At 72.0% G+C, this 57297-nt stretch carries 49 protein-coding genes and 2 tRNA genes; 22 read left to right on the top strand and 29 right to left on the bottom strand.

The genetic code is table 11. From position 1 onward, the window contains the following. Nucleotides 1-211 precede the first annotated feature (211 nt). From I5Q34_RS11510 to bldG, 10 genes are all read right to left on the bottom strand, one after another. Nucleotides 212-285, bottom strand: a tRNA-Thr gene (locus tag I5Q34_RS11510). A 115-nt stretch (nucleotides 286-400) separates the two neighbouring features. After that, the gene (locus tag I5Q34_RS11505) at nucleotides 401-1984 is read right to left on the bottom strand and encodes an alpha/beta hydrolase (protein WP_199892099.1); all 1584 of its coding nucleotides are present in this window, start codon (nucleotides 1982-1984) and stop codon (nucleotides 401-403) included. 261 nt (nucleotides 1985-2245) lie between these two features. Next, nucleotides 2246-3460 carry a DNA polymerase III subunit delta' gene (locus tag I5Q34_RS11500; protein ID WP_199892098.1) on the bottom strand — a complete coding sequence of 405 codons (1215 nt, stop codon included), beginning with the start codon at nucleotides 3458-3460 and terminating at the stop codon, nucleotides 2246-2248. 117 nt (nucleotides 3461-3577) lie between these two features. Continuing rightward, on the bottom strand, nucleotides 3578-7051 hold the full coding sequence (tmk, locus tag I5Q34_RS11495; protein WP_199892097.1) for a dTMP kinase: 3474 nt from the start codon (nucleotides 7049-7051) through the stop codon (nucleotides 3578-3580). Nucleotides 7052-7189: 138 nt separating this feature from the next. Continuing rightward, nucleotides 7190-10018: a type I DNA topoisomerase gene (gene topA, locus I5Q34_RS11490; RefSeq protein ID WP_199892096.1), complete on the bottom strand. Its 2829-nt coding sequence runs from the start codon at nucleotides 10016-10018 to the stop codon at nucleotides 7190-7192. 330 nt (nucleotides 10019-10348) lie between these two features. After that, nucleotides 10349-11875 (bottom strand): methyltransferase, encoded by a 1527-nt coding sequence (locus tag I5Q34_RS11485; protein WP_199892095.1) that lies wholly within the window; start codon nucleotides 11873-11875, stop codon nucleotides 10349-10351. Between the two features lie 73 nt (nucleotides 11876-11948). Continuing rightward, the gene (locus tag I5Q34_RS11480; protein WP_277965786.1) at nucleotides 11949-12509 is read right to left on the bottom strand and encodes a small secreted protein; all 561 of its coding nucleotides are present in this window, start codon (nucleotides 12507-12509) and stop codon (nucleotides 11949-11951) included. A gap of 187 nt (nucleotides 12510-12696) precedes the next feature. Further along, the gene (locus I5Q34_RS11475) at nucleotides 12697-15090 is read right to left on the bottom strand and encodes a sodium-translocating pyrophosphatase (RefSeq protein WP_199892094.1); all 2394 of its coding nucleotides are present in this window, start codon (nucleotides 15088-15090) and stop codon (nucleotides 12697-12699) included. Between the two features lie 330 nt (nucleotides 15091-15420). Beyond that, a complete protein-coding gene (locus I5Q34_RS11470) occupies nucleotides 15421-15867 on the bottom strand; it encodes an ATP-binding protein (protein ID WP_199892093.1) in 447 nt (148 codons plus the stop codon). Nucleotides 15868-15979: 112 nt separating this feature from the next. Continuing rightward, complete coding sequence (gene bldG, locus I5Q34_RS11465) at nucleotides 15980-16321, bottom strand: anti-sigma factor antagonist BldG (RefSeq protein ID WP_049716377.1); 342 nt, start codon at nucleotides 16319-16321, stop codon at nucleotides 15980-15982. A gap of 54 nt (nucleotides 16322-16375) precedes the next feature. On the opposite strand from bldG, the gene I5Q34_RS11460 reads away from it, so the two are divergent. Next, the gene (locus tag I5Q34_RS11460; RefSeq protein ID WP_199892092.1) at nucleotides 16376-18844 is read left to right on the top strand and encodes a DEAD/DEAH box helicase; all 2469 of its coding nucleotides are present in this window, start codon (nucleotides 16376-16378) and stop codon (nucleotides 18842-18844) included. Nucleotides 18845-18884: 40 nt separating this feature from the next. Here the strand turns inward: I5Q34_RS11460 and I5Q34_RS11455 are convergent, their stop codons facing one another. Both I5Q34_RS11455 and I5Q34_RS11450 read right to left on the bottom strand, forming a co-directional pair. Next, nucleotides 18885-19340 (bottom strand): Rv3654c family TadE-like protein, encoded by a 456-nt coding sequence (locus tag I5Q34_RS11455; RefSeq protein WP_199892091.1) that lies wholly within the window; start codon nucleotides 19338-19340, stop codon nucleotides 18885-18887. Continuing rightward, nucleotides 19318-19620, bottom strand: a complete 303-nt coding sequence (locus I5Q34_RS11450) for a TadE family type IV pilus minor pilin (protein ID WP_234428851.1) — start codon at nucleotides 19618-19620, stop codon at nucleotides 19318-19320. The genes I5Q34_RS11455 and I5Q34_RS11450 overlap by 23 nt, the downstream gene beginning before the upstream one ends. Nucleotides 19621-19818: 198 nt before the next feature. Here I5Q34_RS11450 and I5Q34_RS11445 point away from each other — a divergent pair, with 198 nt between their 5' ends. From I5Q34_RS11445 to I5Q34_RS11420, 6 genes are all read left to right on the top strand, one after another. Continuing rightward, nucleotides 19819-21570 (top strand): recombinase family protein, encoded by a 1752-nt coding sequence (locus I5Q34_RS11445; RefSeq protein ID WP_199892089.1) that lies wholly within the window; start codon nucleotides 19819-19821, stop codon nucleotides 21568-21570. Nucleotides 21571-22344: 774 nt separating this feature from the next. Then, nucleotides 22345-22635 carry an HNH endonuclease gene (locus I5Q34_RS11440; RefSeq protein ID WP_199892088.1) on the top strand — a complete coding sequence of 97 codons (291 nt, stop codon included), beginning with the start codon at nucleotides 22345-22347 and terminating at the stop codon, nucleotides 22633-22635. Nucleotides 22636-22967: 332 nt separating this feature from the next. Further along, complete coding sequence (locus I5Q34_RS11435; RefSeq protein ID WP_199892087.1) at nucleotides 22968-23546, top strand: recombinase family protein; 579 nt, start codon at nucleotides 22968-22970, stop codon at nucleotides 23544-23546. Between the two features lie 466 nt (nucleotides 23547-24012). Further along, nucleotides 24013-25236 (top strand): helix-turn-helix transcriptional regulator, encoded by a 1224-nt coding sequence (locus I5Q34_RS11430; protein ID WP_199892086.1) that lies wholly within the window; start codon nucleotides 24013-24015, stop codon nucleotides 25234-25236. A 76-nt stretch (nucleotides 25237-25312) separates the two neighbouring features. Continuing rightward, nucleotides 25313-25507 (top strand): hypothetical protein, encoded by a 195-nt coding sequence (locus tag I5Q34_RS11425; RefSeq protein ID WP_199892085.1) that lies wholly within the window; start codon nucleotides 25313-25315, stop codon nucleotides 25505-25507. Then, entirely contained in the window at nucleotides 25504-25779 is a 276-nt protein-coding gene (locus tag I5Q34_RS11420; protein WP_199892084.1) for a hypothetical protein, read from the top strand. Before I5Q34_RS11425 ends, I5Q34_RS11420 begins: the two co-directional genes overlap by 4 nt. A gap of 476 nt (nucleotides 25780-26255) precedes the next feature. Here the strand turns inward: I5Q34_RS11420 and I5Q34_RS11415 are convergent, their stop codons facing one another. The 5 genes from I5Q34_RS11415 to ssd are packed head-to-tail and all read right to left on the bottom strand — an operon-like array spanning nucleotide 26256 to nucleotide 30436. Continuing rightward, nucleotides 26256-26465 (bottom strand): DUF4244 domain-containing protein, encoded by a 210-nt coding sequence (locus I5Q34_RS11415; RefSeq protein WP_234428724.1) that lies wholly within the window; start codon nucleotides 26463-26465, stop codon nucleotides 26256-26258. A gap of 26 nt (nucleotides 26466-26491) precedes the next feature. Then, on the bottom strand, nucleotides 26492-27289 hold the full coding sequence (locus tag I5Q34_RS11410; RefSeq protein ID WP_199892083.1) for a type II secretion system F family protein: 798 nt from the start codon (nucleotides 27287-27289) through the stop codon (nucleotides 26492-26494). Next, on the bottom strand, nucleotides 27289-28179 hold the full coding sequence (locus tag I5Q34_RS11405) for a type II secretion system F family protein (RefSeq protein WP_199892082.1): 891 nt from the start codon (nucleotides 28177-28179) through the stop codon (nucleotides 27289-27291). The genes I5Q34_RS11410 and I5Q34_RS11405 overlap by 1 nt, the downstream gene beginning before the upstream one ends. Then, nucleotides 28176-29333, bottom strand: coding sequence for a TadA family conjugal transfer-associated ATPase (locus tag I5Q34_RS11400; protein ID WP_199892081.1), 1158 nt, complete (start codon nucleotides 29331-29333; stop codon nucleotides 28176-28178). Before I5Q34_RS11400 ends, I5Q34_RS11405 begins: the two co-directional genes overlap by 4 nt. Continuing rightward, on the bottom strand, nucleotides 29330-30436 hold the full coding sequence (gene ssd, locus I5Q34_RS11395) for a septum site-determining protein Ssd (RefSeq protein ID WP_277965785.1): 1107 nt from the start codon (nucleotides 30434-30436) through the stop codon (nucleotides 29330-29332). Before ssd ends, I5Q34_RS11400 begins: the two co-directional genes overlap by 4 nt. Nucleotides 30437-30898: 462 nt before the next feature. Here ssd and I5Q34_RS11390 point away from each other — a divergent pair, with 462 nt between their 5' ends. Next, nucleotides 30899-31735, top strand: coding sequence for an HAD family hydrolase (locus I5Q34_RS11390; protein ID WP_199892079.1), 837 nt, complete (start codon nucleotides 30899-30901; stop codon nucleotides 31733-31735). A 377-nt stretch (nucleotides 31736-32112) separates the two neighbouring features. Here I5Q34_RS11390 and I5Q34_RS11385 read toward each other — a convergent pair whose 3' ends face one another. After that, entirely contained in the window at nucleotides 32113-32934 is an 822-nt protein-coding gene (locus I5Q34_RS11385; RefSeq protein WP_199892078.1) for an oxidoreductase, read from the bottom strand. A 101-nt stretch (nucleotides 32935-33035) separates the two neighbouring features. On the opposite strand from I5Q34_RS11385, the gene I5Q34_RS11380 reads away from it, so the two are divergent. Further along, nucleotides 33036-34028 carry an ATP-binding protein gene (locus I5Q34_RS11380; protein ID WP_199892077.1) on the top strand — a complete coding sequence of 331 codons (993 nt, stop codon included), beginning with the start codon at nucleotides 33036-33038 and terminating at the stop codon, nucleotides 34026-34028. Here the strand turns inward: I5Q34_RS11380 and I5Q34_RS11375 are convergent. After that, nucleotides 34009-35415 carry a hypothetical protein gene (locus I5Q34_RS11375; RefSeq protein WP_199892076.1) on the bottom strand — a complete coding sequence of 469 codons (1407 nt, stop codon included), beginning with the start codon at nucleotides 35413-35415 and terminating at the stop codon, nucleotides 34009-34011. The genes I5Q34_RS11380 and I5Q34_RS11375 overlap by 20 nt on opposite strands. A 328-nt stretch (nucleotides 35416-35743) precedes the next feature. Between I5Q34_RS11375 and I5Q34_RS11370 the strand changes: the two genes are divergently transcribed. The 6 genes from I5Q34_RS11370 (at nucleotide 35744) to I5Q34_RS11350 (ending at nucleotide 41821) form a co-directional block, all read left to right on the top strand. Continuing rightward, nucleotides 35744-37996, top strand: a complete 2253-nt coding sequence (locus I5Q34_RS11370; protein ID WP_199892075.1) for a SulP family inorganic anion transporter — start codon at nucleotides 35744-35746, stop codon at nucleotides 37994-37996. A 210-nt stretch (nucleotides 37997-38206) separates the two neighbouring features. Then, nucleotides 38207-38329 carry a hypothetical protein gene (locus I5Q34_RS35505; protein ID WP_267911946.1) on the top strand — a complete coding sequence of 41 codons (123 nt, stop codon included), beginning with the start codon at nucleotides 38207-38209 and terminating at the stop codon, nucleotides 38327-38329. Nucleotides 38330-38516: 187 nt separating this feature from the next. Further along, on the top strand, nucleotides 38517-39914 hold the full coding sequence (gene nhaA, locus I5Q34_RS11365; RefSeq protein WP_199892074.1) for a Na+/H+ antiporter NhaA: 1398 nt from the start codon (nucleotides 38517-38519) through the stop codon (nucleotides 39912-39914). Nucleotides 39915-40023: 109 nt separating this feature from the next. Then, a complete protein-coding gene (locus I5Q34_RS11360; RefSeq protein ID WP_199892073.1) occupies nucleotides 40024-40482 on the top strand; it encodes a phage holin family protein in 459 nt (152 codons plus the stop codon). After that, nucleotides 40479-41477 (top strand): alpha/beta fold hydrolase, encoded by a 999-nt coding sequence (locus I5Q34_RS11355; RefSeq protein WP_199892072.1) that lies wholly within the window; start codon nucleotides 40479-40481, stop codon nucleotides 41475-41477. Before I5Q34_RS11360 ends, I5Q34_RS11355 begins: the two co-directional genes overlap by 4 nt. A 125-nt stretch (nucleotides 41478-41602) precedes the next feature. Then, a complete protein-coding gene (locus I5Q34_RS11350) occupies nucleotides 41603-41821 on the top strand; it encodes a hypothetical protein (RefSeq protein ID WP_199892071.1) in 219 nt (72 codons plus the stop codon). Between the two features lie 40 nt (nucleotides 41822-41861). Here I5Q34_RS11350 and I5Q34_RS11345 read toward each other — a convergent pair whose 3' ends face one another. From I5Q34_RS11345 to nth, 3 genes are all read right to left on the bottom strand, one after another. After that, a complete protein-coding gene (locus tag I5Q34_RS11345) occupies nucleotides 41862-43061 on the bottom strand; it encodes a MarP family serine protease (protein ID WP_199892070.1) in 1200 nt (399 codons plus the stop codon). Nucleotides 43062-43140: 79 nt separating this feature from the next. Next, nucleotides 43141-43833, bottom strand: a complete 693-nt coding sequence (locus I5Q34_RS11340) for a CoA pyrophosphatase (RefSeq protein ID WP_199892069.1) — start codon at nucleotides 43831-43833, stop codon at nucleotides 43141-43143. Between the two features lie 100 nt (nucleotides 43834-43933). Then, nucleotides 43934-44890: an endonuclease III gene (gene nth, locus I5Q34_RS11335; protein WP_199892068.1), complete on the bottom strand. Its 957-nt coding sequence runs from the start codon at nucleotides 44888-44890 to the stop codon at nucleotides 43934-43936. A 226-nt stretch (nucleotides 44891-45116) separates the two neighbouring features. Here nth and I5Q34_RS11330 point away from each other — a divergent pair, with 226 nt between their 5' ends. Then, entirely contained in the window at nucleotides 45117-45791 is a 675-nt protein-coding gene (locus I5Q34_RS11330; protein WP_004939715.1) for a Crp/Fnr family transcriptional regulator, read from the top strand. A 171-nt stretch (nucleotides 45792-45962) separates the two neighbouring features. Here the strand turns inward: I5Q34_RS11330 and I5Q34_RS11325 are convergent, their stop codons facing one another. From I5Q34_RS11325 to I5Q34_RS11310, 4 genes are all read right to left on the bottom strand, one after another. After that, nucleotides 45963-46805, bottom strand: coding sequence for an MBL fold metallo-hydrolase (locus tag I5Q34_RS11325; RefSeq protein ID WP_199892067.1), 843 nt, complete (start codon nucleotides 46803-46805; stop codon nucleotides 45963-45965). Continuing rightward, nucleotides 46802-47710 (bottom strand): NUDIX hydrolase, encoded by a 909-nt coding sequence (locus tag I5Q34_RS11320; RefSeq protein ID WP_199892066.1) that lies wholly within the window; start codon nucleotides 47708-47710, stop codon nucleotides 46802-46804. Before I5Q34_RS11320 ends, I5Q34_RS11325 begins: the two co-directional genes overlap by 4 nt. Before the next feature lie 98 nt (nucleotides 47711-47808). After that, nucleotides 47809-48273, bottom strand: a complete 465-nt coding sequence (locus tag I5Q34_RS11315) for a RidA family protein (protein ID WP_199892065.1) — start codon at nucleotides 48271-48273, stop codon at nucleotides 47809-47811. Continuing rightward, nucleotides 48270-48425, bottom strand: a complete 156-nt coding sequence (locus tag I5Q34_RS11310; protein WP_143650014.1) for a DUF4177 domain-containing protein — start codon at nucleotides 48423-48425, stop codon at nucleotides 48270-48272. The genes I5Q34_RS11315 and I5Q34_RS11310 overlap by 4 nt, the downstream gene beginning before the upstream one ends. 70 nt (nucleotides 48426-48495) lie before the next feature. Here I5Q34_RS11310 and I5Q34_RS11305 point away from each other — a divergent pair, with 70 nt between their 5' ends. Next, a complete protein-coding gene (locus I5Q34_RS11305; RefSeq protein WP_199892064.1) occupies nucleotides 48496-49509 on the top strand; it encodes an ArsA-related P-loop ATPase in 1014 nt (337 codons plus the stop codon). Further along, a complete protein-coding gene (locus I5Q34_RS11300; protein WP_277965783.1) occupies nucleotides 49506-50981 on the top strand; it encodes an ArsA-related P-loop ATPase in 1476 nt (491 codons plus the stop codon). The genes I5Q34_RS11305 and I5Q34_RS11300 overlap by 4 nt, the downstream gene beginning before the upstream one ends. Here the strand turns inward: I5Q34_RS11300 and I5Q34_RS11295 are convergent. Then, entirely contained in the window at nucleotides 50978-51313 is a 336-nt protein-coding gene (locus I5Q34_RS11295; RefSeq protein ID WP_199892063.1) for a WhiB family transcriptional regulator, read from the bottom strand. The two genes, I5Q34_RS11300 and I5Q34_RS11295, sit on opposite strands and share 4 nt — an antisense overlap. A gap of 385 nt (nucleotides 51314-51698) precedes the next feature. Between I5Q34_RS11295 and I5Q34_RS11290 the strand changes: the two genes are divergently transcribed. Next, the gene (locus tag I5Q34_RS11290; RefSeq protein ID WP_199892062.1) at nucleotides 51699-53864 is read left to right on the top strand and encodes a transglycosylase domain-containing protein; all 2166 of its coding nucleotides are present in this window, start codon (nucleotides 51699-51701) and stop codon (nucleotides 53862-53864) included. A 74-nt stretch (nucleotides 53865-53938) separates the two neighbouring features. On the opposite strand, the gene I5Q34_RS11285 is transcribed toward I5Q34_RS11290, so the two are convergent. After that, nucleotides 53939-54400: a GatB/YqeY domain-containing protein gene (locus I5Q34_RS11285; RefSeq protein WP_199892061.1), complete on the bottom strand. Its 462-nt coding sequence runs from the start codon at nucleotides 54398-54400 to the stop codon at nucleotides 53939-53941. Nucleotides 54401-54518: 118 nt separating this feature from the next. On the opposite strand from I5Q34_RS11285, the gene I5Q34_RS11280 reads away from it, so the two are divergent. From I5Q34_RS11280 to I5Q34_RS11270, 3 genes are all read left to right on the top strand, one after another. Further along, a complete protein-coding gene (locus I5Q34_RS11280) occupies nucleotides 54519-55445 on the top strand; it encodes a metallophosphoesterase (protein ID WP_199892060.1) in 927 nt (308 codons plus the stop codon). Between the two features lie 54 nt (nucleotides 55446-55499). Beyond that, nucleotides 55500-56261 (top strand): Pr6Pr family membrane protein, encoded by a 762-nt coding sequence (locus tag I5Q34_RS11275; RefSeq protein ID WP_199892059.1) that lies wholly within the window; start codon nucleotides 55500-55502, stop codon nucleotides 56259-56261. Nucleotides 56262-56307: 46 nt separating this feature from the next. Next, nucleotides 56308-56381, top strand: a tRNA-Pro gene (locus I5Q34_RS11270). Between the two features lie 186 nt (nucleotides 56382-56567). On the opposite strand, the gene I5Q34_RS34625 is transcribed toward I5Q34_RS11270, so the two are convergent. Further along, nucleotides 56568-57297, bottom strand: a 730-nt coding sequence (locus tag I5Q34_RS34625) for a serine hydrolase (RefSeq protein ID WP_234428723.1), incomplete at its 5' end; no start/stop codon positions are given.

The raw sequence follows: 57297 nt of genomic DNA, 5'->3' as shown, positions 1-57297 counted from the left end.
TGCTCCGTTCCCGGTACGTGCCTCCGGGGGCCTAGCCAGTTTGCCGAGATGGGGGTCACTCGGATCGATGGACGTCTCCACCGAGGGGTGCGGCTCTCACCGGTTGTCTGGTGTATTTGCCAGTGTGCTCCCGATTTGCCCAGAGTCAAGAGGCATCCGGAGAAAAAGAAAGAGCCTAGGTCACGGGTTACATGACCTGGGCTCCCACCGGAGCCACCTGCGGGATTCGAACCCGCGACCTACGCATTACGAGTGCGTTGCTCTGGCCAACTGAGCTAAGGTGGCGCGCTGCCGAGCCAAGGTTGTCATCGACAGCGCGCCCAGTCTACACAGTTTCGGAGGGTGCTCCGCACCACGGCGTCGCACGGGGGTGCGACAGTCCCGTGCGAAAGAGCCGAGGTCAGGAGCAGCGGCGGGTGGCGGGCGGCGGGGTGCCGGTGAGGAGGTAGGAGTCGACCGCCTCGTCCACACACTCGCTGCCGCGGGTGTAGGCGGTGTGGCCGTCCCCGTCGTAGGTCAGGAGGCGGCCGGAGGAGAGCTGGGAGGCGAGGGCGCGGGCCCAGGGGTAGGGCGTGGCGGGGTCGCGGGTGGTGCCGACGACGAGGATCGGGGCGGCGCCGCGGGCCGTGATGCGGTGCGGGTGCCCGGTGGAACGGACGGGCCAGTAGGCGCAGCCCAGGGAGGCCCAGGCGAGGGCCTCGCCCAGGACCGGGGACGCCTTGCGGAAGGCGGGCAGGGCCCGGCGGACGCCGTCGGGGCCGCGGAAGGCGGCGGGGGCGTCGAGGCAGTTCACCGCGGAGTTGGCGGCCATGAGGTTGGAGTACGCGCCGCGCTCGTCGCGCTCGTAGTACGCGTCGGAGAGCGCGAGCAGCACCTTGCCGTCGCCGCCGGCCGCGTCCGCCAGCGCCTTGCGGAGGGCCGGCCAGGCGCCCTCGTCGTACATCGCGGCGATCACCCCGGTGGTCGCCAGGCCCTCGGTGAGGCGCCGGGACTCACCGGTGGCGAGCGGATGGCGGTCGAGACCGGCGAGGAAGGCCCGCAGTCGCTTCCCGGCGTCGTCGGGACCCGAGGTGCCCAGGGGGCAGTCGACGCGGCGGGCGCAGTCGCGGGCGAAGGAGGTGAACGCGGTCTGGAAGCCCGCCGCCTGCTCGCGGTTGACCCGCTCGGCGCTGAGCGAGGGATCGAGCGCGCCGTCGAGGACGAGCCGGCCCACCCGGGAGGGGAAGAGCTCGGCGTAGGTGGCGCCGAGGAACGTGCCGTAGGAGGCGCCGACGTAGTGCAGCTTGCTGTCGCCGAGGAGGCCGCGGAGGACGTCCATGTCACGGGCGGCCTCGGCGGTCGAGACGTGCCGCAGGACCCGGCCGGCGCGGGTGGCGCAACCCTGGGAGAACTTCTTGAGATTCGCGACGTAGCCGCGCGTCTCGGCGGCGGTCTGCGGATTCGGATCCGCCTGGGTGTAGCGGTCCATATCGCTGTCGGAGAGGCAGTTGACCGGGGTGCTGCGGCCCACGCCGCGCGGGTCCACCGCCACCAGGTCGTAGCGGGCCCGGACCTCGGCCGGATACTTCGTGGCCGCGTGGCTCTGCAGGTAGTCGATCGCCGAACCGCCCGGGCCGCCCGGGTTGACCAGCAGCGAACCGAGGCGCGCGGAGGGGTCGGTGGCCCGCTTGCGGGAGACGGCGAGGCTGATGTCCCCGCCGCGGGGGACGGCGTAGTCGAGGGGGACCTTCATCGAGGCGCACTCGAAGCCCGCGCCCTTGCCGGCGCAGGAGCGCCAGTTGAGCTTCTGCGCGTAGTACGGCCGAAGGGGGGCGGCGAGATCGGGGCGGTCGGCGACGAGGGTGGTGCCCGGTTCGTCCCCGCCGTGCGGTCTGGCCGCCGCGGACGCGGTCGGCGCGGCGTTGCCGGCGGTGAGCGCGGAGAGGAGCAGGGCCGCCGTGGCGGCCAGGGTGCCGGAGGTGCGGAGCAGGCGACTGGTGTCCATCGGCTGGTCCCTCTGTGTGGCAGACAGGTGGGCGTGCGGCATGCGACGGCGAAAACGAGGGAGCGCGGCGGATGCGGCCACGCAAGGAATCCCGCGGCGGAAGGCCGCGCATCGGACTCGTGTGTACGGAGCGTATCTGTACGCACACCCGATTTTCCCGGGGCGGGCCTACAGGTCGCCTCGTACGGGTGAGGATTCACCCGGGCTGTGGTGTTTCCCGCCCTCCTGTGCCTGCCTCCCCCGCCCGCCCGGCGGGCTCCCTCAGCCCGCCCGCAGGGCCACCGTCATCGCCTCGACCGCCAGCAGGGGCGCCACGTTCCGGTCGAGCGCACGGCGGCACGCGCCGATCGCCTCGATCCGGCGCAGCGTCGCCTCGGGACGCGAGCCGGAGGCGATCCGCTCCAGGGCGTCGCGCATGTCCGCGTTGGCGAGCTCGACGCGGGAGCCGAGCTGTATCGCGAGGACGTCACGGTAGAAGCCGGTGAGCTCCGTCAGGGCGAGGTCCAGGCTGTCGCGCTGGGTGCGCGTCGAACGGCGCTTCTGCTTGTCCTGCAGCTCCTTCATCGCGCCGGCCGTGCCGCGCGGCAGCCGCCCGCCGGTGCCGGCCGCCGCACCGAGGGCGGCCCGCAGCTCCTCGGTCTCCTTGGCGTCGACATCCTCGGCGACCTGCTTGGCGTCCTCCGTCGCGGCGTCGATCAGCTCCTGGGCGCCCTTGAGGCAGCCCCCCATGTCGTCGACGCGCAGCGGCAGCTTGAGCACGGCCGCGCGGCGGGCACGGGCGCGCTCGTCCGTGGCGAGGCGGCGGGCCCGGCCTATGTGGCCCTGAGTGGCGCCCGCCACCCGGGCGGCGAGCTCGGGCTCCACGCCGTCCCGGCGGACGAGGACGTCGGCGACCGCGGCGGTGGACGGCGTGCTCAGGGTGAGGGACCGGCAGCGGGAGCGGATCGTCGGCAGCACGTCCTCGATGGACGGCGCGCAGAGCAGCCAGACCGTCCGCGGGGCGGGCTCCTCGACGGCCTTGAGGAGCACGTTGCCCGCGCCCTCGGTGAGGCGGTCCGCGTCCTCCAGGACGATCACCTGCCAGCGGCCGCCGGCGGGCGACAGCTGGGCGCGGCGGACGAGGTCGCGGGTCTCCTTGACGCCGATGGACAGCAGGTCGGTGCGGACGATCTCGACGTCCGCGTGCGTCCCGATCAGGGTCGTGTGGCAGCCGTCGCAGAAGCCGCAGCCGGGGCCCGCGCCGTACGCCCGGTCAGGGCTGACGCACTGCAGCGCGGCGGCGAAGGCGCGCGCGGCCGTGGCGCGACCGGCGCCGGGCGGGCCGGTGAACAGCCACGCGTGCGTCATCCGGGAGCCGGCCGGGTCCTCCGCCAGGCCGCCCGCCGCCGCCGTGACCAGCGCGTCCGCGTCACGGGCGGCAGCGCCGAGCTGCTCCGTGACCCGGTCCTGCCCGACCAGGTCGTCCCACACCGCCATGACTGCCCTCCGCGCCGATCGTCCTGCGGTCTGCCCCGGTCACCCATTGTGAGGCACCCCACTGACAACGGGGCCCGGAACCGGCGGCGGGGCCCCGTACGAGGCCCCGCCGTTCTGTCACTTGCCGCGCCGCCGCGGGCCGTTGCCGCCCTTGCCGTCCTTGCCGTCCTTGCCACCGGCGTCACCGCCGTCGTCGTCGCGCGAGCCCAGGAGCTCGTCGGCGAGCGTCGCGTCGTCGGCCCACTCGGGCCGGCGCCGCGGCTTGCGGGCGCCCTTCCCGGCCTTCCCTTCGGAAGCGCCGTCGTCGAGCCGCGGCATTTCGCGGGTGCGCACGTTGTCCGCCTCGTCCGCGGAGGGCTCCGGCGCGGACGGCGAACCTCCCTCGGCCGCCGGCTCCTCCGGCCGGAAGAGCCAGTCCGGGACCCGGTCCACCGGATCCTCGCGGCGGGCCGGGGCCGGCTTCGCCCCCGCGCCATCCGCCGCGGGGCCCATGCCCCAGGTGACCCGCTGCTGCTCCGGCGCGGCGGACGGCGCGGCGCGCCTCACCGGCGGCACCGGGGGCAGCACAGCGGTCTCGTCCTCGGACCGCGCGGCACCGGCGGCCGCGTCGGTGGCGGGCAGCACCGCCGTCTCGTCCTCGGACGCGGACCTCAGCGGCAGCACCGCCGTCTCGTCACCGGAACCGTCCGGAGCATCCGAACCGTCCGGAGCACCTGAACCGTCCGGAGCGTCCACCTCGCGCGGATCGGCGCGGTGCACGACCGGCGACTCGACGGTCAGCGTCTCGTCCGCGTCCCGCATCCGCATCGTCTCGCGGGGGTCGGGCCGGTGCACGGACGGCACCTGGAGCTGCTCGGTCCGCTCGGCGTCGTCCCGCACGGACGCCTGCTCGACCGTGGGCACCTCGTCCGGCGCCGCCTCGGAATCCTTGGAGCTCTTGGCGTCCTTGGAGTCCTTGGAGAGCTTCAAGCCCTCCGGCTTCCCGGACTTCCCAGACTTCCCGGACTCCTCCGAGGACCCGGCGCCCTCGGCCGCCACCCGCGCGGCCTCCGCGCGCAGCAGCGCCTCCTCCGCCGCGCGCTGCTTCTCGCGGCGCCGGTCCTCGGCCTCGGCACGCAGCCGCGCCTCCTCCGCGGCCTGCTTGCGCAGCCGCTCCTGCTCCTCGGCGCGGACCCGCTCCTCCGCCTCGCGGCGCTTGCGCTCCTCCTCCGCGAGCCGACGGGCCTCCTCCGCACGCTTGCGGGCCTCCTCGGCCTGGCGCTCGGTCTCCCGGCGCGCCTCCTCCTCGGCCTCGAGGCGCTTGCGCTCCTCCTCCTCGGCACGCAGCTTGGCGAGCTGCTCCTGGCGCTCGCGCTCCAGCCGCTCCTCCTCCGCCTTGCGCGCCGCCTCTTCCTCGGCCTTGCGGCGGGCCTCCTCCTCGGCGGCCCGACGGGCCTCCGCCAGGGCCTTCTCCTCGGCCGAGGACAGCGGGAGGTCCTGGTCGAGCCGGTGCCGGACGACGGTGGTGACCTCGTCCGGCTCCTGACCGGCGTCCACGACGAGGTAGCGCGCCGGATCGGCGGCGGCCAGCGCCAGGAAGCCGCTGCGCACGCGCTGGTGAAACTCGGCCGGCTCGGACTCCAGCCGGTCCGGCGCCTCGGTGAAGCGCTCGCGCGCGGTCTCCGGCGAGACGTCCAGCAGCACCGTCAGATGGGGAACGAGGCCCTCGGTCGCCCACCGGTTGATGCGGGCGATCTCGGTCGGCGACAGGTCCCGGCCGGCGCCCTGGTAGGCGACGGAGGAGTCGATGTAGCGGTCGGAGATGACGACGGCGCCGCGCTCCAGGGCCGGCCGCACCACGGCGTTGACGTGCTCGGCGCGGTCGGCCGCGTAGAGCAGGGCCTCCGCCCGGTCCGACAGCCCGGCCGACGCGACGTCCAGCAGGATCGCGCGCAGCCGCTTGCCGATCGGCGTCGCGCCGGGTTCGCGGGTGACGACGACCTCGTGGCCCTTGGCGCGGATCCACTCGGCGATGGCCTGCACCTGAGTGGACTTGCCGGCGCCGTCGCCGCCCTCGAAGGCGATGAAGAAGCCGCTGCGCGCCGGAGCCTGGGCGGGGTCGCCGTCGCGGACGGCGTCCAGCAGGTCGCGGTGGAAGGGCACGCCGTGCCGGTCGTCGGTCCGGCCCAGGACGAGCGCGCCCACGGGCAGCAGCAGCGCGCCGACGAGCATCAGCGTGAACGCCGCACCGCCGTGCGCGAAGACGAAGCTGCCGCTCTCGGCCCGGTGCGGGCCGATGAGCGCGGCCAGGACGGGCGCGACGACCGCGCCCAGCGCCACGGTGACGCGGACGACCGCGTGCAGGTGCTCGGTCGTGCGCTCCCGCGCCGCGTCCTCCGTCTCCTGGTCGAGGAGCGTGTGGCCGGTGTTGGCGACGACACCCGCGCAGAAGCCCGCCAGCAGGACGAGCAGCAGGACGGTCGTCGGGTCGGGCACGAGCCCGGCCGCGAGCAGCGCCAGGCCGGTGACACCGAGCGCCAGGGCGAGGAGCCGGCGGCGGGAGAAGCCGGGCAGGATCCGCCCCGCGGCGCGGATGCCGGCCACGGGGCCGCCGGTCAGCGCGAGGACCAGCAGCCCGAAGGCCACCGGGCCGCCGCCCAGGTCGTACGCCTGGAGCACCGCGACGCCCACCGCCGCGGCGACGGCCCCGGCGACCGCGGCACAGGCCAGGACGAAGACCGGGATGCCGCCCGTGCGGCCCTTGCCGGGCCCCTGGGCGCCCTTGGGCCGGCGCAGTCCCTGCAGCGGGGAGCGCGGGGCGGGGGCCTGCGCGCCGAAGAGCGGCAGGAAGTGGACGATCACGCCGGACGCGTTGAACAGCGCCGCCGCGAGGTACGAGCCGAGGGCCGCCTGGTGCAGGTGGAACCAGTCGATCCCGGACCCGAACAGATTGCTGACCAGCGTGATGGCGACCAGGGCGGCCGCCGCCACGGGCAGCGCGACGAAGGAGGTGCGCAGCGAGAGCCGGCGCAGCGCGTCCCGGTGGTCGGGCCCGGGCCGTACCGGGTCGTCCTCGGGGGGCGCGCCGGGCAGCAGCGAGGGCGCGACGCCGTCCTTGGCCACGGTCCACACCCGCTCGGCGGCGCCGAGGAGGAACGCGGTGGCCAGCAGTACGGCCAGTGACTTGTGCTCGGTGAAGTCGATCCACACCGGCGCGACGGCAAGCAGGACCGCGCGGACGGCGTCGGCGCCGACCATGGTCCAGCGGCGGTCCAGCGGGCCGGCGGGGGCGAGCAGCGAGGAGAGCGGGCCCAACAGGGCCGCGCCGAGGAGCACCGTGGCGAGCAGCCGCGCGCCGATGACGGCGGCGACGGCGAGGGCGGCACCGCGGTAGCCGCCGCCGAAGGAGCCCGCGGCTCCGGCCGACTGGAGCGCCAGGAGCATCAGGACCAGCACGCCGAGGGCGTCGCCGACCCCTCCCGCGGCCTGGGCGCTCCACAGGCGCCTCAGCGACGGGATGCGGAGCAGGGCACGGACGGCGCGCTCACGGGAGTCCGCGGCCAGTGCCCCTGAGGGGGAGGTGACCACTGTTGGCTGCTCGGCTCGCGTCATCCTGCCAGCCTATCCGGAGCGTCTGAATACGGACCGCCACGACGAACAGGCGCTCGAAGCGCAGGGGGAACGGCCCGGAAACGGACGGGCGGCGGAACCGGAATCCGGTCCGCCGCCCATTCCTGTCCTGCCGTGAGGTCACTCCGCCTTGGCGGCCGCGGCCTTCTTGGCGGTCGTCTTCTTGGCCGCCGCCTTCTTCGTGGTGGTCTTGGCCGCCGTGGTCTTCTTGGCGGCCGTCTTCTTCGCGGCGGTCTTCTTCGCCGGGGCCTTCTTGGCCGCCGCCTTCTTCGCGGTCTTCTTGGCCGGGCCCTTGGCGCGCTTCTCCGCCAGCAGCTCGTAGCCGCGCTCCGGCGTGATCGTCTCCACGTCGTCGTCGCGGCGCAGCGTCGCGTTCGTCTCGCCGTCCGTGACGTACGGGCCGAAGCGGCCGTCCTTGACCACGACCGGGCGCTCGCTGACCGGGTCGGTGCCCAGCTCCTTCAGCGGCGGCTTGGCCGCGGCCCGGCCGCGCTGCTTGGGCTGCGCGTAGATCGCGAGGGCCTCGTCCAGCGTGATGCCGAAGATCTGGTCCTCGGTCTCCAGGGAGCGCGAGTCGGTGCCCTTCTTGAGGTACGGCCCGTAGCGGCCGTTCTGCGCGGTGATCTCCACGCCCTCGGGGTCGGTGCCGACCACGCGCGGCAGCGACATCAGCTTCAGCGCGTCGTCGAGGGTGACCGTGTCGAGCGACATGGACTTGAAGAGCGAGGCCGTCCGCGGCTTGACCGCGTTCTTGCCGGTCTTCGGGGTGCCCTCGGGGAGCACCTCGGTGACGTACGGGCCGTAGCGGCCGTCCTTGGCGATGATCGCGTGGCCCGACTGCGGGTCGGTGCCCAGCTCGTACTCGCCGCTCGGGCGGGCGAAGAGCTCCTCCGCGTACTCCACGGTGAGCTCGTCCGGCGCCAGGTCGTCGGGGACGTCCGCGCGCTGGTGGCCCTCGGTGTCCTTCTCGCCGCGCTCGACGTACGGGCCGTAGCGGCCGACGCGCAGCACGATGCCCTCGCCGACGGGGAACGAGGAGATCTCCCGGGCGTCGATCGCGCCGAGGTCGGTGACCAGTTCCTTGAGGCCGCCGAGGTGGTCGCCGTCGCCGTTGCCCGCCTCGGCCGCCTTGCCGGAGCCCTCCGGGCCCTCGCCGAAGTAGAAGCGGCGCAGCCACGGCACGGCCTGGGCCTCGCCGCGGGCGATGCGGTCGAGGTCCTCCTCCATGGAGGCGGTGAAGTCGTAGTCGACCAGCCGGCCGAAGTGCTTCTCCAGCAGGTTGACCACGGCGAAGCTCAGGAACGACGGGACGAGCGCCGTGCCCTTCTTGAAGACGTAGCCGCGGTCGAGGATGGTGCCGATGATCGACGCGTAGGTCGACGGACGGCCGATCTCGCGCTCCTCCAGCTCCTTGACCAGCGACGCCTCGGTGTAGCGGGCCGGGGGCTTGGTGGCGTGACCGTCGGCGGTGATCTCCTCGGCCGTCAGCGCGTCGCCCTCGGTGACCTGCGGCAGACGGCGCTCGCGGTCGTCGAGCTCGGCGTTCGGGTCGTCGGCGCCCTCGACGTAGGCCTTCATGAAGCCGTGGAAGGTGATCGTCTTGCCGGACGCGCTGAACTCGGCCGCACGGCCGTCGCTCGCTCTGCCCGCGATCCGGACGGTGACCGAGTTGCCGACCGCGTCCTTCATCTGGGAGGCGACGGTCCGCTTCCAGATCAGCTCGTAGAGACGGAACTGGTCGCCGGTCAGCCCGGTCTCCGCGGGCGTGCGGAAACGATCACCCGAAGGACGGATGGCCTCGTGCGCCTCCTGGGCGTTCTTGACCTTGCCCGCGTAGGTGCGCGGCTTCTCCGGCAGGTAGTCCGCGCCGTAGAGCTGGGTGACCTGCGCGCGGGCCGCGCCGACCGCGGTGTCCGAGAGCGTCGTGGAGTCCGTACGCATATAGGTGATGAAGCCGTTCTCGTACAGCTTCTGGGCCACCTGCATGGTCGCCTTCGCGCCGAAGCCGAGCTTCCGCGACGCCTCCTGCTGGAGGGTCGTGGTGCGGAAGGGGGCGTACGGGGAACGGCGGTACGGCTTGGACTCGACCGAGCGGACGGCGAAGGAGGACTGCTCCAGGGCGGCGGCCAGGGCGCGGGCGTTCGCCTCGTCCAGGTGCAGCACCTGGGCGGCGTCCTTGAGCCTGCCGTTCGCCCCGAAGTCGCGGCCCTGGGCCACGCGCCGGCCGTCGACCGAGGTCAGGCGGGCGGTGAAGGACGCGGGGTCGGACTTGTCGCCACCGCGGCCGGTGCCGAAGGTGCCGGTGAGGTCCCAGTACTCGGCGGAGCTGAACGCGATGCGCTCGCGCTCGCGCTCGACGACCAGCCGCGTCGCCACGGACTGCACCCGTCCGGCGGACAGCCGGGGCATGACCTTCTTCCACAGGACCGGCGAGACCTCGTAGCCGTAGAGGCGGTCGAGGATGCGGCGGGTCTCCTGGGCGTCGACCAGCTTCTTGTTGAGCTCGCGCGGGTTGGCGACGGCGGCCTGGATCGCGTCCTTGGTGATCTCGTGGAAGACCATCCGGCGGACCGGGACCTTGGGCTTGAGGACCTCCTGGAGGTGCCAGGCGATGGCCTCGCCCTCGCGGTCCTCGTCGGTGGCCAGGAAGAGCTCGTCGGACTCGGCCAGCAGTCCCTTGAGCTTCTTGACCTGCTCCTTCTTGTCGGCGTTGACGACGTAGACGGGCTGGAAATCGGCGTCCACGTTCACACCGAGGCGGGCCCAGGGCTCGCCCTTGTACTTCGCCGGGACCTCTGCGGCCCCGTTCGGCAGGTCACGGATGTGCCCGACGCTCGCCTCGACGACGTATCCGGGGCCGAGGTAGCCCTTGATCGTCTTCGCCTTGGCAGGCGACTCGACGATGACGAGTCGGCGGCCGCCCTGTGCGGTCTCGCTGGTCGGGGACAACTTCGCTCTTCTTCCGGTCGCAATCGGCATGGGAGTTGCGGTGACGCTGCGGAGTGTGACGGTACATCCCGCCCCCGTGTCAAACGGGGAAAGCCCGCAACGCCACTCGAACGGTAACCCGACAAGCGTCCTGTCTGCCGCCCGGACCGTCACACCACCGGGAGGAACGCGCCGCCGACCCCACTGGGGCGACGGTATCCGGACGATACGGGACACGCCTCACGAGGCGATCAACATCACCATCCCGTGTTTCGGACAGCGGCCGGAGGCCGTCGGGACGGCCCCGACCCCGCATGTTCCGGTCAATCGGTCTGCTCGGCCGATCCGCGATCAACCGGCCTCCGGGATCAGGAAACCCTGCTCGACCAGGAGCCGGATCGATTCGGGTGTGCGGTCGCGCAGCAGCACCGGATCCTCCCCGATGAGCTGCGCGATGGCGTCGAGGATGCGGCCGGCGCTGAGAGTCCCGTCACAGACTCCCGCGAAGCCTGCGCCCACCGTGTCCACCTTGGTGGCCCGCCGCATGCCCCGGTTCTGGCGCAGGACCACGTGCTCCGGGTCCTCCGCGCCGGGCAGCCCGACCTGCTCCTGGACGACCTCCGGGGCAAGCCGGAAGCGGGCCCCGAGCAGCGCCGCGTCGTCGTGCGTCCGCAGGAACTCCTGCCGCTCGAAGTGCTCGCGGACGCCGGCGCCGAGCGGCTGCTCCACCGGGTGCGGCCACTCCTCGGCGATCACCGACGGACGGTCGGCGCCCGATTTGAACAGCGTGATCCAGCCAAATCCGATGCCCTTGGTCCGACGGGACTCGAACTCGTCCAGCCAGGCGTCGTAGCGCGCCGCGTACTCCTCGGGGCTCGTGCGGTGGTCACCCGCGTCGCGCAGCCACAGCTCGGCGTACTGCGCCACGTCCTGCACCTCGCGCTGGACGATCCAGGCGTCGCAGCCGGCCGGCACCCAGGACGCCAGCCGCTCGCGCCAGTCCTCGCCCTCGACGTGCTGCCAGTTGGCGAGCAGCTGGCAGTGGCCGCCGTCGTTGAGCCGGTCGGCCGCCCGGCCGACCAGGGTGCGGCACAGGTCGTCCCCGCCCATGCCGCCGTCGCGGTAGGTGAGCCGGGCGCCCGGGGAGATGACGAACGGCGGATTCGAGACGATCAGGTCGAACTTCTCGTCGGCGACCGGCTCGAACAGCGAGCCCTGGCGCAGGTCGGCCTCCGGTGCGCCGGAGAGTGCGAGCGTGAGCCGGGCGATATGCAGGGCGCGCGGGTTCACATCGGTCGCGGTGACGCGGGCGGCGTGCTGGGCGGCGTGCAGCGCCTGGATGCCGGAGCCGGTGCCGAGGTCGAGGGCGCTGCCCACGGGGGTGCGGACGGTGATGCCGGCGAGGGTCGTGGAGGCGCCGCCGACGCCGAGGACGAGCTCGGAGCGGTCCGTCCCGGCCGGGCCCGCGCCGCCCCCGGCGATGCCGCCGGCCCCGCCGACCGCGCAGCCGAGGTCGGAGACGATCCACCAGTCCTCCCCGTCCGGACCGCCGTAGGGGCGCACGTCCACCGTCGCGCGCGCCTCGTCGCCGTCGGCGGTCAGCCAGCCGTCGGCGAGGCAGTCGTCGAGGGGCAGCGCGGCGGCCGCCCGCGCCCGGGCGACGGGGCGCTGCAACAGGAAGAGACGGACCAGCGTCTCCAGCGGGCCGTCCCCGCGGGTGGCGCGCAGCGCCGGGACCGTCTCGCTGCGGGCGAGCGCGGCGTAGGCGGGGGCACCGAGCAGGTCGAGCAGACCGTCGGCCGTGAAGTCGGCGGCGAGCAGGGCGTCGCGCAACCGGGCGGTGCGCGACGGGGCGGCGGCGGAAGGGAGCGTACTCACGGGACCATTGTCGGGTGCGCCACTGACAATCGGCGCGGTGGCCACCGGCGAGGGGCGGCGGCCGGGCGGGCCGCTACTTGGGGGACTCCACCTTCTTGCAGTTCGGCTGTTTCATCATCGCCTGGCCGAGCTCACCGGCCTGGAGCTTGTTGATGGCGTCGTCGCCCTTCCCCTTGAGGCTGTCGAGCTTCTTCGCCAAATCCCTCAGGCCGTCGGAGAACTTGGCCTTGTCGGACGTGTTCAGGCCGTCCACCTGCTTCTTCAGCCCGGCGAAGACCCCGGAGAGCTCGTTGAGCGCCTTGACGGCGTTCTCCTGGGTCGCCTTGCCGTCCTTGACGGGCGGGACCCCGGCGTTGTCCACGGTCGACGCGAGCGACTTGTACGCGTCGGAGATGGTCTGGAAGGCGGCCGAGTCGGTCTGCTGGACCTTCTTGGAGTCCTCCTCGCCCCGGACCGAGACGATGCTGGCGAACGCGTCCTTGGCCTTCTTGACCGGCGGCTGCATCTGGTCGCAGATCTGTTTGGCCCACGCGTCGCGCTTCTTGCCACTGTCATCGCCGTCGCCGCCGCACCCCGACAGGGCCAGGACGAGCGCCGCACCGCCGGACAGTGCGGCCACAAGCTTCTTGTTCACCGGATCGGTCCCTTCAATGGCTCTCGGCCCCGGAACTTACACGTCCCGCCGGTACGGCCCGCGAGCCGAGCATCCCATATGCCCCCTTATGTCGCTATGTGTCCCCATCCTGATGTGGTGTTCGCCGCGCCGGGAGCGGCCCGTACCGCGCGGGCCGCACGCCACGGGCCGCTCCCGGCGCGGGCCGTCAGGACACCACCGCCGGATCCGCCGGCTCCGGGGACCGCTCCGCGCTGCCGCCCTCGCCGTCGACGGCCACCCCGCGCCGCTTGGAGAGGTACACCGCGCCGACGATGACCAGCCCGGCCAGCACCGCCACGCCGATCCGCAACGGCCTGCTGGCGTCGGCCCCGTAGGAGAACTTCACCACCGCCGGGGCGATCAGCAGGGCGACCAGGTTCATCACCTTCAGCAGCGGGTTGATCGCCGGTCCCGCCGTGTCCTTGAAGGGGTCGCCGACCGTGTCGCCGATGACCGTCGCCGCGTGCGCCTCGCTGCCCTTGCCTCCGTGATGGCCGTCCTCGACCAGCTTCTTGGCGTTGTCCCAGGCGCCGCCGGAATTGGCCAGGAAGACCGCCATCAGCGTGCCGGAGCCGATCGCGCCCGCCAGGTACGAGCCGAGCGCGCCGACGCCCAGCGCGAAGCCGACCGCGATGGGCGCCATGACCGCGAGCAGCCCGGGCGTGGCCAACTCGCGCAGCGCGTCCTTGGTGCAGATGTCCACCACGCGCCCGTACTCCGGCTTCTCGGTGTAATCCATGATCCCGGGGTGCTCGCGGAACTGCCGCCGCACCTCGTAGACCACCGAACCCGCCGACCGCGACACCGCGTTGATCGCCAGGCCCGAGAAGAGGAAGACGACGGCCGCGCCGAGGATCAGCCCCACCAGGTTGTTGGGCTGCGAGATGTCCAGACTCAGGTTCGTCTCCGAGGACTTCGCGTGCACGTCCGCGACCGCCGTGGCGATCGCGTCGCGGTACGAGCCGAAGAGCGCCGAGGCCGCCAGCACCGCCGTCGCGATCGCGATGCCCTTGGTGATCGCCTTGGTGGTGTTGCCCACCGCGTCGAGCTCCGTCAGCACCCGGGCGCCCGCGCCCTCGACGTCGCCGGACATCTCGGCGATGCCCTGCGCGTTGTCGGAGACCGGACCGAAGGTGTCCATCGCGACGATGACGCCGACCGTGGTCAGCAGACCGGTCCCGGCCAGGGCGACGGCGAACAGCGCGAGCATGATGGACGAACCGCCCAGCAGGAACGCCCCGTAGACGCCGAGCGCGATCAGCACGGCCGAGTACACCGCCGACTCCAGCCCGATGGAGATGCCGGCGAGGACGACGGTCGCGGGCCCGGTCAGCGAGGACTTGCCGATGTCCCGCACCGGCCGCCGGCCGGTCTCCGTGAAGTAGCCCGTGAGCTGCTGGATGAGCGCCGCCAGGACGATGCCGATGGCGACCGCCACCAGCGCGAGCACCCGCGGATCGCCGCCGTGGTTGCGGATGGCCTCGTCGCCGATGCCCTTCAAGTCCGCGTAGCTGGACGGCAGGTAGGCGAAGACGGCGACCGCCACCAGCACGAGCGAGATGACGGCCGAGACGAAGAAGCCCCGGTTGATCGCGGTCATCCCACTGCGGTCGGAGCGCCGCGGCGCCACCGCGAAGATGCCGATCATCGCCGTCACCACCCCGATCGCGGGGACGAGCAGCGGGAAGGCCAGGCCCGAGTCGCCGAAGGCGGCCTTGCCCAGGATCAGCGCGGCGACCAGCGTCACGGCGTACGACTCGAAGAGGTCGGCCGCCATGCCGGCGCAGTCGCCGACGTTGTCGCCCACATTGTCCGCGATGGTGGCGGCGTTGCGCGGATCGTCCTCGGGGATGCCCTGCTCGACCTTGCCGACCAGATCGGCCCCGACGTCGGCGGCCTTGGTGAAGATGCCGCCGCCGACCCTCATGAACATGGCCAGCAGCGCGGCACCGAAGCCGAAGCCCTCCAGCACCTTGGGCGCGTCGGCCGCGTAGACGAGCACCACGCAGGAGGCGCCCAGCAGACCGAGGCCGACCGTGAACATCCCGACGACGCCCCCGGTGCGGAACGCGATTTTCATCGCGCGGTGGGAAACGGCGGTCAGATCCTTTTCCGCCTCCCCCGCCGCCGAAGTGGCCTCCCTCGCCGCCGCGGCCACCCGCACATTGCTGCGCACCGCGAGCCACATGCCGATATAACCGGTCGCGGTGGAAAAGAGCGCGCCGACGAGGAAGAACGCCGAACGTCCCAGCCTTTGCGACCAGTTGTCGGCGGGAAGGAGCATGAGAAGGAAGAACACCGCCACGGCGAATACGCCGAGCGTCCGCAACTGCCGTGCCAGGTAGGCATTCGCGCCTTCCTGTACAGCGGCGGCGATTCTCTTCATGCCGTCGGTGCCTTCCCCGGCGGCGAGCACCTGCCGCACCAGCACCACGGCCACCACGAGGGCCGCGAGGGCCACGGCCGCGATGACGATCACGAGGACGCGGTTGCCCTGCGTGAGTTCAACCGCGAGATTCTGAGTGAAGTCCACCTGTTCAGGGGTGAAGGGCCCCGCCATTCGTCCTCCCTGACGTTTGGCACATGGGCGCGTGGCCGGCCCGCGAACGCGGAGCAGCCGCCACGCTCAGGCGTCCTGAGCTCAAGATGGACGGATTGTAGGGAGCATGACGTGATCTAAAACAGAGCGCGGCAACCGGAATGAGCCTGCGCGCATGGAGATCGCGTGAATGACCCGCAGTGCGGATGCCCCGCCCGGTGAAGATCGGGGAATGCGCCGGGGGAATTACGGACGCCGCGCCCCAGGGGCGGGCAGACGGCCGGATCGCCGCACCGCACGCGACTACGGCGGGCCGTGCAGGGCCCGCTCCACCGGCGGTCGCAGGGCCGACTACGGCAGAACGGGCGCCGGAATCGTCGGCCAGCTCATCCGGATGACGCCGCCGCTCTCGTCGGCGCTCACCTCGACGTCGTCGACCAGCCCGCTGATGACGGCGAGACCCATGTCGTCCTCACTGTCCGAGGCTTCCTCGTGGTCCGCGGCGGACGTGCCGGAGGAGCCCGCCACGGCCTCGGCGACGGCCGTGTGCGGCGCGTCGTCCCCCACCTCGATGGAGAACTTCTTCTCGTCCTCCGTCAGCCGGACCCGTACGGGGGTGGCGATGCCGCCGCTCCTGTGCAGACCGACCGCCCGCGAGCAGGCCTCGCCCACGGCGAGCCGCACCTCGTCGAGCACGGCCTCGTCGACCCCCGCCCGGCGCGCCACCGCGGCCGCCACGAGGCGTGCGGTGCGGACGTGCTCGGGAAGGGCGCTGAAGAGCAGTTCGACGGTGGCCATCCCATCCCCCTCGGTCGTACGTGCCCCCTCCCCCGTCACGGGGACGGAGCGAACCCGCGCAGGGACCGAGCCCACGGCCCGGCACCCGCGCGCCGATAACCTCCGGCGACCGTCAGTCGGTCGCCGACACCGCGTCGTCGACCGAGGTGTGGATCGGGAACACCTTGGTCAGACCGGTGATACGGAAAATCTTGAGAATGCGCTCCTGGTTGCAGACGAGGCGCAGCGAGCCCTCGTGCGCCCGCACTCGCTTGAGCCCGCCGACCAGCACGCCGAGCCCCGTGGAGTCCAGGAAGTCGACACGCTCCATGTCAACGACGAGGTGATAACTGCCGTCGTTGACAAGCTCGACCAGCTGCTCCCGCAGCTTGGGCGCGGTGTACACATCAATCTCGCCACCCACCTCGACAACCGTACGGTCGCCAACGGTCCGGGTCGACAGGGACAGGTCCACGGATCCTCCAGCACCTTGCATCGAGCGGTCGCCCCCCATGGATCGGCAGCCGCGATGGCATTCAATCACTTACCAGCAGGCGTGCACGACGCCTTGACGCCATTGTCCGTCACGCCAGTGACACACTCGATGTCGATGGCCCACGATCAACTCCCGCCGGAGGCGGGCGTACATCCCGCTCCCCGGGCGGTCCTCGACGGACTCGCCGCCGGGGCAGCCCGGGCTGCACGCATCACTCATACGGAGCACTTGCCCCCTCGCCCCGGACGTCATGCCCCCTGGCCCGAGAAGATCCGGCCGGAAGTGACCGCCGCCATCCGCGCCGCCGGCATCGCCCGGCCGTGGACGCATCAGGCGCTCACGGCGGAGCACGCGCTGCGGGGCGAATCGGTGGTCGTGGCCACCGGCACCGCCTCCGGCAAGTCCCTCGCCTACCTCGCGCCCGTCCTCAGCACCCTGCTCGACGGCTCCGAGGCCCCCAACGGCCGCGGCACGACAGCCCTCTACCTGGCCCCCACGAAGGCCCTGGCCGCCGACCAGCGTCGCTCCGTGCGCGCCCTGGCAGCGCCCCTCGGCAAGGCCGTCCGGCCCGCGGTCTACGACGGGGACACCCCCGTCGAGGAACGCGAATGGGTGCGACAGTACGCCAATTACGTGCTCACCAACCCGGACATGCTGCACCGCTCCGTCCTGCCCTCGCACCCGCGATGGGCCTCCTTCCTGCGCGCCCTGCGCTACGTCGTCATCGACGAATGCCACACCTACCGCGGCGTCTTCGGCTCCCACGTGGCGCAGGTGCTGCGCCGGCTGCGCCGCCTCTGCGCCCGCTACGGCTCCGAGCCCGTCTTCCTGCTCGCCTCGGCCACCGCGTCCGAGCCCGCCACCGCCGCGTCCCGGCTCACCGGGGTCCCTGTGGCGGAGATCACCGACGACGGCTCCCCGCGCGGCGAGACGGTCTTCGCCCTCTGGGAGCCGCCGCTGACCGAGCTCCACGGCGAGCGCGGCGCGCCCGTCCGCCGCACCGCCACCGCCGAGACCGCCGGCCTGCTCACCGACCTCGCCGTACAGGGCGTGCGCACCGTCGCCTTCGTCCGCTCCCGGCGCGGCGCCGAGCTCGTGGCGCTCATAGCCCAGGAGCGCCTGGCCGCGGTCGACCGCTCCCTCCCCTCCCGCATCGCCGCCTACCGCGGCGGCTACCTCCCCGAGGAGCGCCGAGCCATCGAGCGCGCGCTCCACACCGGCGAACTGCTGGGCCTCTCGGCCACCACCGCCCTGGAACTCGGCGTCGACGTGGCCGGCCTCGACGCCGTCCTCCTCGCCGGCTATCCCGGCACCCGGGCCTCCCTGTGGCAGCAGGCCGGCCGGGCGGGCCGGACCGGCCGCGGCGCGCTCGCCGTCCTCGTCGCCCGGGACGACCCGCTGGACACCTATCTCGTCCACCACCCGGAAGCCCTCTTCCGGCAGCCCGTCGAGTCCACCGTCCTCGACCCGGACAATCCCTACGTCCTCGCCCCGCACCTGTGCGCCGCCGCCGAGGAGCTCCCGCTCACCGAGGCCGACCTGGCGCTCTTCGGACCGGAGACGCCGGGCCTGCTCTCCCAGCTCGAACTGCGCAAACTGCTGCGCCGCCGCGGCGCCTCCTGGCACTGGACGCGCCGCGAGCGCGCCGCCGAGCTCACCGGCATCCGCGGCGAGGGCGGACGGCCCGTCCAGGTGGTCGAGGAAGGCACCGGACGGCTGCTGGGCACCGTGGACGCGTCCGCCGCCCACACCACCGTCCACCAGGGCGCCGTCCACCTCCACCAGGGCCGCAGCTACCTCGTCCGCCGCCTCGACCTGGAGGACAGCGTCGCCCTGGTCGAGGAGGCCGACCCGCCCTACTCGACGACGGCCCGGGACACCACGACGATCTCCGTCCTGGAGACCGTCGAGGAGGTCCCCTGGGGCGAGGCCCGGCTGTGCTTCGGCTCGGTCGAGGTCACCAACCAGGTCGTCTCCTTCCTCCGCCGCCGGATCATCACCGGCGAGGTCCTCGGCGAGTCCAGACTGGACCTGCCGCCCCGTACGCTGCGCACCCGGGCCGTGTGGTGGACGGTCACCGACGACCAGCTCGACGACGCCCACGTGGCCCCCGAGGCCCTCGGCGGGGCCCTGCACGCCGCGGAGCACGCCTCCATCGGCATGCTGCCGCTCTTCGCCAGCTGCGACCGCTGGGACATCGGCGGCGTCTCCGTGCCCCTCCACCCCGACACGCTGCTGCCCACCGTCTTCGTCTACGACGGTCACCCCGGCGGCGCGGGCTTCGCCGAGCGGGCCTTCCGCACGGCCGCCCGCTGGCTCACGGCCACCCGCGAGGCGATCGCCGCCTGCGAGTGCGAGACGGGCTGTCCCTCGTGCATCCAGTCGCCCAAGTGCGGCAACGGGAACGAGCCCCTCGACAAGCGGGCGGCCGTCCGCCTCCTCGGCCGGCTGCTGTCCGGCGCGCCGGAGGAGACGGAGGAGACGGGCCCAGCAGGGGATTAGGGCGCTCGGGCCTGTACGGCCACGCGGGCGAAGGCCCTGGTCACCCTGCTCCCTCCGGGCCGGACGCGCCCGACGCTCCGTCGCCGTCCGGCACGGAACCCTCCGGCACCGGACCCGCCGTGACCGCCGGAACATCCGCCGTGGCCGGCCCCGCCCGGGAGCGGACCCGTACGGCATACGGCCCCGCCCGGGCCTCGGCCGCCACCTCGGCGATCTCGCCCCGCACCGCGCAGGTCACCACCCGCGCCCGCTGGGCGCCGGCGACCCGGCGGGCGAAGCCGCAGGCCGTCTCCTCGCCGAGGAGGGCGTGGTCGGCGGCGGCCAGGACCGCCAGGTCGGCCGCGCCGCCCGCCCGGTGCCGGGCGAGCACCGCCTGGCCCATAGCCAGCAGCAGTGCGAAGACCGCGCAGAAGGCCATGACGGCGATCGCCGTCCACACGGTGGCGAAGCCCCCGTCGTCGCCTCCTCCCCCGTCACCCCACCGTGTCCTCCGCAAGGGCCACCGCCTCTCCGTTCAGCCGGACCGCGAGCGGGCCGGGCCCCGCGGCCCGTGCCTCGACCCGCACCCTCACCAGATCTCCCTCCCTCGTCACCGCCACGCGGGCCCCCGCGGGGGCCGCCGACCTCGCCGCTTCCACCGCCACCGGCACCGGGTCCGAACGGGCCGCGGCCCGCGCCCCGGCCCGCGCCGCGTCCACGCACTGGATCTGCGCGGACGCGGCCATCAGCCCCCAGATGAGGGCCATGCCGAACAGCACCAGCGTCGGCAGCGCCATGGCGGCCTCGGCGGTCACATGACCGCGGTCGCGACGACCACCTCCGAAGCGGCTGTTCCCGGAACAGCCTTCACTGGTACGGTCGTTGCCGGGGCGGCCGTCGTCAGAACGCCGCATGGAGGCCCTTCTCGATGAGCCCCTGCAGCGCGGCGCTCACCGCTCCGCTCGTGACCACAGAGCACAGTTCAGTAGGGCGGTATGACACCGCCTCTGCTCGGAAAGAGCATCCGTAATCTGGACCTGGTGAGAGCTTTCACCTACGGCCGACAGTCCAAAGCCCGTGAAGATGAGTCGCGCACTTCCCCCGAAGGGCAGCGTCAGGCGACGCGCGCCCTGGTTGACTCGCGAGGCTGGACGTTCGTTGAGCACTTCGAAGATGTCGGCCGTTCAGGCTTCGACCCAAAAATCGTCCGCCCCGGCTTTGAAGCCCTTATGGCAGCCGTCCGCCGCGAAGAGTGCGACGTGGTCATAATCCCTGCCCTGTCTCGCCTCACACGGCAGGGAGCCTATGAGGCAATGAAGATCAACGATGAGCTTCAGCGGCACGGCGTTTCACTGGTGAGCGTCGATGAGCCGTTCTTGGACACGTCTACGCCGGTCGGTGTGGCAATCTTCGCTCTGATTGCTGGTCTCGCGCAGCAGGAGAGCGAGAGCAAGCGTCAGCACATACTCAGGGCACAGGCTGCCGTCCGGCTGGTGGGCGGGCACGTGACGGGCAGTGCCCCGTACGGCTTCAAGTCGGAGCGCACCACTGTGCCCGTGCAGGATGGAGACGGCACGCTGACAATCACTCGCCTTGTACCCGACCTGATACAGGCGCAGCACGTGCGCGGCATGGTGGCCGACGCCATGGCAGGGAAGAGTGCGGTAGCGATAGCCAAGCGGCTCAACGAAGAGAAGGTGCCTACCTCGCTTGAGAGCATGGGGGAGACCGGACGGAACCGCTTGAAAGGGCGCCGCAAGCGCGCTGACATCGTGTCTGCGCCGCTTGAGGATGAACGGGCGCAGTGGCATTCGGGATCGGTGCTGCGTGTGCTGCGTGATCCCCGCCTAGCGGGTTTTGCCTCCAAGGTTGTTGGGGGTGGCGGCAAGCGGGAGCCGCAACGCGACGCATCGGGGGAGATCGTTCGATCTCATGAGGGGATCATCCCGCCGGGTGAGTGGTTCCAGCTACAGGAAGTCGTGAACAGGAAGCGACCGGAAGTGAAGCAAACGAAGCGTCCAAGTCTTCTTACTGGCTGGGGTGTTCTGTTCTGTGCCGTGTGCGGTTCGACCATGCAGCACTCGGAAACCAAGGGCATTCGCTATTACCGCTGTAAGCGCCCGGCCGGAACTATCGACGGTCACAAGAGTCTGTCGGTGAACATGCAGACCGTAGACAACGTGGTTGCAGGGCGAGTGTTCGCGCGACTGTCAGTCATGACGGATGACTTTGAGGCGCAGAGCGCGGAGGATCAAGAGCTGATAGTTGAGGCTTCCCGCCGGTTTGCGCATCAGCAGGACACGAGCGGCGTGGAAGCTGAGCGCGCAGAGCTGACAGCAGCGCTTGAGTACACCCGGGAGTCGCTGGCCACGCTCTACAAGGACCGCGCAGAGGGCGCGTACCGCACGACGACCGGTAGGCGGATGTTCATGGAGTCGGAGGAGCGATTGGCCAAGGAGGAGGAGAGGCTAGAGGGAGCATTGACGCTGTTGGCGGAGCGCGCCACGTCCACGGTCGTACTGCCTATCGGGCAATGGTGCGGCGATAACGACGGCGACCCGATTGGGGAGGGTTCGCCGTGGACTGCATGGGATTTGGCGCGGCGTCGTGAGTTCCTGGCCCTGTTCATCGATCGCGTAGAGCTGGGGAAGGCAACCGCCCACGGGCGCGCGTCTGACACGGAAAAGCGCGTATCCATCACGTGGGCGCAGCCCGCCAAGCAGGAAGACGCACAAGAGTCAGCGTAGACACGCCTGAGTGTCCGTCACGGCCCGTTGCTGGGGAATTCCCTGGTAGCGGGCCGTTCGTGCGTTCTAGGGTGCTTCTGCGACTTCTGGGTGCACTGTCAGTGGCTGCGCCTAGGGTCGGGGGGTGTCGAACTTCGGTTGAGGTTTTGTCGGGGAGGTGGCGAATCGACGTTGAGGGGGGTGGGTCTGTATGCGCCTGCTTTGCTTCTTTGCGCCCCGTCCGGAGACCAGCCCTTCCCCTTGCGGTTACTGGCCTGTGGTGCCCTTGCCGCAGCGTTTCAAGATCAACAAAAAGAGAGGTGGGGGTCTCGCTTGACGGCCCTTGAAGAGTCGCGCGTCACCTGTTCGGAGTGTGGTGCCCCGCACCAGCGTCCCAATCGCAGGACATGCGGGGCGCAGCTGTGTGTGGAGTCAGCCCGGTTGCAGATTGCCGCCAAGCGGGCGCGTGAGGCGGTGCGTGCTGCCGCTCCTGCTCCCCGCTGCCATCGCTGCGATGAGCCGCATGGCCGTGCTGCGTGGGCGGTGTACTGCGTGCGCTGCGCCGAAGAGGTGGAGGAGTCGCGCAAGGAGGAGCGCCGCAAGCAGTTGCAGCGGGAGCGTGAAGAGGCAGCCCAGAAACCTTGCCAGGGTCCGAAGTGCTTCAACCCTGTTGGACTTTCAAGGAACCGAAGTCGCTTGTACTGCTCGGAGGAATGCAGTCGCGCCGCTGAGTACATCCGTAAGCGTGCCCGGACCAAGCCTGAGCCGGTGCCGTGTCGGCGCTGCGGTACCCCCGTGGTGCTCAAGTTCCGTGATGGCGTGTGCAGTTCGTGTCAGGCGGTGCAGCGCACGGTGGCGCGCCGGGTGACGCTTCAGCGCCGGATACGTGAGGCACACGGGGATGCAGGGTGCTTCCACTGCTCCGCTCCGCTACCCGAAGGGGGCGTGATTGATCACCTGCGCCCCATATCGCGGGGCGGCCTCTCGACGCCTGCCAACATGCGCGTGGTGTGCGTGGTCTGCAATTCGTCGAAGAAGGATCAGTTGCTGGACGAGTGGTCTCCGCCGCATTTGGTGGCGCGCTGACCCTGGGGGGTGACCCGCTGACCCTGACGCCAAGACCGGAGCCGTATAGCACCTCGCTACCTGTACGGGTTGTTGCGTCAGTCAGGGGCAGGCGGGTGCCCCCTTCCCCTCGCTGCGCTGATCGGCAGTGAGCGGAATCTTTCGCGTGGCTCATCGGACCGTTTCGGAGGGCGCCTGTCGCTGTGAGTGATCACCGACGGGCGTCTCAGAAACCAAGGTATGTGAGACACCGTCACCATGCCCCGCAAGGTGCCGGATTCGCGTTCAAAACCCGTCTCACAACCTGCCAAAAACCCTTGATGTTCTGAGATGAGTTGTGAGACAGTCTCGTCATGACCACGAACACCGGACACCTCATCGGTTACGCCCGAGTCTCCACCGACGACCAGGAAGCCCAGTTGCAGCTTGACGCCCTGTCGGAAGTTGGCTGCGCCCGGATCTTCACGGACAAGGCGAGCGGGAAGAACACGGACCGCCCGGAACTGACTGCCGCGCTGGACTACCTACGCCCCGGTGACACGCTCTGCGTCTGGAAGCTGGACCGGTTCGCCCGGTCGCTGATTGACCTTGTGACGATGGTGGACGCTCTTGCCGAAAGGGGGGTGGGGTTCAAGGTGCTCACGGGGGCGCTGGCGAGTATCGACCCGAACACAGCGGACGGGCGGTTGATGCTTCAGGTGGTGGGCGCGATGGCGGAGTTTGAGCGGGCCCTGATCAAGGACCGGACCCGGGCGGGGCTGGACGCTGCCAGGGCGCAGGGGCGCACGGGCGGACGGCCGACAGTGATGGACGCTGACAAGCTCGCTGCCGCCAAGGCGCGCCGTGCGAAGGGTGAGAGCGTCACGGCGATAGCCAAGGCTCTTGAGGTGTCCCGTGCGACGCTGTACCGGGCGTTGGGCGAAGCGTCGTAGCCCTGCTGCGCCTAAGACCTGAGAGACCGTCTGTCCGCCCGACAGGCGGTCTTTCGCCGTGTCGGCACGGGGAAGGGCGGGGCGTTGCCAAAGTTCAGTCCTGAGCCCGTCTGGCGATCCCGGCTCAAGCTGCACGTACGCGCGCTGAGTGTGACGCCGTTTTTTCGACCCGAAACACGCCTTGACCTGCTGCAACGTGTCTCGCTGCGCCTGAGATAAGCCCTGTGAACGCCTTGGTAGCGGGTCGGAACGGCGGGTTAAGGGGTGGGGAGTGCCCCCTGAGCGACTTCCCCCTTACCGGCTGGGGATAGCAGCATCGCCCATGTACGGGTCTCCGGGTTTTGAGTGAGAGAAGAACTCCGCGCGCGGGTGGTTGGGCGTCAACTAACCACCGAACACGACTCGTTCGCGCTGACCACACGGCGTACGCTGGCCAGAAGGGCTTGACTTCGTACAAGGAGCGGCTATGACAGACCTGGCCGGGATGACGACCGGGGAGCGTGTCCGGTTCTACCGAGAACGGCGCGGGATGACGCGGCCTGTGCTTGCTGGACTAGTTGGCCGTGGCCCCGACTGGTTGAAGAAGGTCGAGTCCGGCGAGCGACAGCTACGTGACCACACCCTCCTTGTCAGGCTCGCAACCGCGCTGAAGATCAACGACCTGACCGTCTTGACGGGTGATCCCGTGCCCTCCCCGGTCAACCCGTCCGCGCGGCTTGTGCTGCCCGGTGTCGCTGACCTCCGTGACGCCTTGCGGGGCCCGCTGTTCGCCGTCCCGGATGAGCCGCCGAGCGTGGACGTGCTCCGAGGGCGTGTGGCTGAGGCATGGCGGCTGTGGCACTCGTCCCGCTTCCAGCGGTCGGAGGTCTCCAGCCTCCTCCCCGGCCTCATCCGGGATGCCTCCGCGCTGCCACGCCGTCTCGACGGGCCGGAGCGTCGGACGGCGTACGCCGTCCTGGCCGACGTCTACCACCTGGCGCAGCAGGCCGCCGCATTCGCTGTTGAGCCAGAGCTGTACTGGTTGATCGCTGACCGGGGCAGGAACGCCGCGCAAGAAGCCGACAGCCCGCTGTGCCTCGCTGGGGCGTCCTGGACGTGGGCGAACGGGCTCCGCGAGTCCGGCTATGCCGAAGAGGCGATCCGCGTCGTCACTGAGGCCGCCGAGGCCATCAAACCGCACCTTGAAACGGGCCCTGACGACCTCCGGGGCGTCTATGGGGCCCTTCACCTCCATGCGGCCATTACGCACGCTCGTGAGGGCGCTGAGGGCAACGCGTGGCGGCACTGGGATGAGGCCGACCGTACCGCGAACCGGCTGCCCTCTGGCTACGCGCATTCATGGACGGTGTTCGGCAGGGGTAACGCGGACATCCACGCCGTCAGCGTCGCCACGGACCTCCGGACGCCCGGGACAGCGATGAGCCGAGCCGAAACGGTGGACCTGGAAACGGTCCCGAGCGTCGAGCGCCGTTCGCGGGTGCTGATCGAGCTTGGGCGCGCGCAGAAGCAGCGGAAGGACCATGCCGGGGCGCTGCACTGGATGAGGCGAGCTGTGGAGGCGTCGCCGGAGACGGTGCGGTTCACGCCGGTTGCCCGGGGGCTGGTCTACGACCTGGCGAAGGAAGCCCGTGGGCCGCTGAAGTCGGATGCGATGGCACTTGCCGAGGAGGTACAGGTACTAGCGAGCTGAGGGGGACAGTTTGGGTCCCTCGTGAGTCCCCGTTCCGCTTACCGTCCTCCGCGACCTACGCGAGGGGACAGCGACGATGGCGAGAACGCGCGAGACCGGGCACCCGTACGAGTACGTGACCTACGCCCCGGCGGGGCAGACGTGCGGGAAGTGCCGGAAACCCATCCCTACTGACACCGCCTGTCGGCGAGTGGACAACGAGCGGTCGTCCGCGTCCTCGGTGGTCGTCTACTGGCACACGGAGTGCGCCACGGGTGGTGCTGCCAAGTGAGCCGTAGCCGTCACTGGTTCGATGACTGGACGACGATCCAGGACCCGGCCACGGCCGCTGAGTTCGCCGTGTTCTGCACCGAAGAGGGATGCGGCGAACGCTTCATCGTCAAGGACAGCCAGGCGGAAGCCGAGGCGTGGACGTTCAACCACACTCGCGACACCGGACACCTTCACTTCTGGCAGACGTTCGGGCACGCGATCATCGTGGGCACGCCCCCGGGTGCCGTCCTGGCGGGCCGTCTCGCCAGACAGGAACGGGCGGGCCGATGAGCGCCCCGGCGAGGCTCCACAGGCGCACGTGCGGCTCGTTACCGGCCCCCGAGCTGGTGAGCCTCATAGACGACCCTGACGGCCCGTACGCGGACTCTCCCGAGGGCTGGTGGACCCAGTACGGCGGGGCGCTGAACGTTCGCTCTGGCGTCGTCTACATCCCTCGCGGGGCTGATCACCCGCCATGCCCGTTCCCGTGCAGTTTCTGCGCGGAGCAGCGGCAGCACTGAGACGAGCGGGGCTCTGCCCCCGCCGTAAGGCCCCGGACGCAGGGTTGGGCGAAGTGGTGATCCCCGGCGCTGCGTACGGACGGTTCCCCCGACCGGACAAGCCTTGAGCGTGGGCAGACGTGCCCAGACTGAGCGGACGCGTTCAGGCTCTCGCCCCGGTCCGCCCCTTCGCTGGGGTGCCGCTTCGGCGGTGAGGGAGAATGGCCCCGCTCGTGTGCTGCCCCCGTGGCATGCGGGCGGGGCTTCTTACTGTCTCTCCTTGACAGATTCGACCTTGTAGAGCACCGCCGCCAGCGCGCAGGCGGCCGCGATCCCCACCGCGTACTCGGCCGTCGACATTCCGGCCTCCCCGGCTTGCACCGCACGGCACTTGGCCCTCGTCCACCACTGCATGACCATCACTTCTCTCCTCATCTCCTCGCGCCCGGGCACCGGTTGCCCGAGCAGCGTCCTCATGTCCCGCCTCCGGCACGGCTGTTCCGCTACGGGACCCGCAGCAGTCCGCTCGCCAGGCCGATCACCATCGGTACGACCCCGACGGCCAGGAATGCGGGCAGGAAGCACAACCCCAGCGGGGCCGTGGCCACGACGCCCGCGCGGCGGGCCCGTATGCCGGCCGACCGGCTCTGCACGGCGCGCAGCGTGACGGCGAGCCGCGCCATGGGATCCACGGCGGGCACCCCCGTCGCCTGGGCCCTCTCCAGGCACAGCGCCAGCCCTCGGGCCCCCGGGAGCGCGGCCAGTCGCTCCCAGGCAACGGCCGGCTCCGCGCCGAGCCGCACCTCGGCAGCCGCCCTGGCCAGCCGGTCGCCGACGGGACCGCCGAGCGAACCGCCGACCGCTTCGGCCGCTTCCCGGGGCCCGGCCCCCGCCGCCAGGCAGGCGGCCATCAGATCGGCCGCCAGCGGCAGTTGGCGCGCCACCTCCTCGGCAGGAACCTCCGGCTCCCCGGCCGCCGCACGCCCCGCCCGACGTCTCCACCACCACACCCCCGAAGCGGCGAGAGCCCCCACGGCCCAGCCCACGGGACCGCCGACCAGGACGATTCCGAGGACGGCCGCCGCAGCGGCGGGCAGTCCTTCACGGGCCGCGGCGAGTCCCGCCGTACGAGCGCACATCCGGGCCGACGCGCCGGACGGCGGGCCACCGCCCCACAGCCTCGCGGCCCTGCGCCGCACCGCCCTCGTCCTGCGGGCGCCCCGCAGGGCGGCCACCGCGCAGGAGGCGACAACAGCCAGCACGACAGCCATTTCCGGGCCGCCCACGTACCGCCCGTCCATCACTCCTCCCTCCCGCCGGCCGCGCACACGATGCGCCGCGTCCAGAGCAGCCCCGCGTATTCGAGGAGCCCGCCCAGGGCGAGGCAGCCGAGGCCCGCCGGGGTGTGGAACAGCACGCGCAGTGGATCGGCGCCCATTGCGCTGCCCATCAGGAGAGCGAGGACCGGGAGCAGGGCGAGCATCACGGCGGTCGACCGCGTGCCCGCCAACTGAGCATGCAGATCCTCACGTTGATCCCGCTCGGCGGCGAGCGCGGCCCCCACCCGTTCGAGCCCGGCGGCCAGGCCCGCCCCGCCGTCGACGGCGACCTGCCAGCAGGCGGCCACGCCGGTCAGCCCCTCGGCCCCGGGCTGCAGGCCGGCCTCCCGCAGCGCCGCCGGCACGTCGCCGCCGAACCGCGCGGCCGCCGTGACGGCGGGCCACGACGCCCCCAGGGCGTCGCCCGGCGCCGCCACCAGCGCCTCGCCGGGCTGTCGGCCCGCCCGCAGGTCACCCGCGACGGCACCACACAGCTCGATCACGGCGTCCTCGCGCCGTTCGCGCTCACGCCGTCGCAGGCGGGCGGCCAGCCAGCGCCTCATCAGCGGAACGGCCGCCCCCGCCATCAGCAGGGGCAGGAACGACCCGCCCAGCAGACAGACGGCACACCCGGCCGGAAGGCACCAGAGCTCACGCCGGCCCCGCGCCGCGACGAGCAGCCGCCCGGCGGCCTCCCGGAGCCGTGCCGGAAGGAGCGGGAAACGGACGCCGGTCGCGCTCCCGTCCGCGAACAGCGCTCTTGCCCGGCGCAGTTCCCGCCCCCGCCGCACCGACGGCCGGGTGGCGGCCGCGACCCCGAGCAGCGCGGTCGCGGCCAGCAGCGTCTGCGGCACCGCCATCGGAACGGTCATGTCGCACCCCCGCCCCGCGCACACAGCGCCGCGAGCCGGTCCCAGCCGGATGCCCGTTCGAAGCCCTCCGGGCCCCGGACGGCGGCCGGCACGGTGGTCACGAACCCGGCACGGTCCCGGTCCAGCACGTGCACTTCGGCGACGCGCCGACGGCCACCACGATCGCGCACGAGATGGATGACCACCGACAGGGCCGCCGCCAACTGGCTGTGCAGCGCGGCCCGGTCGAGCCCCGCCGTGGAGCCGAGGGCCTCCAGCCGGGCCGGGACGTCGGCCGCGGCGTTGGCGTGCACGGTGCCGCAACCACCCTCGTGCCCCGTGTTCAACGCGGCCAGGAGATCGGTCACTTCAGGCCCGCGCACCTCCCCGACCACCAGCCGGTCCGGGCGCATCCGCAGGGCCTGGCGGACCAAGTCCCGCAGGGTGACCAAACCGGTACCCTCCTGGTTCGCGGGACGGGTCTCCAGCCGCACCACGTGCGGGTGGTCCGGGCGCAGTTCGGCCGAGTCCTCGGCGAGGACGATCCGTTCGTCGTGAGCGACCAGGCCCAGCAGGCTCGACAGAAGGGTGGTCTTCCCCGAACCGGTCCCACCACTGATCACGAACGAGAGCCGGGCGTCCAGCACGGAGCGGAGCAGCCCCTGCCCGCCGGGCGGCACCGTTCCCGCCGCCGCCAGTTCGTCCAGGGTGAAGGCCCTCGGCCGCACCACACGCAGCGAGAGGCAGGCCGATCCGACGGCCACCGGCGGCAGTACGGCGTGGAGCCGGGTGCCGTCGGGAAGGCGCGCGTCCACCCAGGGGCGGGCGTCGTCCAGGCGGCGGCCGGCGATCGCGGCGAGCCGCTGGGCGAGCCGGCGCACCGCCGCGGCGTCGGGGAAGGACACGTCCGCGCGCTCGAGGCCCGCTCCACGGTCCACCCACACCTGGTCGGGCGCGGTGACGAGGACGTCGGTGACCTCCGGTTCGGCCAGCAGCGGCTCCAACGGGCCGCTGCCGACCAGTTCGGAGCGCAGCCGGGAGACGATGCCCAGCACCTCCGCGTCGCCGAGGAGCCTTCCCTCCTGCCGCAGGGCCTCGGCGACCCGGGCGGGTGTCGGCTCCGCACCCGTCCGCGCCAGCCGCAGGCGCACGGCGTCCAGCAGCGCGGTGCTCATGCCGCCACGCCCTCGCCGTCGGGCAGCACCCGGGCCCAGAACTCTGCGCAGAAGGCGGTCAACGGGCCCCGGTCCGCGCCCGGTGGCCGGCCCGCGGCCAGCGCCTGTGGCAGGCCGGCATCCTCCGGCACCTCCCCGGCGAGGGGCAGGGAGAGGAGACGGGCGATCTCCTCGCCGTCGAGCCCGGGCGCGCACGGCCCGCGGACCACCATCCGCAGGTCGCCCATCATCATGCCGACGGACCGGGCGACTTGGTGCGCGGCGGCGACGGCCCTCAGCTCGGAGGGCACCACCAGCAGGCCCAGATCCAACTGCCCGAGCACCTCGGCGGCCGCGTCGTCGGCAGCGCGCGGCAGATCGACGACCACCACCCCGCCCCTCCGACGGGCGGCGGCCAGCACCGCGCGCACGGCCTCGGGAGGAACCGCCGCGCGATCACCGCGGTCCCAGCTCAGCAGACGCAGGGAGTGCGGTTCGGGCAGCGCCTCCTCCAGCGCACGGCAGGCAACCCGCCCCCGGGAGCCGGCGAACGCGGGCCACCGCAGCCCCTCGACCCGCTCGGCTCCGAGCAGGACGTCGAGCCCGCCGCCCAGCGGGTCGGCGTCGATCAGCATCGTGCGCCGCCCGGCCCGGGCCGCCCCCACCGCGAGGGCGCAGGCCAAGGTGCTGGCTCCGGCACCGCCCCGCCCGCCGGTCACGCCCACGGTGAGGGCGGGCCCCTCCGTCCCCTCCACCGAGTCGGCGATCCGGTCGACCAGCCAGCCCTCGCCGTCGGGCAGCACCGCCACGCTGCGGGCACCGACGCGGAAGGCGCGCCGCCAGACACCGGGGTCGTCGGGATCCCGGCCGACGAGCACCACCCCCTCGCGGTGCGGGGCGCCGGGCAGGCGGTCGGCGCAGTCGTCGCCCACCAGGACCAGCGGGGCCCCGGACCACTGCTCGGCCCGGACGGCCGCCCCCTGGGCCACCTCGGGCAGCGCTCCGGCCGCCGCGCACAGCCGCAGCAGGTCGTCGAGCACGGCCTCGTCCTCGGTGATGATCAACGGTCCGCCCTGCCTCGCCCCGGCGGCGGCCTTCCTCTCTGCTGTGACGGGTCCGGTCACGGCCCCTCCCCCTCTCCTGCGCGCCACACGGCGCGCTCTCGCCTCCGCGGACATCGCGGAACTCGTGGGGAATCACCGTGCAGCGGACCGGGAAATCGTGTGGATCTTGGTGAAAAACTGTGGACAACTCAACGGTTGTGAATATCCCGCTCACCTATACCGGTGACTTCCGCAGAGCAGTGCGGCGATTACGCACAGTTACGTGTATGAAGGGGGGAGCAGCGGCGCCGCACGAGGCGCCCGACGGCCGAAGGAGGCCCGAGAGGATGCTCAAAACACATCCGGACATGCGACGACCCCCGCCGGGGGGGAGAGCGGGGGTCGTCCCCACGGCCGACTCGGGGGGGGAGGAGTCGGACCGGGTTAGACACGGTCGCGAACGATCCGTGACTTCCATGGTGTACCCGAGAGCCTTCTCAGGCAAACCCACACGCCTCAGCTTACGCCGAATGGAGGGCCCCTATGCTCGGCGGCGTGGAAAACCACTCCTCACGCCGAACAGCCGCGTTCTTTGATCTGGACAAGACGGTCATTGCGAAGTCGAGCACGCTCACCTTCGGCAAGTCCTTCTACCAAGGCGGTTTGATCAACCGGCGCGCCGCCCTGCGCACCGCCTACACGCAGTTCGTCTTCCTGCTCGGCGGCGCGGACCACGAGCAGATGGAGCGGATGCGGAAGTACCTCTCCGACCTCTGCCGCGGCTGGAACGTGCACCAGGTCCGGGAGATCGTCGCGGAGACCCTCCACGAACTCATCGACCCGATCATCTACGACGAGGCCGCCTCACTGATCGAGGAGCACCACGCCGCCGGCCGCGACGTCGTCATCGTCAGCACCTCCGGCGCGGAGGTCGTCGAGCCGATCGGCCGGCTCCTGGGAGCCGACCGCGTCGTGGCGACGCGCATGGTCGTCGAGGACGGCGTCTTCACGGGCGAGGTGGAGTACTACGCGTACGGGCCCACCAAGGCCGAGGCCGTCCGCGAGCTCGCCGCCTCCGAGGGCTACGACCTGTCCGGCTGCTACGCCTACAGCGACTCGGCCACGGACCTCCCGATGCTCGAATCCGTCGGCCACCCGCACGCGGTCAACCCCGACCGGGCACTGCGCCGCGAAGCGGCCGCCCGCGACTGGCCGGTCCTCACCTTCAGCCGCCCGGTGCGGCTCAAACAGCGGGTGGCGGCACTGCCGATGCCCTCCCGGCCGGCGCTGCTGACCGCGGCCGCTGTCGGGGCGGCCGTCGCGGCCGTGGGGTTGTTCTGGCTGGCGGCCCGCCGTCGCTCTCCCCGCCGGTCATCCTGATCGCCCGTTCCTGATTGCCCGTTTTTGAAGCCAAAAGTAAAGAAGTGCGACTCGGCCTTCCGCTTACCCGGAGAGGGGAGTAGAAAGGAGTCAACGGCCCGCGAGACCAGGGACATCCGGGAGGAAGCCCTCTCCGCACAACGGCCCCACGGACCGAGCACGAATGCCGGGCACCCACGCGACGCCGACCCGTCGATTACGGGCCAGTCGCACCAGGTGAGGCAAAGTTCCCCCGCCTGATGGACATCTTTCGTGCACGCACTGGTAACCCGGCGAACGTGCCAGCGGCGGTGCCGGAGCAGGACCGGTACCGCCGCAACTCTGCGCACACACAGCACTGTTGACGCACGGACCCCACCCGCGAGGGTGGGGCGACGTCAGGCCGCGCCCCGCTGCAGGGCCTCACAGACCGCCGTGGACTCGCGGGCCCCCAGCTCGGCGGCGCGGGCGCAGTGCGCGATCCAGGCCGCCACCCCCTCAGGCGTACCGGAGACGTATGCCTCGAGCGCGGCCACGTAGGCGTCCCGCCCGAGCTCCGCGTGCCCCACCTCCGCGGGGCAGATCGACTTGGGGTCGAGACCACTGCCGACCAGCACGATCCGCTCGGCCGCCCGGGCCACCAGCCCGTTGCAGGAGCCGAACGGACGCAGGGCCAGCAGTTCCCCGTGCACCACGGCCGCCGTCACCGGCGCGGGGGCCTCACTGCCCGCGATCAGCAGCTGCGCCAGCCCCTCCAATCGCCCCGCCATCTCGTCCGCGTCGGGCAACGGCAGCCCGATCAGCGGTTCGTCCACGGCCTCGCCGCGCAACCGGGGCCGCCCCACCGCGTCGTCCGGCTGGGCCTTCCCCGCGGCCACCAGGTGCAGCCGTGCCAGCACGCGCGTCGGCGACTGCCGCCACACGCTCAACAGCTGGCCCGCCTCGGCGGTCAGTCGCAACGCGGCGCCCACGGTGCGGGGTTCGCCCTCGCCGCCGAAGTCGGAACGCCGGCGCACCTCTTCAAGAGCCCAGTCGGCCCCGGAGAGCGCGGCCGACCCCCGCGCACCGCGCAGGGCCGCCTCGGACGTCACTTCGTTGCTGCGGCGGCGCATCACCCGGTGGCCGTACACCCGGTCCACCGCCCTGCGTACGGAGTCCACGGAATCGGCGACACCCGGGAGCGAGCCCAGAGCAGCCAGGGGATCGGCAGTCGTACTCATGGGTAAGACACTACGCATTTCCCGCTCACACCCCTCGAAGGAGTGGTCTTCTTCACTCACGGACCTCACTTGCTGCACCCCCGCACCTACCCTTGGTGAACATGAAGATCGCTTTCGTAGGGAAGGGCGGCAGCGGGAAGACCACGCTGTCCTCGCTTTTCATCCGCCACCTCGCCGCCCGCCGCGTCCCGGTCGTCGCCGTGGACGCCGACATCAACCAGCACCTGGGTGCGGCGCTCGGGCTGGACGAGGCCGAGGCGGCCGCCCTGCCCGCGATGGGTGCGCACCTCCCGCTCATCAAGGACTACCTCCGCGGCTCGAACCCCCGCATCCTCTCGGCCGAGACGATGATCAAGACGACCCCGCCCGGCAGGGGATCCCGGCTGCTGCGCGTCGTCGAGGACAACCCGGTCTACGACGCCTGCGCGCGGACCGTCCCCCTCGACGACGGGGCGTCCGTACAGCTCATGGCCACCGGCCCGTTCACCGAGTCGGACCTCGGCGTGGCGTGCTACCACTCCAAGGTGGGCGCGGTGGAGCTGTGCCTCAACCACCTCGTCGACGGACCGGGCGAGTACGTGGTCGTCGACATGACGGCCGGCAGCGACTCCTTCGCGTCGGGGATGTTCACGCGCTTCGACATGATGTTCCTCGTGGCCGAACCGACCCGCAAGGGCGTGTCCGTCTACCGCCAGTACAAGGACTACGCCCGGGACTTCGGCGTCCGCCTGAAGGTCGTCGGGAACAAGGTGCAGGGCCAGGACGACCTGGACTTCCTGCGGGACGAGGTCGGCGACGACCTGCTCACCTGCTTCGGCCACTCCGACTGGGTGCGGGCCATGGAGAAGGGCCGGCCGCCCCTCTTCGACCTGCTCGAAGGCGCCAACCGCGAGGCGCTGAACACCCTCCGCGCGGCCGCCGACGCGTCCCACGAGGCCCGTGACCGGCACCGCTACACGCGCCAGATGGTGCACTTCCACCTGAAGAACGCGGAGAGTTGGGGCAACGCGAAGACGGGCGCCGACCTGGCGGCCCAGGTCGACCCCGCCTTCGTGCTGGGCGAGCCGCTGCCGGCTACCCCGCAGCCGGTCTGACCAGTACGGGCCTGATCCGCACGGGCTTCCTCCGCGACGACTTGTCGTCGTCCTCGTCGTCGTCATCCTCGTCGTACCGGCCGGAGCCGCCGTCCGGTTCGTTCGTCGAGGGCTCCTGCGACGACGGGGCGTGCCAGGAGGGCGCGTGCGGCGTGGGCACGTGCGGCGCGGAGAGCGGGGTGTCGGCGAGATGGGCCCAGCCGCGCCTCGGCGCCTCGCCGACCTCCAGCCGGCGCAGCCGCGCGAGCGCGTCGGGGTCCTGCGCGTCCAGCCAGTCGGCGAGCTGTTTGAAGGAGACGCAGCGCACGCCCTCCTTGGTGCAGACCCGGGCGATCACGCTCTCCACGGCCCGCATGTAGATGCCGCCGTTCCACGACTCGAAGTGGTCGCCGACGAACAGCGGGGCCCGGTTGCCGTGGTAGGCCCGCCCGAAGCCGGCCAGCAGCCCGTCACGCATCTGCCGTCCCCACGCGGCACGCCGCGAAGGGTCGCCCTTGGTCGTACCCGACTGGTTGGCAAGGAAGTTGTAGTCCATCGACAGGGTTTCGAAGCCCCGGCCGGGGACGGGCACGTCCTGGAGCGGGAAGTCCCACAGTCCGCCGGTCTTCGACGGCCAGACCTGCCGGCCGCCCGCCGAGCTGGCGTCGTAGCGGAACCCCAGCTTCTTGGCCGCCCGGACGAGGTTGTGCTGGCCCTCCAGGCAGGGGGCGCGGCCGCCGACCAGTTCCTTGCCGTAGTCGAAGGGCAGGGGCGGCTCCTCCTTGAGCCCTGTATTGGTCTTCCAGTTGCGCACCAGCCACTTGGCCTGCCGGATCTCGCTCGCCCACTCCCTCGGCGTCCAGGTGCCCACTCCCCGGTCCGCGCCGCAGAAGTGCCCGTTGAAGTGGGTGCCGATCTCACTGCCGTCCAGCCAGGCGCCGCGCAGCTGCTCCACGGTGTCCCGCACGCCGCGGACGTCGTTGAAGCCGATGTCCGATGCCCCGGAGGCGTGTTGGGGCGGATCGTAGAGGGTGCGCTTCTCCTCGGGGAGCATGTAGACGCCGCTGAGGAAGTACGTCATCGTCGCGTGGTACTTCCTGCCGACCTTGCGGAAGCGGGAGAACAGCCGCTGGCTGTCCTCGCCAGCGCCGTCCCAGGAGAACACCACGAACTGCGGCGGCTTCTCACCGGGTGCCATCCGCCGCGGCTTGGGCTGCCGCGGCTGGGGGCCGGTGTCGGCGGTGGAACCGTCACCGAGCAGGCGTACCGGCCGTTCCACGGACTTCGGACCGGCGGCCGCCTGCGGCCCCGGAGCGTCCGGGCCGTCGTCCCCCGCGCAGCCCGCGGCTCCGGCCGCCAGTGCCAGCGCGGCGAGGCCGGCCAGTGTGTGTCTCCATGCAGCCGCCATCAGGCATCTCACCCTTCGACCTGCTCAGCCGGTCCGGCGGGGGACTCGCCGCCCTGATCCGCCGTCATCCCCGCCAACGTCGCACGGTCAAAAGAAAAGATAAGTATGACAAGCCGAAAAAAATGAATATTCACTCCATAGGAGGAAGCTCCGGGTTGATGAGAATCAGCCCCTTCCGCCGGACCTTTACTCTCCATTACGATTCGTTTACCGAGAGTTGATATCTCGCCGCAGCCCCGCCGCGCAGCACCGCTCTCCAGCCGCTGCCCGCCGTGACCCCGGCCGCGCCCCTGGCCCCGGCCGCCGCCCGACGCAGACGGGACCGACCATGCACGCTCACCCGACCCACCCGCCGTCGACCGACCGCAGCACGCCCGACCCGCCGGACCATCCGCACCGCCACACGGCACGGCGGGACTTGGCCGCCTCCGTCGGCCTGGCGCTGACCGCGGTCCCGCTGTCCCTCGGCGTCGCGCTCGCCGCCGGCGCGCCCCCGCGGGCCGGGCTGGTCGCGGCGGCGGCCGGCGGCCTGGTCGCGGGCGGCCTGGGCCGGACGCGCCTGCGGGCCGGCGGGGCGGCCGTCGCCCTCGCGGCGGTGACGGCCGAGCTGGTGCACCGCTTCGGCTGGCGGGCCACCTGCGCGATCACCGTGCTGGCCGGGCTGGCGCAAGTCGCCCTGGGAGCCGCCCGGGTGGCCCGGGTGATGCCGGCCGCCGGTCCGGTCGTCGCGCGCGGCGCGCTGGCCGGCATCGGGGCGACCATCGCGCTGGGCCAGCTCCGGGTCGTACTGGGCGGCGGGCCCAACGGCGCCCCGGCGGGTGATCCATGGGCGTTTCCCCCGGAGTTGACCCACCCGAGCGTCCCGGCGCTCCTGGCCGGCGGGTGCGTCCTCGCCGTGCTGGCCGTGTGGCCGAGGCTGTCCGGCAGGGCGGGGCGTGCGGCCCGCGTCGTGCCCGCCCCGCTCGCGGCCGTGGCGCTCGCCACCGCGGTGAGCGCGGGTTCGGGTCTCCCCCGAATCCCGTTGCCCGACTGGAATGTGGCGCCCCTGCCGGCCCTTCCCGCCGGCCAGACCCTCGCGGTCTGCGCCGCGGTGCTGACCATGACCCTGGTGGCGGGCATGGAAACCCTGACGTCACCGGCGGACGGCCACCGTGCCGGGGATCCGGACCGCGAGCTGACCGGACAGGGAGCCGCCACCGTCGTGTCCGGGCTGCTGGGAGGGCTGGCAGTCACCGGGGCGACGGCTTCCGGAGCTGCCGGAGCGGTGGCTCCGAGCCGCAAGTCCGTGATCCTGTACGGGATGTGGGTGCTGCCGTGCGCGGCATTGTGCGCCCCGGCGCTGAAGCTGGTCCCCGTCGCCGCCCTCGCCGCGCTGATCCTCGCGGCCGGCGTCCGGATGACCGGCTTCCGGAACCTCGACCGGCTGCGGGAGCGCCGCGAGCTGCCCGTCCATCTCTCCACGCTCGGCGCGGTCGCGCTGTTCGGCGTCCTCCCGGGTACCGCGACCGGCATCGTCGTCGCCGCCCTTCTCTCCTTGCGCCGGCTGGGGCGCACCCGGATCACCGTCTCGGCGACCCGGGAGGGTCACCACCGGGTGGCGGTTCACGGCCAGTTGACGTTCCTCGCGGTGCCCAGGCTGCGCCGCTCCCTCTCCCGCGTCCCGCGCGGTGCGGGTGCGGTGGTGGAGCTGGGCGGGTCCTTCATGGACCACGCCGCCTACGACGCCCTGTACACCTGGTCGAACGACCAGCGTGCGCACGGGGGTTGGGTCACGGTGAGCGAGCGGTCGGGGCAGCACGTCGCCGAGCCGTCCGACGGGCACGCCTGCCGGCCGTGGACCCCCTGGCGCAACCACCACTGCGTCCGCCCTCCGGCCTCGGCGGGTGGCCTCCCCGGCGGCCGTCAACTGATCGGCGGGGTGAGCGCGTTCCAGCGCGACACGGCGCCCCTCGTCCGCGAGGAGCTGGCACGGCTGGCCCGGGAGGGGCAGCGCCCCAGCCAGCTCTTCCTGACCTGCGCCGACTCCCGGCTGGTGACCAGCATGATCACGTCCAGCGGCCCGGGCGACCTGTTCACGGTGCGCAACGTCGGCAATCTGATGCCGCCGCCAGGCAACGACGCCGTGTGCGACTCCGTCGCCGCCGCCGTGGAGTACGCCGTGGAGGTGCTCAAGGTCTCCAGCATCACCGTCTGCGGGCACTCGGGGTGCGGGGCGATGCAGGCGCTGCTCGACACCGCCGTGCCGACCGCCGACGCCGTTCCGCAGACCCCGCTCGCCCGCTGGCTGCGGCACGGCCGGCCGAGCCTGGCCCGCATGCAGCGGATCGGCCGGCTGGGGCGCGGCGAAGTGGCCCTTGCCGAGCGGCCCGTGGCGGACGACGCCGAACGGCTCGCTCTGGTCAACGTGATGCAGCAGCTCGACCACCTGATGGCGCACTCCTGCGTGGCCCGGCGTGTCGCGGAGGGGACGCTCCACCTCCAGGGCATGTACTTCCACGTGGCCGAGGCCCAGGCCTACGTGCTGGACCAGCGGTCGCGCACCTTCACCGCCGTACGGCCGGGGGTGCTCGATGCCGTCTGACCTCGGCCGACCGCTCCCCACAGGTCTAAACCAGCATTCCTCCGTCACCCCTTGTCAGGGTCCGCCCCCACCTGGTGAGCTATGCCCGGGACACAACGGGCCCCCTGGAAAAGGGAGATGTCGTGAGCAACGAAAGCCTGGCCAACCTCTTGAAGGAGGAGCGCCGGTTCGCACCGCCTGCCGCCCTGGCCGAGCCGCTCCGGCAAGATCATGCGCCGACTGCTGCGCGACGTCGCCGAGCACCGCACGCTCGGCGACGTGACCACCCTGACCGACTCCTCGGTCATGGACCTCATCCAGACCAAACTCCCGGCAACCCCCGCCGAGGACTGATCCCACGACCCGAACGAGTGGAGGGCGCCCGGCTCCGACCGGGCGCCCTCCACTCGTTCGCGCTAAAGTACATATGCAAAGCGTATAAATCTCGACAAGAATCACAGGCGCGCCGGGAAGTCTGGTCGGCACTCAGCACACGTGCACCCCACGTGTGTCCGTCGATCGACCCCAGGAGGTCCTCACCGTGGCCGCGCCCAAGAACAACCGTTCCGTCTTCCTCGGCCGGCTGCCGCTGCCCGAGCGGAACTTCCTCGCGGACGCGCTGCGCACCGAGACCGTCGGCGGGGTCCTGCTGCTGGTCGCGGCCGTCGCCGCGTTGATCTGGGCGAACACCCCGATCAAGGACAGCTACGAGTCCATACGCGACTTCCACCTGGGCCCCGGCTCGCTCGGGCTGAACCTCTCCGTCCAGCACTGGGCCGCCGACGGACTGCTGGCGGTCTTCTTCTTCGTCGCCGGTATCGAGCTCAAACGAGAACTGGTCGCCGGCGAGCTGCGCAACCCCAAGGCCGCCATCCTCCCCGTGGTCGCCGCCCTCTGCGGCATGGCCGCACCCGCCCTCGTCTACGCCACCGTGGCCACCACCGGCGGCGGCTCCCTGAAGGGCTGGGCCGTCCCGACCGCCACCGACATCGCCTTCGCCCTCGCCGTGCTCGCGGTCATCGGCACGGCGCTGCCCTCGGCGCTGCGGGCGTTCCTGCTGACACTGGCCGTCGTCGACGACCTCTTCGCGATCCTCATCATCGCGATCTTCTTCACCTCGAAGCTGAACTTCGCCGCCCTGGGCTTCGCCGTCGTAGGTCTGTTCGTCTTCTGGCTGCTGCTGCGCAAGGGCGTCCGGGGCTGGTACGTCTACGTCCCGCTGGCCGTCGTCAACTGGGCGCTGATGTACAACAGCGGCGTCCACGCCACCATCGCCGGCGTCGCCATGGGCCTGATGCTGCGCTGCCACCGTCACGACGGCGAGGCGCACTCGCCCGGCGAGCACATCGAGCACCTGGTGCGCCCGCTCTCGGCCGGCCTGGCCGTGCCGATGTTCGCGCTCTTCTCCGCCGGCGTGGCGATTTCCGGCGGCGCGCTCTCGGACGTCTTCCGCAGGCCGGAGACGCTCGGCGTCGTCCTCGGTCTGATCGTCGGCAAGGCGATCGGCGTCTTCGGCGGCACCTGGCTGGCCGCCCGGTTCACCCGTGCCGAGCTCAACCCCGACCTCAAGTGGCCGGACGTGCTCGCGGTGGCGTCGCTGGCCGGCATCGGCTTCACCGTCTCGCTGCTCATCGGCGAGCTGGCCTTCGACGGCGACTCCCTCCTGACGAGCGAGGTCAAGGCAGCGGTCCTGGTCGGTTCGCTGATCGCCGCCGTCATCGCGAGCATCCTGCTCAAGCTGCGCGACAACAAGTACAAGAAGCTCTGCGCCGACGAGGAGCGGGACGAGGACCTCGACGGCATCCCCGACATCTACGAGCAGGACAACCCCCAGTACCACCTGCGCATGGCCGCGATCCTCGAGGCGAAGGCCGCCGAGCACCGCCGCCGGGCGGAAGTCGCCTCCGGGCGCACCGCCGGCGACGCTGGTCCGGCATGATCTGAGTGTCTTCACATCCGCTGAAGACGGGCGGAACACTCATGGCAGACCCGTGGGAGACCGCAGAAGACCCGCAGACGACGGGAGCGACGACGATGAGGGAGCAGCGATGAGCGCAGCCGACGACGGTGCCGACCGCAGCCTCGGCCAGCTGGTGGCCACGGCCACCACGGAGCTGTCCGCGCTGGTGCACGACGAGATCGCACTGGCCAAGGCCGAGCTGCGCGAGGACGCCAAGCGGCTGGGTATCGGCGGCGGCGCGATCGCCGCGGCGGGCGTCCTGGCCCTCTTCTCGCTGCCGGTGCTCAGCTTCGCGGCGGCGTACGGGATCCACAACCTGGGCCTGGGACTCGCCTGGTCGTTCCTGATCACGGGCGGCGCCTTCCTGGTGCTGGCGGCGCTCCTGGGACTGCTGGCCGTACGGAAGTTCAAGAAGATCAGCAAGCCGGAGAAGTCCCTGGCCTCGGCCAAGGAGACGGCGGCCGTGCTGGGCACGGTCAAGCCTCACCCCCGTCCTCTGAAGGACGCGAGCCAGACGGGCGCATCTGTGACACGCTCGTCCGTATGACGGTGCCCGAAGCCTCCGCAGCGCCCGCGTCCCCCGGCCCCGACCGGGCGCCGGAACCCGCCGTTCCGGCAGTCGTCACCGGCTCGTCCACGGAGGTCGTACGCCCCGACGGGCCCTGGACGCACCGGGACGTCGCGGCGAACGGGGCGCGGTTCCACATCGCCGAGATGGGCGAGGGGCCGCTGGTGCTGCTGCTGCACGGCTTCCCGCAGTTCTGGTGGGCGTGGCGGCACCAGATGCCGGCCCTGGCGGAGGCGGGTTTCCGGGCCGTCGCGATGGACCTGCGCGGAGTGGGCGGCAGCGACCGCACGCCCCGGGGCTACGACCCCGCGAACCTGGCCCTGGACATCACCGGGGTGATCCGCTCGCTGGGCGAGCCGGACGCGGCGCTGGTCGGGCACGCCCTCGGCGGTTACCTGGCCTGGACCGCGGCGGTGATGCGGCCCAAGCTGGTGCGCCGGCTGGCGGTGTCCTCGATGCCGCACCCGCGCCGGTGGCGCTCGGCCATGCTCACCGACCCGCAGCAGACGGCCGCGGGCTCCGCGGTCTGGGGCTTCCAGCGGCCGTGGCTGCCGGAGCGCAGGCTGATCGCGGACGACGCGGCACTGGTGGGGCGGCTGATGCGCGACTGGTCGGGCCCCCGGCTGCCGGACGACGAGGCGGTGGCGGTCTACCGGCGCGCGATGACGATCCCGTCGACGGCGCACTGCTCCATCGAGCCGTACCGGTGGATGGTGCGGTCGATGGCACGGCCGGACGGCATCCAGTTCAACCGGCGCATGAAGCGGCCCGTGCGCGTGCCCACGCTCCACGTCCACGGATCGCTCGATCCGGTGATGCGCACGCGCAGCGCCGCCGGGTCCGGCGAGTACGTGGAGGCGCCGTACCGGTGGCGGCTCTTCGACGGGCTGGGGCACTTCCCGCACGAGGAGGACCCGCTGGCCTTCTCGACGGAGCTGATCGGCTGGCTGAGGGACCCGGAGCCGGACCGGTAGGCGTCCGGGGCTCCCCCGGTCGAACTCGAACGCGTGAACGACAAGCGACCAATTGCCCCGTGCATAGGCCAATTGCCGGGCCCCGGGGCGATTACCGACCTTCCGCCCCGGGCACAGACCGGGGTATGGGCTGGACGCACGACCATCGCGACCTGACTCAGCAGCGCGGCGCCGACGACGACGCCGCGCTGACTGTGACCACCGAGGTGCCCGAGCGGGCGGAGGGGCGCCACGACACCCTCCCACCGGGGGACGGCACCGACCTCAGGATCGGCATCCCGCGCATCATCCGGCGCCGCGCGCGCTGGGTCTCGGCGCGGCTGCGCCATCCCCGCAGCCGCTGAGGCAGCCGGCCGGCCTCTCCTCGTACGTCACCGCACCGCCTCAGAGCGCGCACCCCTGCGTCTCGACCGGTGCCGCGGCCGTACGGCCCGCCACGACGTCCTCGTGCACCTCGTCCGCCGTGAGGGCGTAGCCCGTGTCCGCGTCGTCGAGCGACTTGGCGAAGACGACGCCGTACACCCGCCCGTCGGGGGTCAGCAGCGGGCCGCCCGAGTTGCCCTGCCGCACGGTCGCGTACAGGGAGTACACGTCGCGGCGCACATAACCGCGGTGGTAGATGTCCGGACCGTTGGCGTCGACGCGGCTGCGGACCCGGGCGGACCGCACGTCGTACGCGCCGTTCTCCGGGAAGCCCGCGACGATGGCGCTCCGGCCGCTCTCGGCGTCCACCGCGGCGAAGCGCAGGGCGGGCGCGTCCAGCGCGGGAACGCTCAGGACGGCGATGTCCCGCTTCCAGTCGTAGAGCACGACCCTGGCGTCCAGCAGCCGGCCCCTGCCCCCGACCTGCACCGTCGGCTCGGTCACTCCGCCCACCACATGGGCGTTGGTCATCACGCGGCGCGGCGCGAAGACGAATCCGCTGCCCTCCAGCACCTTGCCGCAGCCGGGTGCGTTGCCGACCACCTTGACGATGCTGCGCTGTGCCTCGGCGGCGACGGCGCTGCCCGACAGCGCCGGGTCGGGCGGCGGCACCGAGGTGATGGTCTCGGCCGAGAAGGGGGCGAAGACCTGGGGGAAGCCGTTCTGGGCGAGGGCCGTGCTGAAGTCGGCGAACCAGGTGTTGGCCTCCCCGGGCACGACCCGGGCGACGCCGAGCAGCACCTTGGAGCCGCGCACCTGCTTGCCGAGCGTCGGCAGTGAGGTCCCGGCGAGGGCGGAGCCGATCAGCCAGGCGACGAGCAGCATGGCGACGACGTTCACCAGCGCCCCGCCCGTCGCATCCAGCGCGCGGGCCGGCGACCAGGTGATGTGGCGGCGCAGCCGGTTGCCCAGGTGCGTGGTCGCGGCCTGGCCGACGGAGGCGCAGACAATGACGATGACGACGGCCGCCACGGCGGCCAGGGTGCCCGGCGACCGGTCGCCGGCAGCGCTGTCCCAGATCACCGGCAGCACGTAGAGGGCGGCCAGGCCGCCGCCGAGGAATCCGACCACCGAGAGCACGCCGACCACGAACCCCTGGCGGAAGCCGATGACCGCGAACCAGGCGGCGGCCAGCAGCAGCACGATGTCCAGTACGTTCACCGAAGGGTGCCTCGCATTGCGGTTGTCGGCGGGACGGCGGCGGGTCTGCGGCGGCGGGTCTGCGGGGCCTGGGCGGCGGTCAGGAGCTCCAGTCGAGCGGCACCTCCCGGGCGGCGTCCCAGGGCCGCTCCCAGCCCGCGTAGTGCAGGATGCGGTCGATCACCCCCGCCGTGAACCCCCAGACCAGCGCCTCGTCCATGTGGAACACCGGACCCCGGTGACCGCTCGGGTGGACGGCGGTCGCGCGCTTCGCCGGGTCGGTGAGCTCGGCGACCGGGACGGTGAAGACCCGGGCCGTCTCGGCGGGGTCGGCCGGACCGACCGGGCTGGGCTCGCGCCACCAGCCGAGCACGGGGGTCACGACGAACCCGCTGACCGGGATGTACAGATCCGGCAGCACGCCGAAGACCTGGACGCCGGACGGGTCGAGCCCCGTCTCCTCCTCGGCCTCGCGCAGCGCGGCGCGGACGAGGCCGCCGTCGGCGGGGTCGCCGTCCTCCGGGTCGAGGGCGCCGCCGGGGAAGGAGGACTGCCCCGCGTGCGAGCGCAGCGTGCCGGCACGCTCCAGAAGCAGCAGCTCCGGGCCCTGCGGGCCCTCACCGAAGAGCACCAGGACGGCCGAGCGCCGCCCGCCCGTCTCCGGGGGCAGGTAGCGGCTCAACTGCTGGGGCTCGACGTCCCGCAGGGCCCGCGCGACCGGCTCCAGCCAGGCGGGCAGCCCCTCGGCGGTGACGGTGATCTCCCGGCTGTCCCGGCCGTACGTGCTCCTCATGCGCTTCCCCATGTCCCCGTCTGTCCCGGTCGTGCCGTCTGTCCCGGTCATGCCTGGTCCGTGCCCGTCGGCCGCGCGGCGCTCCCGCGCACCGGTCCGGTCACCCGGCGCCCAGCGGGGGCGCGGGCGGGCCCGGGAAGTCCGGCGGCGGCTTCAGCCGCTGGCCCGGCATGCCGCCCTTCTCGTACTTGAGCAGCTTCTTCGCCTTCTCCGGGTCCGTCTCGCCCTCGCCGTACGACGGGCACAGCGGGGCGATCGGGCAGGCGCCGCAGGCGGGCTTGCGGGAGTGGCAGATGCGGCGGCCGTGGAAGATGACGCGGTGCGAGAGCATCGTCCAGTCGCTCTTCGGGAAGAGCGAGCAGACCTCGGCCTCGATCTTCTCCGGGTCCGTCTCGGCGGTCCACTTCCAGCGGCGGACGAGGCGCTGGAAGTGCGTGTCGACGGTTATGCCCGGGACCCCGAAGGCGTTGCCCAGCACCACGTTGGCCGTCTTGCGGCCGACGCCGGGGAGCGAGACGAGGTCCTCCAGCCGGCCGGGCACCTCGCCGTCGAAGCGGTCCCGCAGCGCGGCGGACAGGCCCATCAGCGACTTGGCCTTGGCCCGGAAGAAGCCCGTGGGCCGGATCAGCTGCTCCAGCGCCTCGGGGTCGGCGGCCGCCATGTCCTCCGGCGTCGGGTAGGCGGCGAAGAGGGCCGGGGTCGTCTGGTTGACCCGCAGGTCGGTGGTCTGGGCGGAGAGGACCGTCGCGACGAGGAGTTGGAAGGGATCCTCGAAGTCCAGCTCCGGGTGGGCGTACGGGTACACCTCCGCGAGCTCGCGGTTGATCCGGCGGGCCCGCCGGACGAGCGCGGTCCGCGACTCCGGCTTCGACGGCTTCGCCTGCTTCGAGGATGCCGAGGACTTCGGCGGCTTCGACGGCTTCGGCGACTTCACGGCCGGCTTCTTCTCCGCCGTCGGACCCGCCGCCCGACGGGTCGGCGATTTTGCCTCTTTTGCGTCTTTTGGCGATTTCGCGGCGGGGCGTTCGCCCACAGCGGAATCACGGGTCGAGGTCACCCTCCCGGCCCCCTTGCCCTGTGCTCTCACCGGCGTATTGGACACCCGGCCAGACTAAAGCCCAGCAGTGACATCCGCCCCGGCCGCGGGAAAAGCACAGCCCAATCGGACCCCTGCCGTAGGGCTTCCGCCGACGATGCGCCACACTTGTGTTTGATCACACAGTTTTACCGACGGGCATCATGGGGACCACGGTCCTCTGTGCATGTCGACAAGGAGAGAACTCGTGGACGACGTTCTGCGGCGCGCCCCGCTCTTCGCGGCGCTCGATGACGAGCAGGCCGCTGAGCTGCGCGCCTCCATGGGCGAGGTCACTCTCGCGAGGGGCGACGCCCTGTTCCACGAAGGCGACCCGGGCGACCGCCTCTACGTGGTGACCGAGGGGAAGGTGAAGCTCCACCGCACCTCCCCCGACGGCCGCGAGAACATGCTGGCCGTCCTGGGCCCCGGCGAGCTCATCGGCGAGCTGTCCCTCTTCGACCCCGGACCGCGCACCGCCACCGCCACCGCGCTGACCGAGGTCAAGCTCCTCGGCCTCGGCCACGGCGACCTCCAGCCGTGGCTCAACGCCCGCCCGGAGGTGGCCACGGCCCTGCTGCGCGCCGTCGCCCGCCGCCTGCGCCGCACCAACGACTCCATGTCGGACCTCGTCTTCTCGGACGTCCCCGGCCGCGTCGCCAAGGCCCTGCTGGACCTGTCGCGCCGCTTCGGCGTGCAGTCCGAGGAGGGCATCCACGTGGTGCACGACCTCACCCAGGAAGAGCTCGCCCAGCTCGTCGGCGCGTCCCGCGAGACGGTCAACAAGGCCCTCGCGGACTTCGCCGGCCGCGGCTGGCTGCGCCTGGAGGCGCGCGCCGTGATCCTGCTGGACGTCGAGCGCCTGGCGAAGCGCTCCCGCTGACGCGCACCGCACGCGACGGAGCCCCGCTTCCTTCCGGAGCGGGGCTCTCGCACGTCCTCGGCGGACCCGAAAGAGCGTGGTCCGCACCGAGGTTGACGAGGCGTCGGGCGCCCGACCTGACAGAGTCCCGCCGGACAGTCCGGGAAGCTGCTGCCATCCGGGAAGCTGCCGTCAGATGAGCCCGTGCTCCCCCAGGTAGTCCAGCTGCGCCCGCACCGACAGCTCCGCCGCCGGCCAGACCGCGCGGTCCACGTCCGCGTAGACGTGGGCGACGACATCCTGGGGGCTCCGGTGGCCCGCCTCGACGGCCGTCTCCACCTGGGCGAGGCGTTTGGCGCGGTGGGCGAGGTAGTACTCCAGGACGCCCTTGGCGTCGTCCAGGACGGGGCCGTGCGCGGGCAGGATCGTCCGGACGTCCTCGTCGACGGTGAGCGTCCGCAGCCGGCGCAGCGAGTCGAGGTAGTCGCCGAGGCGGCCGTCGGGATGGGCGACGACGGTCGTGCCGCGGCCGAGGACGGTGTCGCCGGTGAGGAGCGCGCGGTCCGCCGGGAGGTGGAAGGAGACCGAGTCCGCGGTGTGGCCGGGGGTGGGGACCACCCGCAGATCCAGACCGCCGGTAGTGATCACGTCGCCCGCGGCCAGCCCCCCGCCGCCACCGGCCCGCAGCGCCGGGTCCACGGCCCGCACCGGGGCGCCCGTGAGCCCGGACAGCCGTACCGCGCCGTCGGCGTGGTCGTGGTGGCCGTGGGTGAGCAGGGCGAGGGCGATCCGCTTGCCCGCCGCCTCCGCCGCGGCGACGACCGCCCGCAGGTGCCCCTCGTCCAGCGGCCCCGGGTCGACGACGACGGCGAGGTCGGAGCCCGGCTCGGACAGCAGCCAGGTGTTGGTGCCGTCGAGGGTCATCGCGGACGGGTTGGGGGCGAGGACGCAGGTCGCGCGCTCGGTGGCGGGCCCGCCCGGAACGGCCGCGCGCGGCCGGCCCGGCAGGTCGGCGGCTTCGGCTGGGTTCGTCATGCATCGGCTCCCGGAGTCGCTGGAATGTGCGGCGGGCCCGGCAGGCGGAAGGGGAGATTCTTGGTGAACTCCTCGTGCCCGGGCCAGCTCAGCACGATCTCTTCCCCGGCGAGCTCCACGCGCGCCAGCACCGGGGTGAGATCCTGCTCACCCGCCGCGGCCAGCACATCGGCCACTTTCCCGAACGGCAGGAGCGAGCGGAGCGTCGCGATGGTCGGCGGCATCATCAGCAGCTCGCCCCGGTCGTAGCCGGCGGCCGCCTCGGCGGGGGCGGTCCACACCGCCAGGTCCGCCTCGGTGGAGTCGTCGCAGGTGCGCTGCCCCTCGGGCAACGCCGCGACGAAGAACCAGGTGTCGTAGCGGCGCGTCTCGAACTCGGGGGTGATCCAGCGCGCCCAGGCGCCCAGCAGATCGCTGCGGAGCAGCAGCCCGCGCCGCTCCAGGAAGTCGCCGAACGACAGCTCGTGGCTGACGAGCGCGGCCCGGTCGGCCTCCCAGCCCGGACCGGTGGTGTCGGCCACGACCGTGCCCGGGGCCGGGCCGGCGAGCAGCACGCCCGCCTCCTCGAAGGTCTCGCGGACCGTCGCGCAGACGATGGCCTGGGCCACCGCGGGCTCGACGCCGAGGCGCCCGGCCCACTCCTCGGGCGAGGGCCCGGCCCAGGGCACGTCGCGTTCGTCGCGCGGGTCCACGGAGCCGCCCGGGTACGCGAACGCGCCTCCGGCGAAGGCCATGGAGGCGCGTCTGCGCAGCATGTGGACGGCGACCCCGCCGTCCTCGCCGTCCCGCAGCAGCAGGACCGTCGCGGCGCGGCGCGGCGTCACGGGAGCGAGCTCGCCCCGCGCGAGGCGCCTGATCCGGTCGGGCCATTCCGGTGGGTACCACTGACCGTCGGTCGTCACCATGGCCGGATGCTATGCGCTCGCGGGCGGATGATCGAGGGGGTCCCGCGCCGAAAGCACCGGAAGCACCGGAAGGGGCCGCCGGTGGCCGGAAAGACCCGTCAGCCGGCGACCTCGACCTGGATCTCGACCTCGACCGGCGCGTCCAGCGGCAGCACCGCGACGCCGACGGCGGAACGGGCGTGCACGCCCTTCTCGCCCAGGACCTCGCCCAGCAGCTCGCTGGCCCCGTTGAGCACGGCGGGCTGACCGGTGAAGTCGGGGGCGGAGGCCACGAAGCCGACGACCTTCACCACGCGGACGATCTTGTCGAGATCGCCGACGACGGACTTCACGGCGGCCAGGGCGTTGAGCGCGCACACGCCCGCCAGCTCCTTGGCCTGCTCCGGGCTGACCTCCGCGCCGACCTTGCCGGTCACCGGGATCGAACCCTTGACCATGGGCAGCTGACCGGCGGTGTACACGTACGCGCCGGTCCGCACGGCCGGCTGGTACGCGGCCAGCGGCGGCACGACGTCCGGCACCGTCAGCCCGAGCTCGGCCAGCCTGCTCTCGACGGCGCTCACTGCTTGGCCCGCTTCAGGTAGGCCACCAGCTGCTCCGGGTTGGGCCCCGGGACGACCTGGACGAGCTCCCAGCCGTCCTCGCCCCAGGTGTCCAGAATCTGCTTGGTCGCGTGCACCAGCAGCGGCACGGTTGCGTATTCCCACTTGGTCATGGCCCGACTGTAATGCCTCACACCGACAGCCCCATGCGCGGTCCGCACGGCGCTTGGTTAGGCTCCGCCCATGAGCAGGCTCCATGTCGTCAGCGGCAAGGGCGGTACCGGCAAGACCACCGTCGCCGCTGCTCTCGCACTCGCCCTCGCGGCCGGGGGCAAACGGGCGCTGCTGGTCGAGGTGGAGGGCCGGCAGGGCATCGCGCAGCTCTTCGAGACCGAGGCGCTGCCCTACGAGGAGCGGAAGATCGCGGTCGCCCCCGGCGGCGGCGAGGTGTACGCGCTGGCCATCGACCCCGAACGGGCGCTGCTGGACTACCTCCAGATGTTCTACAAACTCGGCAGCGCGGGACGGGCCCTGAGAAAGCTGGGGGCGATCGACTTCGCGACGACCATCGCCCCCGGCCTGCGGGACGTGCTGCTGACGGGCAAGGCCTGCGAGGCGGTGCGCAGGAAGGACCGCACGGGCCGCTTCGCCTACGACTACGTCGTCATGGACGCACCGCCGACCGGCCGCGTCACGCGCTTCCTCAACGTCAACGACGAGGTCGCCGGGCTGGCCCGGATCGGGCCGATCCACAACCAGGCGCAGGCGGTGATGCGCGTCATCAAATCCCCCGGGACCGCGGTGCACTTGGTGACCCTGCTGGAGGAGATGCCGGTCCAGGAGACGGTGGACGGCATAGCCGAGCTGCGCGCCGCCGGCCTGCCGGTCGGCAGCGTCGTCGTCAACATGGTGCGGCCCGAGGTGCTGGACGGGGCGGCCGTGGAGGAGGCGGCGAACGGCCGGCGCGCGGCCGTGGCCGAGGCCCTCGCCCACGCCCTCGCCCGGACCTCCTCCGGCGGGGAGGATCGGGCGGACGCGGCCGGGGCTCTGGTCGCCCCGCTGCTGGACGAGGCCCGCGAGCACACCGCGCGGCTCGCGCTCGAACGCGGCAGCCGGGCCAGGATCGAGGATCTGGGCCTGCCCGCCTGCGAGTTGGAGCTGCTCGGCGACGGCGTCGACCTGGCCGGCCTCTACCGCATGGCCCGCGCGCTGCGCACGCGGGAGATCGTGACCGGCACGAGCGAGGGGGCCCGGTGAGCCTGGACAGGACGTCCGCTCTCGACGTCGACGCCATTCTGGACGACCGCCGCACCCGGATCGTGGTGTGCTGCGGCTCCGGCGGGGTCGGCAAGACGACGACCGCGGCCGCGCTCGGCCTGCGGGCGGCGGAGCGCGGCCGCAAGGCCGTGGTGCTGACCATCGACCCGGCGCGGCGGCTCGCGCAGTCGATGGGGATCGACGAACTGGACAACGTGCCGCGCCGCGTTCCCGGCGTCGACGCCTCGGCGGGCGGCGAACTCCACGCCATGATGCTGGACATGAAGCGGACCTTCGACGAGATCGTCGAGGCGCACGCGGACCGCGACCGCGCCCGGGCGATCCTGGAGAACCCCTTCTACCAGTCCCTGTCGGCCGGCTTCGCGGGCACGCAGGAGTACATGGCCATGGAGAAGCTGGGCCAGCTGCGCTCCCGCGACGAGTGGGACCTGATCGTCGTCGACACCCCGCCGAGCCGTTCGGCGCTGGACTTCCTGGACGCGCCGGGCCGGCTTGGCTCGTTCCTGGACGGCAGGCTCATCAAGGTGCTGATGGCCCCGGCGAAGATCGGCGGCCGGGCCGGGATGAAGTTCCTGGGCGTCGGCATGTCGGTGATGAGCGGCCCCCTCAACAAACTGATGGGCGCCCAACTGCTGCGTGACGTACAGACCTTCGTGGCCGCGATGGACACGATGTTCGGCGGGTTCCGTACCCGGGCCGATGCCACCTACCGCCTGCTCCAGGCTCCCGGAACGGCCTTCCTGGTGGTCGCCGCGCCCGAGCGGGACGCGCTGCGCGAGGCCGCCTACTTCGTCCAGCGACTGGCGGAGGAGCGGATGCCGCTGGCCGGGCTGGTGCTCAACCGGGTGCACGGCAGCGGGGCCGCGCGGCTCTCCGCGGAGCGCGCGCTGGCGGCGGCCGAGGCACTGACGGAGGAAGCACCCGGGGCGACGGACCGACCGGCGGACGGCGCCGCGGATTACCCAGAAAATCTTGACGGCCCCGGCATTGTGGATCGTGGCAGCGGGCAAGCTGGGACACGTACCGCTGATGACCCTGGCACCGCCACTCCCCTCGACACATCCTCTCCCGAGAGCGGCTTCCCCCGGCCCGTGTCACCCGGAGTGCCCACGGTGCCCGCGGACTCCGCGGCATCCACCGGGGCGGCGTCCACCGAGCGGCTGGCCGCGGGGCTCCTGCGCCTGCACGCGGAACGCATGCGGGTGCTGACGCGCGAGCGACGCACGCGCGACCGCTTCACCGCCCTGCACCCGGACGTACCGGTGGCCGAGGTGGCGGCACTCCCCGGTGACGTGCACGACCTGGCGGGGCTGCGGACCATCGGCGAACGGCTCGCCGGCCGAACGGACCGCGGCGGTCCGGCTTCCCTGCCGGCGCAGGCCACGGCGGGCCCGGCCGTCCCGGTGGACGGCGCCGGAGAGGGTGCCCCCGCGCGGGGCTCCGAGGGCTAGCCCGCCGCGGCGTACGCGTCGTATTCCTCGTCGCCCAGCGGCAGGAGGCCGGCGCCGCGCTCGTACTCCGTGCGGGCCGTCTCCAGCAGGCGGCGCCACGACGTCACCGTCGGCCGGCGCCGCAGCAGCGCACGCCGCTCGCGCTCCGTCATCCCGCCCCAGACGCCGAACTCGACGCGGTTGTCCAACGCGTCGGCCAGGCACTCGGTGCGGACCGGGCATCCGGTGCAGACCGCTTTGGCCCGGTTCTGTGCTGCGCCCTGAACGAACAGTTCGTCCGGATCGGTCGTGCGGCAGGCGGCCTGCGCACTCCAGTCGGTTACCCAGCTCATGCTGGCGCCGTCCTCTCCCGAATCGAGGCTCCCCCACGGCGGCAGCGGCATATTCACCGTTGCCAGTTGAGGACGTTACGGAAGCAGGACAGGGGGCAACACCCCCTTCGGGCCCAATCTTGGATAGCCCGAAGGGACTATGCGTACGCGGCAGATCACCCAACGGAGTGAGCTGGCGACATCAGCGACTTTTCCGTACGGATATGGGCAGTTGACCCATCCCGCACAGGGCAGCCAGTGACACAGGCGGCAATACGGACACACCTCATCACCTACAGGAGTGAGGGCAGGGGTGTTGCTGAAGGAGACCGCAGTGACTGGCGTAAAACAGCGTAGGCGAACACACGGGCGTCTGTCCGCCGAATGAGAACGTAGGCTTTCCCCCATGGCTATGAAGCGCTCGGGCGGGGGGTCCTCTTCAGGGGGCCGACAGGCCGCCAAGTTCCTCGGCGTCAGCGTCCTCTCCGGAGTCGTTCTGGCGGGCCTGGCCCTACCGGGCGTCGGCGCTTTCGGACTGGCCGCCAAGGGAACGGTGGAAGGTTTTGACGAGCTCCCCGCGAACCTCAGGACACCGCCGCTGAGCCAGCGGACCGTCATCCTCGACTCCGAGGGCGGCGAGATAGCCAAGGTCTACTCGCGCGACCGCACGGTCGTACCGCTCGGGCAGATCTCCCCCTGGATGCAGAAGGCGATCGTCGCCATCGAGGACGCCCGCTTCTACGAGCACGGCGCGGTCGACCTCAAGGGCGTGCTCCGCGCCCTCAACCGCAACGCCCAGAACGGCGGGGTCTCCGAGGGCGCCTCGACCCTCACCCAGCAGTACGTCAAGAACGTCTTCGTCGAAGAGGCCGGCGACGACCCGGACAAGGTCGCCGTCGCCACGCAGCAGACCGTCGGCCGCAAGGTCAAGGAGCTGAAGTACGCCATCCAGGTGGAGAAGGAGCTGGGCAAGCAGCGCATCCTCGCCAACTACCTGAACATCACCTTCTTCGGGCAGCAGGCGTACGGCGTCGAGGCCGCCGCCCAGCGCTACTTCAGCAAGCGCGCCAAGGACCTCACGCTCGGCGAGTCGGCCCTGCTGGCCGGCATCGTCCAGTCGCCCAGCCGCTTCGACCCTGTCAACGCGCCGAAGGCGGCCGCCCAGCGGCGCAACATGGTCCTCCAGCGCATGGTCGACCTGAAGAACATCACCCCGGCCCAGGCCGCGGCCGAGAAGGCGAAGCCGATCAAGCTGAAGGTCAGCCGCCCGAAGAGCGGCTGCATCACCGCCGTCAACGGCGCCGGGTTCTTCTGCGACTACGTCCGCCAGGTCTTCCTCCAGGACCCCGCCTTCGGCAAGACGAAGGAGGCCCGCGCCAAGCGGTGGAACGAGGGCGGCATGACGATCCGTACGACCCTCGACCCGCAGACGCAGAAGTCCGTCCAGAAGTCGATCACCGACCACGTCTACCAGAGCGACCCGGTGGCCACGGCGATCTCCATCGTCGAGCCGGGGACGGGCAAGGTGCTGGGCATGGGGCAGTCGAAGCCCTACGGCTTCGGCAAGGACCAGACGCAGATCAACCTGTCGGCCGACCACGCCATGGGCGGCTCGACGTACGGCTTCCAGCCCGGCTCCACGTTCAAGCCGATCATCGCGGCGGCGGCGCTGGAGGAGGGCAAGTCGGCGAACCAGACGTACTCGTCGCCGTACAGCATGCCGTACCCGTCCGAGATCGCGACCTGCAAGGGCACGTGGAAGACCGACGGGAGCCCGGTCAGCAACGAGAACCGGAGCGAGGTCGGCCCGTACGGCATGGCCGAGGCGACCGCGAAGTCGGTCAACACCTACTACATCCAGCTCCTCGAGGACATCGGCATCTGCCCGGCCGTGAAGATGGCGGACAAGCTCGGCCTCAAGCCGGCCAGCGGAGCCACGATGGAGCAGGTGCCGTCCATGGCCATCGGTGGCGCCGGGGGCATGTCCCCGCTGAGCATGGCCGCCGCCTACGCCGCCTTCGCCAACAAGGGCACGTACTGCTCCCCCGTCCTCATCACCTCGGCCCAGGGCCCCAACGGCAAGCCGCTGAACGTCCCGAAGGCCACGTGCTCGCGGGCCATGTCCGAGGGGACGGCCGAGACCATCAACACCCTGCTCAAGGGCGTGGTCGAGGACGGCACCGGCAAGGAGGCCGGCCTCGGCGGGCGCGACAGCGCCGGCAAGACCGGTACGACCGACGGCCGCAAGGCCGCCTGGTTCGTCGGCTACACCCCGAACATGGCGGGTGCCGTGTGGGTCGGCGGCGCGGGCGACGAGGTGAGCATGGAGGACATCACCATCGGCGGTGTCTACCACGGCCAGGTCTACGGCGGTGACACCCCCGGGCCGATCTGGCGCGACGCCATGAGCGGCGCCCTGGAGGGCCGGACCGCGCCGGCCTTCGACACCGTCCCGGGCATCGACACCGGCGGCTCCGACAAGGACAAGGACAAGAACAAGAAGGACGGGAAGAACAAGAAGGGCGGCGGCCGCCAGGGCAACAAGCCCGGCAAGCCCGGCCGCGCCCACTGAGAAGGGGCCCGTCCGGACCGCGTGCTCGCGGTCCGGACGGGCCCCTTCCGCCGTACGTACGGCTACATGTACGGCTACGCCAGCTGGCGCTTGACCTCGGCGGACACCCGGCCGCCCTCGGCCCGGTTCCCCACCTTCGGCTTGACGATCTTCATGACGGCGCCCATCGCCTTCGGCCCCTCGGCACCGCCCGCCTTCGCCTCGGCCACGGCCTCCGCGACGAGCGCGGTCAGCTCCTCGTCCGACAGCTGGGCCGGCAGGTACGCGGCGAGCACCTCGCCCTCCGCGCGCTCGCGCTCGGCCGAGTCGGCCCGGCCGCCCTTCTCGAACGCGTCGGCGGCCTCGCGGCGCTTCTTCACCTCGCGGGTGATCACCTTGAGCACCTCGTCGTCGGAGAGCTCCCGGGCCGTCTTGCCGGCCGTCTCCTCGTAACCGATCGCGGAGAGGGTCAGACGCAGGGTGGCGGAGCGCAGCTCGTCGCGCGCCTTGATGGCGGCGGTGAGGTCGTCGTGGAGCTTTGCCTTGAGCGTGGTCATGGCGCAATCTTCGCATCCCGCCCGCGACCGTGCCGCTCATTAACCACCGGCCCCCACAACTCCCGTCCCCCGCCGGTCCCATGGCGACCGCGCCCGCCCGGTCTGCGACCATGGCCGTATGCGCGCGCGATACGCAGTACCCCTGGGAATCACAGCGGCCGGCGCGGCGGGCCTCGCCTACGCCGCCGGCTTCGAGGTCCGCTCCTTCCGGCTCCGCCGGGTCACCGTGCCCGTCCTGCCGCCCGGCATGCGGCCCCTGCGGGTCCTGCAGGTCTCCGACATCCACATGGTGAGCGGACAGCGCAAGAAGCAGCGCTGGCTGCAGTCCCTCGCCGGGCTGCGCCCCGACTTCGTGATCAACACCGGCGACAACCTCTCCGACCCGGAGGGCGTCCCCGAGACGCTCGACGCGCTCGGCCCGCTGATGCGCTTCCCCGGCGCGTACGTCTTCGGCTCGAACGACTACTACGGGCCCAAGCTGCGCAACCCCGCCCGCTACCTGCTCGAGAAGGCCACCGGCCGGCACGGCCTCAACGGCAACACCCCCGTCGTCGGCGCGATCCACAACCCGTGGGAGGAGCTGCGCGACGGCTTCGACGAGGCGGGCTGGGTCGACCTCACCAACACCCGGGGCCGGCTGAAGATCGACGGCCGGGAGATCGCGCTCACCGGCCTGGACGACCCGCACATCAAGCGGGACCGGTACGCGGAGGTCGCCGGCGGCCCGGTCGCCGACGCGGACTTCTCGATGGCCGTCGTCCACGCCCCCTACCTGCGGGTCCTCGACGCCTTCACGGCCGACCGCTACCCGCTGATCCTCGCCGGCCACACCCACGGCGGCCAGCTCTGCATCCCCTTCTACGGGGCACTGGTCACCAACTGCGACATCGACACCGGCCGGGTCAAGGGCCTGTCCACCCACCGCGCCGGCGGCCACCGCTCGTACCTGCACGTCTCCGCGGGCTGCGGCACCAACCGCTACACCCCCGTCCGCTTCGCCTGCCCTCCCGAGGCCACGCTCCTCACCCTCGTCCCGCGCGACTGAGCCGGAGAAACCGGGCCGGGGAAGCTTTCCCGGGCCCACCCGTACGGTGGAGGGATGATCGACCCGACCCCCTCCACCACCACCCGGCCCGGCGCGGCGAGCGCGGCGGGCGTTCCCGCGTCCGCCGTCGTCCCGAGCGGCCGCCGCCCCTTCGCGGCGGCCTTCCGCGCACTCGTGGCCCTGGCCGCGCTCACCGGCATCGTCCTGGACACGATCGACTCCGACGACCTGGGCCGGCTCTTCAGCTACTTCACGATCCAGTCCAACATCCTGGTGGCGGTCTCCTTCGCCTGGGCCGCCCACCGCGCCTGGACCGGACGCCCCGCCCTCTCCCCCCGGATCACGGGCGCGGCGCTGCTCTACATCTCCATCACGGGTCTCGTCTTTCACTTCGTGCTGTCGAACGACTCCAGCGGCTTCTCCATGACCAGCGAGCGCACGCCCCTGGAGTCGATCGCCAACCAGCTCCTGCACACCGCGACCCCGCTCGCGGCCGCCTTCGACTGGCTCGTGCTCACCGTGCCCGGCGGCTTCCTCCTGCGCCACGCCTGGCAGTGGCTGGTCTTTCCCCTCCTCTACCTCCCCTTCGCCCTGATCCGCGGCGCCCTCCTCGACCCCGGCACCGAGGGCCGCTACCCGTACCCCTTCCTGGACGTCGACCTCCACGGCTACGCGGGCATCGCCGGCAACGCGGTCGTCTTCGGCCTGGCCTTCTACGGCCTGGCCCTCGCGCTCACCCTCGCCGACCGGGTACGCCCCCACCTGCCCGGCCCCCGGAATCGGATTTCACCTACGGGCTCCGGTCCGCTAAAGTAGAGCTCGTTGCGCCGGGGACCCTCGAAAGCGGGGACTCGGAGTGCATCGGGGTGTAGCGCAGCTTGGCAGCGCGCTTCGTTCGGGACGAAGAGGTCGTGGGTTCAAATCCCGCCACCCCGACAGAGAAACACCAGATCGGGCCCGGTACTGAGAGATCAGTACCGGGCCCGATCTGCTATGTGCCCCGTTTTGGGAGTCGCCCGAGAGCGGACCTCAAGATCCGGCTCTCAGGGGCGCCGCTGTGCGTGCACGCAGAAGGTCATCGGGCACGCGCACCGGTGACGTGGGACACATCGCAAGCATGGTTCAGCGGCACAGGGCCGTGTCCACGACTTCGTCGACACGCTTCTTGGTTGTCCGGCTCGGCTGCATGGTCACCGCGACGTTGGCGGCGCGGCCGTCGTCGGTGGCTCCGCCCCGGGTTTCGTAGCCCGTCATGCTGCCGCCGTGGCCCCAGTGGACACCGCCGCACGACAGCGGCCTGCTGATGAGCCCCAGTCCATAGCGGACGCCGGGGCCGAAGGCCTCGGCGGGGACGGTGGTGCGCATCTGGGCGAGCTGGGCAGGCGGCAGGAGGCGGCCCGCCAGGAGTGCCGTGAAGAACCGGTTGAGGTCGGAGTTGGTGGAGATCATCTGGCCTGCCGCCCAGGCCCAGGAGGGGTCCCATTCCGTGGCGTCGGCCATGGGCGCGCCTGCCGAATCCCGGTAGTAGCCCTTGGGATGGGGTTCCCGGATCGTCTTGTCGCCGGGGGCGGGGAAGTAGGTGTGGCGCAGGCCGATGCGTTGGATGATGCGCCGGTCCAACTCCGCGCCGAGGGCGTGACCGGTGACCTTCTGGACGATCAGGCCGGCCAGCACGTAGTTCGTGTTGCTGTACGCCCATTTCGTCCCGGGGGCGAACTCGGCCTTGTGCTGGAGAGCGATGCCGAGGAGGTCGCGGGGGTCGTAGTACCGGGGCTGGAGATCGCCTTTGCTGTAGTCGGGCAGTCCGCTGGTGTGCTGGAGGAGCCGGCGTACGGTGATGCGGCGGCCGTCG

Source organism: Streptomyces sp. AV19, from assembly GCF_015999245.1.
Lineage (GTDB): Bacteria > Actinomycetota > Actinomycetes > Streptomycetales > Streptomycetaceae > Streptomyces.
The sequence above is the reverse complement of the archived record's forward strand: the minus strand, read 5'-3'. Positions and strand labels throughout refer to the sequence as shown.

Coding starts and splice junctions, on each gene's coding strand:
- I5Q34_RS11280 (WP_199892060.1), top strand. CDS start 54,519: ATGCGCGCGCGATACGCAGTACCCCTGGGAATCACAGCGGCCGGCGCG.
- I5Q34_RS11400 (WP_199892081.1), bottom strand. CDS start 29,333: ATGAGCACCGCGCTGCTGGACGCCGTGCGCCTGCGGCTGGCGCGGACG.
- I5Q34_RS11350 (WP_199892071.1), top strand. CDS start 41,603: ATGGGCTGGACGCACGACCATCGCGACCTGACTCAGCAGCGCGGCGCC.
- I5Q34_RS11500 (WP_199892098.1), bottom strand. CDS start 3,460: ATGGCGGTGTGGGACGACCTGGTCGGGCAGGACCGGGTCACGGAGCAG.
- I5Q34_RS11460 (WP_199892092.1), top strand. CDS start 16,376: ATGGCATTCAATCACTTACCAGCAGGCGTGCACGACGCCTTGACGCCA.
- I5Q34_RS11310 (WP_143650014.1), bottom strand. CDS start 48,425: ATGACCAAGTGGGAATACGCAACCGTGCCGCTGCTGGTGCACGCGACC.
- I5Q34_RS11445 (WP_199892089.1), top strand. CDS start 19,819: ATGACACCGCCTCTGCTCGGAAAGAGCATCCGTAATCTGGACCTGGTG.
- I5Q34_RS11430 (WP_199892086.1), top strand. CDS start 24,013: ATGACAGACCTGGCCGGGATGACGACCGGGGAGCGTGTCCGGTTCTAC.
- I5Q34_RS11470 (WP_199892093.1), bottom strand. CDS start 15,867: ATGGCCACCGTCGAACTGCTCTTCAGCGCCCTTCCCGAGCACGTCCGC.
- I5Q34_RS11375 (WP_199892076.1), bottom strand. CDS start 35,415: ATGGCGGCTGCATGGAGACACACACTGGCCGGCCTCGCCGCGCTGGCA.
- I5Q34_RS11290 (WP_199892062.1), top strand. CDS start 51,699: ATGGCTATGAAGCGCTCGGGCGGGGGGTCCTCTTCAGGGGGCCGACAG.
- I5Q34_RS11325 (WP_199892067.1), bottom strand. CDS start 46,805: ATGACGAACCCAGCCGAAGCCGCCGACCTGCCGGGCCGGCCGCGCGCG.
- tmk (WP_199892097.1), bottom strand. CDS start 7,051: ATGACGCGAGCCGAGCAGCCAACAGTGGTCACCTCCCCCTCAGGGGCA.
- I5Q34_RS11380 (WP_199892077.1), top strand. CDS start 33,036: ATGAAGATCGCTTTCGTAGGGAAGGGCGGCAGCGGGAAGACCACGCTG.
- I5Q34_RS11425 (WP_199892085.1), top strand. CDS start 25,313: ATGGCGAGAACGCGCGAGACCGGGCACCCGTACGAGTACGTGACCTAC.
- I5Q34_RS35505 (WP_267911946.1), top strand. CDS start 38,207: ATGCGCCGACTGCTGCGCGACGTCGCCGAGCACCGCACGCTCGGCGAC.
- I5Q34_RS11405 (WP_199892082.1), bottom strand. CDS start 28,179: ATGACCGTTCCGATGGCGGTGCCGCAGACGCTGCTGGCCGCGACCGCG.
- I5Q34_RS11340 (WP_199892069.1), bottom strand. CDS start 43,833: ATGAGGAGCACGTACGGCCGGGACAGCCGGGAGATCACCGTCACCGCC.
- I5Q34_RS11320 (WP_199892066.1), bottom strand. CDS start 47,710: ATGGTGACGACCGACGGTCAGTGGTACCCACCGGAATGGCCCGACCGG.
- I5Q34_RS11415 (WP_234428724.1), bottom strand. CDS start 26,465: ATGAGGACGCTGCTCGGGCAACCGGTGCCCGGGCGCGAGGAGATGAGG.
- I5Q34_RS11450 (WP_234428851.1), bottom strand. CDS start 19,620: ATGGCGCTGCCGACGCTGGTGCTGTTCGGCATGGCCCTCATCTGGGGG.
- I5Q34_RS11385 (WP_199892078.1), bottom strand. CDS start 32,934: ATGAGTACGACTGCCGATCCCCTGGCTGCTCTGGGCTCGCTCCCGGGT.
- I5Q34_RS11390 (WP_199892079.1), top strand. CDS start 30,899: ATGCTCGGCGGCGTGGAAAACCACTCCTCACGCCGAACAGCCGCGTTC.
- I5Q34_RS11355 (WP_199892072.1), top strand. CDS start 40,479: ATGACGGTGCCCGAAGCCTCCGCAGCGCCCGCGTCCCCCGGCCCCGAC.
- I5Q34_RS11295 (WP_199892063.1), bottom strand. CDS start 51,313: ATGAGCTGGGTAACCGACTGGAGTGCGCAGGCCGCCTGCCGCACGACC.
- I5Q34_RS11360 (WP_199892073.1), top strand. CDS start 40,024: ATGAGCGCAGCCGACGACGGTGCCGACCGCAGCCTCGGCCAGCTGGTG.
- I5Q34_RS11410 (WP_199892083.1), bottom strand. CDS start 27,289: ATGGACGGGCGGTACGTGGGCGGCCCGGAAATGGCTGTCGTGCTGGCT.
- I5Q34_RS11275 (WP_199892059.1), top strand. CDS start 55,500: ATGATCGACCCGACCCCCTCCACCACCACCCGGCCCGGCGCGGCGAGC.
- I5Q34_RS11305 (WP_199892064.1), top strand. CDS start 48,496: ATGAGCAGGCTCCATGTCGTCAGCGGCAAGGGCGGTACCGGCAAGACC.
- I5Q34_RS11505 (WP_199892099.1), bottom strand. CDS start 1,984: ATGGACACCAGTCGCCTGCTCCGCACCTCCGGCACCCTGGCCGCCACG.
- I5Q34_RS11475 (WP_199892094.1), bottom strand. CDS start 15,090: ATGGCGGGGCCCTTCACCCCTGAACAGGTGGACTTCACTCAGAATCTC.
- I5Q34_RS11435 (WP_199892087.1), top strand. CDS start 22,968: ATGACCACGAACACCGGACACCTCATCGGTTACGCCCGAGTCTCCACC.
- I5Q34_RS11370 (WP_199892075.1), top strand. CDS start 35,744: ATGCACGCTCACCCGACCCACCCGCCGTCGACCGACCGCAGCACGCCC.
- I5Q34_RS11285 (WP_199892061.1), bottom strand. CDS start 54,400: ATGACCACGCTCAAGGCAAAGCTCCACGACGACCTCACCGCCGCCATC.